Source organism: Erwinia sp. TECH1, from assembly GCF_054057575.1.
Map to the genome: position 1 here is coordinate 1 of NZ_JBSRZK010000002.1, position 57,671 is coordinate 57,671.

Below are 57,671 nucleotides of genomic sequence, written 5' to 3' on the forward strand. Positions count from 1 at the left end.
ACGGCCAAAGCCGCGGCGATCGAAAGCGATGACGCGATAGCCGTTTTCAGCCAGAAAGTTCAGCTGGTTGTCCCACATATCCGCGTCCAGCGGCCAGCCGTGACTGAACAGCACCGGCTTACCCTTGCCCCAGTCTTTAAAGTAAATTTGCGTACCGTCAGCAGTTTTAATCGTGCTCATTGTCTTTTCCTTGCGATGTTGAATGAAAAAGCAGCGGTTATTCAGGCGCAATCAGATACCGTACAACGGGCGTCTGTTCGGCCTGGTGAAATGCGTAAACACGGCTCTGAATTTTGCGATCGTTCATGGTGTAGCGCTCAAGCTGCCGCAGTTGCTCCATCCAGGATCCGACCACAAAGGTTTCAACGAAAATGCCGGGCTGGAAGATATCTTCATAAAGCGCCCAGTTTATGGCGCCGCCGCGACGGCGAACGCGCCTCATGTCCTGCATACAGACCGTAAACGCGTGCGCGTCTTCTGCGCGGATCTGATATTCGTAGCTCACCCTGACCGGCCCGCGATCGTGATGAATGTTCAGCGCCGGAACCGGCTCGCTGAGCTCACTGACGTCCAGATTCAGATCCGGATCCTTATCCAGTCGCCAGCGCAGCACGGTAAGGCTGGCCAGCACCATCCCCAGCGTTGCGGTGCACAGCGAAAGCGGAATGCCGTAGCGCGAAGCCAGCTGCCCCCAGACCGCGCTGCCCACGGTCATCGAGCCAAAGAACACGGTCAGATAAACCGCCAGCGCACGCGCTTTAACCCATCTTGCCGCACTGCGCTGCGCCCCCAGATTCAGGGTGGAGAGCACGGTGATCCAGGCAAAGCCGGTAAAGAACTCAAAGGCGTTGAGCAGCCAGAAATGGCGGATAAACGCCAGCGCCAGCAGGGTCATGGCAAACAGCAGGCTGGCCAGCACCATCAGCCGATCGGCGCTGAAATGCTTGCGCAGGCGAGGCAGCAGCACCGCCCCGCAGATGGCGCCTACGCCGATAAAGGCCAGCATAATGCCGTAGCCGCCGGGTCCCAGACCGAGTTCGCGACGGGCAACCAGCGGCAGCAAAGCCCAACCGGCGCTGCCAAACACAAAAAACGCCACGGTGCGGACCAGCACGTTACGCAGCACCGGCGCAGCATGCACGTAGCGCAGGCCCGCGCGCACCGCCGAAAAAAAATGCTCCGGCGGCAGGCGCTGCACGTTGGGGGATTCTTTCCAGCGGTAAAGCACCCAGGCGACGCCCAGCACGGAGAGGGCGTTGAGCAGGAACACCATCCACGGCCCCGCAAAAGACAGGATCAGCCCGCCGAGCGCCGGGCCGATGGCGCGGCTGATGTTAATACCCAGCGAGTTCAGCGCGATAGCCGGCCCCAGCTCCGCCTTTTTCACCAGATCCGGCACGATGGCCTGAAAAGGCGGCGAACTCATGGCGGCGCCCATGCTCATCAAGAAGGCAGCGATCAGCAGCACCAGTGGGGTGACGTGCCCTGTAAACGAAAGCACTGTCAGACCCGCTGCCGCGATGAATATCCAGAGCTGAGAAAACAGCAGGTATTTACGGCGATCGATAATGTCGGCCAGCACGCCGGAAGGCAGCGCGAACAGGAACATAGGCAGGCTGCTTGCCGCCTGAACCAGCGCCACGCTCAGCGGATCGGCGCTGAGCGTCAGCATAGTCCAGTTGACGCCCACATCGTTCATCCATGAGCCAATATTGGAGACAACCGTGGCGAGCCACAGCATGCGAAACACCGGCTGACGCAGCGGCTGCCAGGGGGACGCGATCGCCGGAGCGGGAGCGATCTCCTCGCTCCCGGTCACATCGTTAATATCGTTAACCTGCGCCATAACGTACCTCTCTTCGCGTACCGCCACCGAGCCGCCACCGTCCCGGGCCGGTTATGGCCAGCGTGGTGAAGATAATCAACAGCAGCCAGCCAAACTGACCTTCCGCTATGCTCCAGTCAGGATGAACAAACACCATGGCGACCAGCAGCACGCCGATAACGGCCAGGCAGGCAGGGAGTGTGAATACGCCGGCCAGGATAAATAGCGGGCAAATCACTTCGGCAAAAATAGCCGGCAGCAGGCTCATATAAGGACCGAGGCCAAAGGGATCCTCGATACGCGTCAGTTCTTCGCTGAAATGGAATACCTTTGGCAGGCCGTGTACATACAGCAACAGCAGGCAGCCGGTAAGGCGCAGGAAGAACAGCCCCGCATCGATGCGGGGCGGCTGAGAAAATAAAGGTTTCATCATTATCAGAACGCAAAGCAGCTGCAGCCGAGCGCGCCCCAGAAGGCGTTTTCCTCGGATACCGGCAGGTTAGCGCCACGGGCGATACCGTGCGAGTGGCTGTGCACGCCGCACGGGCCGCTGCACTGATGAGGCATCTGCTGCATTCCCACACGCGCTGTCGTGGCTGGCGGCGCGCTGCGATAGTGGCCCGGCACCTTTACCACCGGCGACCATTCGGGCAATACCGGTATCGACGGCGGCGCTTCGCTGCTGAAAGCGCCGGCAGCGTAAACGATTTTGCCATCGACTACGGTCAGTACCGACTCAATGCCCTTGATCTCTTCATCCGGCACGCTGAAGTAATCCTTGCTCAGTACCACCAGGTCGGCCAGCTGGCCGGCTTTGATCTGGCCTTTTTTATTCTGTTCGTTAGAAAACCAGGCGCTGCCCTGTGTCCACAACATTAATGCGGTGTCGCGATCCAGCCGGGCATTGACGTCATACATCTGCATCCCGCCCACGGTGCGGCCAGAGACCAGCCAGTAGAGCGCGGTCCAGGGGTTATAGCTGGCGACGCGCGTGGCGTCGGTGCCAAGACCGACCGGCACGCCGGTTTCCAGCATGCGCGCCACCGGCGGCGTATGCCGGGTAGCCTCGATGCCGTAACGTTCGGCAAAGTATTCTCCCTGGAACGCCATGCGATGCTGTACCGCGATACCGCCGCCCAGCTCCTTAATACGGTCAATATTGCGTTGGGTGACGGTTTCGGCATGGTCGAAGAACCAGTGCAGGCCATTAAACGGAATGTCGCGGTTGACCTTCTCGAAGACGTCCAGCATGCGGCCGATCGACTCGTCATAGGTGGCATGCAGGCGGAACGGCCAGCGGTGCTCCACCAGATGACGAACCACGCGCTCCAGCTCATCCTCCATGCCCGGCGCCAGATCCGGGCGCGGCTCCAGGAAGTCTTCGAAGTCGGCCGCAGAGAAAACCAGCATTTCACCCGCGCCGTTGTGGCGGAAATAGTCGCTGCCCTGGCCCGGCGTAAGCATGTCCGTCCACTTTTCAAAATCCTCCAGCTCGTGTCCCGGACGCTGAGTGAAAAGGTTATAGGCGATGCGAATGGTCATCTGCTGCTTCTCATGCAGCTCGGCGATCACTGCATAATCTTCCGGATAGTTCTGGAAACCGCCGCCCGCATCGATAGCGCTGGTGAGGCCAAGCCGGTTCAGCTCACGCATAAACTGGCGGGTTGAGTTTACCTGCTGCTCTAAAGGCAGCTTTGGCCCTTTTGCCAGCGTGGCGTAAAGGATCATGGCGTTAGGGCGGGCGATCAGCATCCCTGTCGGGTTACCGTTGCTGTCGCGTTGGATCTCACCGCCCGGCGGGTTCGGCGTCTCTTTGGTATAGCCCACGACTTTTAGCGCGGCGCGGTTGAGCAGCGCGCGGTCATACAGGTGCAGAACGAATACCGGCGTATCGGGCGCCGCTTCGTTAATTTCATCCAGCGTTGGCATGCGGCGCTCGGCAAACTGGAACTCGGTCCAGCCGCCTATTACGCGTACCCACTGAGGCGACGGCGTGCGCAGCGCCTGCTCTTTAAGCATACGAAGCGCGTCAAAAACGGAAGGCACGCCTTCCCAACGCAGCTCAAGGTTGTAGTTCAGGCCGCCGCGGATCAGGTGCAGATGCGAGTCGTTCAGGCCCGGCACGGCAACGTGGCCCTTCAGGTCGATGACTTTGGTGCCTTCGCAGTGATGCTGCATGACTTCCGCCAGGCTGCCTGCTTCCAGAAACTTACCGTCGCGGATGGCCACGGCATCGGCAACAGGATTTTCGCGATCGACGGTGTGAAATCGGCCGTTAGTGAGAATGACGTCGGCTTTACCAAGGGTAACCATAAAAGCTCCTGAATGAGAGTGCCGAAGCGGCGGTAACCACTGCGGACAGAGAATTTTCCTGCCGTAAAGCAGGCTGGTGGGATGGCAGGATTATGTTCAGGAGGCCAGGAGAGCGTCTAGTTATACAAAGGGATAAGTATACGTTCGTATAGTTATACCTATAGATAATAGTTTGAAAATAAAAAGGTTCTTACACTGCGAGCAGACAGTTACCCGGCGTAAAGACGGCATTTGATAACGTTTTCAGGGCCGTTGATTAACCGCCGTATTTCCTTCGGAACACTCACCTCAATGGGCCAAAATATGACTAACCGTAAACTTGAAGTACTGACGCCGCAGAACTGCCAGATTATCTTTATCGACCAGCAGCCCCAGATGGCCTTTGGCGTCCAGTCAATCGATCGTCAGGTGCTGAAAAACAACGTCGTTGCGCTGGCTAAAGCGGCCAAAGTTTTCAACATTCCGACCGTACTGACCACCGTTGAGACCGAAAGCTTCTCCGGCCATACCTTCCCGGAACTGCTGGACGCGCTGCCGGGCCAGGACATTCTTGAGCGCACCTCAATGAACTCATGGGATGACCAGAAAGTTCGTGATGCGCTGGCGGCCAACGGCAAGCAGAAGATTGTGGTTTCCGGCCTGTGGACCGAAGTCTGTAACAACACTTTTGCGCTGTGCGCCATGCTGGAAGGCGATTACGAAATTTATATGGTGGCTGATGCCTCCGGCGGCACCACTAAAGAAGCGCACGACTATGCGATGCAGCGCATGATCCAGGCTGGCGTGATCCCGGTGACCTGGCAGCAGGTGATGCTGGAGTGGCAGCGTGACTGGGCGCACAAAGACACTTACAACGCCGTTATGGACATTGCCAAAGAGCATTCAGGCGCTTACGGCATCGGCGTCGACTACGCCTACACCATGGTGCACAAAGCGCCTTCTCGTCAGAAGAGCGAGCACCGTACCCTGGCGCCAGTACACGCACCGGTACGTTAATCGATCCGGCTGGCCCCTTACCGGGCTGGCCGGCTATCCTGGAAAGGAGGATCTGTGAGTCCTTTAATCATTTCTCTGGGCGCGGGCGCGCTGATCGGGCTGGTTTATTCGCTGCTCAAAGTCCGCTCTCCTGCTCCGCCTGCCGTGGCGCTTGTCGGGTTGTTGGGCATGGTCATCGGCAGCACGCTGGGCGGAAAGCTGCTGAACAATGTACCAATAGCCCGGGCACCCTCTGGCTTACACATCCAGGCCGTCACCGAGAAAAGCCCGGTATCGCCATCCCTTATCGCAAAACAGGCAGGCTGATATGTTAAAGACCTATTCTGTTTCGCTGGCGGTCGGCGTTCTGGCAGGCGTTATTTACGCCGTTCTGGACGTGAGCTCTCCGGCGCCGCCGTTCGTTGCGCTGGCAGGCCTGGCAGGCATGCAGATCGGCGAACATATTATCCCGTTGATAAAACGTCTGCTTAGCCGTCAGCCCGTTAACCTGCGCTGGTTTCGCCATGAGTATCACCATAAAATTGGCGACAACCCACCGTCTTCGGGCGACTAAACCTTCCAGGGAAGCGCCTCACCAAGGCCTTAGCTTTATAAAGGAACATAGCATGCAGCTGCCGCAGCGCATCGTCGTCGTCGATGATGAACGTTCTGTCCGCAATGGCCTGACCAACCTGCTTCAGTCTGAAGGTTATCTTACCGATGCCTTCGAGTCGGCAGAATCTCTTCTTGGCGATGAAGCAGCGATGGCGACTGCCGCGCTTTTTATTATCGATGTGCAACTGCAGGGCATGGATGGTTTTGAGCTTTTTATCAATCTTACCCGGCGGCTGGAAAAGCCGCCGGGTATTATCATTTCCGGCAGCGGCGATGAAAACATGCTGCGGTATGCGGTTCATCTGGGCGCCATCGCGTTTTTGCCAAAGCCCATCGAAATTGATACGTTGTTTGAACACATCCGTCAGGAGTTCTCCTCAAAGGCTGCCCCTCAATGAGTATGGATCCGCAGGAGTTGAATGCCGCAGAAAGCGATGAAGTGATGCTGTCAGAGGATATTGCTTTTAGCCAGCTGGCGCAGGAGGGCAATATCGACTGGCTTTTGTGCCGACACGCCACCACCGGCGAAACCTTTGTGCTGGCCACGGCAGCCAGTGAAGAGGCGGTTTTCCACGTCACACAGCTGCTTAAAAACGAGTATGCCCTTCGCGCCAGCCTGGCGGAAAGCTGGGCTTTGAAGCCCCAGCGGCATACCCTTTTTAAGGGCCGCTATGCGTTGATCTACAGGACGTTTAATTATCGTACCCTGGCGGATATGCTGTGTATGCCGCCCGGCGGCATTCCCGACTTTCTTGGCAGCGCCGCAATGCTCTGCCATACGCTGGGCAGCATGCATCAGCAGGGGCTGGTGCACGGCGACATCAAGCCGGCAAACTTTTTTTATAACGATGACGGAACCGTTTATCTTGGCGGGTTCGGGCTGTCATTCATCGACAACGATCTACTTCAGCATCCTCGTCTGCCGGTGGCAGGTGGAACGCTGGCGTACATGTCCCCGGAACACACTTCCCGCTCTGCCCATCCCGTCAGTCGGGTAAGCGACCTGTACAGTCTGGGGATCGTGCTTTATGAGTTGCTGACCGGCAGGCTGCCCTACGGCAGCGCTGAAGGCAGGCACGCCGAATGGGTGCATCACCATATTGCCTCGGAAGCGTTACCGCCCCACCTTATTCGTCCTGACGTGCCGCTTATTCTGTCATCAATTATTCTCAGGCTGCTGGCCAAATCGCCGGAATACCGTTATCAGACGGCTGAGGGCGTCCTCGCCGATCTCGGCCGGTGTGCGGCCACGCTGATGCCGGGCGGCATGATTGCATCTTTTACGCTGGGGCTACAGGATTCACAGCCGGCGGACTATTCACCCGATAGCCTGTGTACAGATCATCCGCAGGCAACCGATATTCTGGCGGCTTTTGATGAGGTCAGCAGCAGCGGCAAGCACAGTCTGGTGGCGATAAGCGGGGTGCCCGGCGCAGGGAAATCGTCGCTAATCGGATCTGCGCTGAAATTACTACGCCATAAGAAAGCGCTGCTTACCGTCGTGAAGGCAGACCAGCATTCGCCTGTCCTGCCTTATGCCGTTTTTACTGCCGCATTCAGGACGCTGGCTCTCCATGTGCTGGGCCTTCCCACCCAGGAAATGACGCGCTGGAAAACCCACATTATGCGCCTGCTGGGAGAATATGCCGGCCTGGCTGTTAACCTGGTTCCCGAGCTGGGCATCCTTCTCAACCAGAAAGCCGCCGTTCAGATGCACTCGCATCCCCTTGATGCAAAAGATCGCTTCAATCTTGTAGCCTGCAGCCTGGTCAAGGCGTTTACGGCTTCCGGGCGGCCGCTGGTCATGCTTATCGACGATGTGCACTGGGCCGATCGGGCTACGCTGCTCCTGTTACAGAATCTGCTGAGCTTAAGCGAAGATATTCCCCTGCTGCTGGTGATTACCTATCGTGACAGCGTCTCGCTGCCCTGTCCTACCATCGCCGGCAACCTGAATCGTATACGGGCCTGTGCGGTCCGCATTACCGATATCACGCCGGAACCGCTTTCCGAAAAAAACATCGCCGACTGGCTTGCGGGACTTTTTCATACCCGCAGCTCGGCAACGAGCGAACTGGCCCGGGTGATCCACGAAAAAACGGCCGGTAATCCGCTCGCTACCCGAGAATTTTTTCGTCAGGCCGTTCGGGACGGGCTGATTACCCATCATGCGCCATTAAAATGGAGCTGCGATCCGCAGGCCCTCAGAAACTGCCACTATACGGCGAACGTTGCAGCCAGCGTATTGCGGCATCTGACCTCGTTGCCGCTGCCGACCCGGCATCTTCTGGGCAGGCTGGCGTCGCTGGGCAGCGCTGGCGGGCTGGACGTGTTGAGCAGGATTATCACTGTTCCCGTTTCGGAAATAGAACGAACGCTTCTGCCGGCCGTCACGGCCCGGCTGATAACGCTGAATGAGGCGGGATATGCCTTTATGCATGACACCATGCACGAGGCGGCGCTTAATCTTCTGAACGATGAAGATAAAGACAGCTTCCATTGCGCTGCTGCGCTTTATTACATTCACGAATCCAGCCTTGATGTTACCAACGCTTTGCTTTTCCGGGCGGCGCATCATCTGCTTGCTGTCAAAACGCTTTCTCTTCTTACGCCAGATGCAGCGCGGTTCTGTCAGCTGCTGCTTAAAGCCGGCAGGCGCGCCAAAACCATGGGCGACTATATTTCAGCGCTGCGTTACCTGCAAACCGCTCGTTTGCTTAACCAGGGCGCGGGTAAGGCAGAAAGCGGCGAATTTTTGCTTGAAGAAGCGGAGTGTGAGTTCCTGAACGGTAATCTGCCAGCCGCGCTGAAATTAAGCGCGGCGATCCACGCTTCGCCTGGTGAAGTCGCGGACAAAGCGGAGGCCGCCTGCCTGATTGCCGAAATTCATATGCGCCAGTCGGACAGCAAGCTTGCGCTGGAAACGGCGCTCGCCTGGCTTGCGGTGTTTGGCATCCAGCTGAACCGCAACCCGGCTCAGGAAGAGTGTGATGAAGCAAGGATCGTCCTGAAGGAGGACGTAGGGAAAAATCCCTATACCCGTTTCCGTTCTCTGCCGCTGGTTACCTGCAAAAACACGGAAGCCGTGATGGATCTGCTGGCCAGCGCCAGCACCTTTGCCGCCTTCATTAATCCGCGGCTGCATTTTATAATCCTGTGCAGGCTGCTGCATTTGTCGATGGCGCACGGCCTGAGCGGAGCTTCGACGCTGGCCCTCTCCTGGTACGGAGTGGTGTGTGGCGATCGCTATGATGAATACAGTCGTGGCTTTGCCAGCACGCTTCTGGCGCGGGAGCTGGTCTATAAGCATGACTTCGTCAGTTTTAAAGCCCGTACGCTGCTGCCGCTGGATCAGGTCAGCGTCTGGACGATGCCGCTGACCTATGCCATTGAACGGGCAAAAGCCGCTTTCGACGTTGGGGTGGAAACGGGCGATCGCACATCTGCCTGCCTGGCGTTGCGCCATCTCATCATGAACTATCTTGCCCGCGGCGACCATCTTGACGGGGTGCATACGTCAATTACGCGCGGACTGCTGTTTGTCAGAAAGGCGCAGTATAAAGACGTTGAAGTGATCCTCGGGATGCAGCTGGACTACGTTCTTTTTCTGCGTAAGCCCAGGGACGGCCTCTTCACCGGTAATCATTTCGTCACGCCGGTGCTGGCGGTGGTTAAACCTGAAAATGCCGTTGAACCCATGTATCTGATGCAGTTCTGGTTGCGTCTTTATAAAGCGATGGCGCATTTTTTTGCGAACGAATACGCCGACGCACAACGGTGGTTTAAAGAGGCCGAGGCGTTTACCGCGCTGATCCCGGGGCATGTGCATATGCTCGATTTTCATCTTTACAGCGCGCTTTCGGTCACGATACCGCTCAGCTCCGGCTCTGTGACCGACGCGTTACGGCTACAGTTAGGGAAGCACCTCGACAGGATCGTGACATGGTCAAATGAAAACGCGAAAACGTTTTCAGACAAGGAGGCGCTGCTGCGCGCGGAGCTGCTTCGCCTTGAAGGTGAAACGGCGCGGGCATCGGAGCAGTTTGAACGAGCTATCACGCTATCCCATGAGGGGCAATTTCATCATATCAACGGCCTTGCCTGCGAACTGGCCGCGCGTATGGCGTATGCCCGGGAGATGGCGTTTGCCGGTGATGCCTATATTAAAGGCGCCATGGCGGCCTGGGAGCATTGGGGAGCAGGCGCCAAAGTTCGCCAGCTGGAAGCGCAGTATCCGGCCCTCGCCAGCCACACGTCCCGGACTGCGCTGAGCACCGTATCTTTTGAGCAGAGTGCGGTCACAAGCGATTTGCAGAGCATGGTGACCGTAATGCGGGCCCTCACAGAAGAAATCAATCTGGATCGGCTTATCCATATCCTGATGATGATGCTGGTGGAGCGTGCCGGGGCGCAGCATTGCATGCTGATCCGCCTGATTGACGGCAATGTGCCCGAGATTCAGGCAAGAGCCTCCACGACCACGGAAGGGGTTAAGGTTAAAATCGTGCGGGAGCTGCCCGTAGCAACCGACCTTCCGCTTTCGGTGCTTTCTGCCGTGATCCGTACCGGCCAGGAAATCCGTACCGGTAAGCCAGAAGTGTTCAGCCCGTTCAGCCAGGATAACTATCTGGTGGCGTCCGGCGCGGCGGTCATGTGCGTACCGATGTTCAGACAGGCGCAGATGGTAGGCGTGCTTTATCTGGAAAATCGGTTAATGCCCGACGTGTTCACCGCCGATCACTCAAGGATCGTTGCCATGCTCGGGGCACAGGCTGCGGTATCGCTGGAAACGGCCCGTCTGTACGCTGAACTGGTCGATGAAAACATTCAGCGCCGCAAAATTGAAAAGCAGCTTCGCGCCAGCCAGACCTCGCTGATGCTCGGGGAAAAAATCAGCCATACCGGCACCTGGCACTGGCATCTGGAGCCCGATATCCAGTACATCTCTGATGAATATAAACGCATCATGGGGCTGCCTGCGGAGCAGGTCGCGACCTCCATGGCCGAGTTCCAGCGGCGCGTACATCCGGATGATATTGCCTGCCTCAGAGAGCTGATCGAAACCAGCGTGCGTGAGGGCGTTACCATGCAGGCAGAGTTTCGGATTGTCCGCGATGATGGGGAGTGCCGTTACATTAAAGGGATCGGCGAGCCGAATGAAAACTGGCCGGAAGTAGCGGAGTATTTCGGCACGCTTACGGATATTACCGCACAGCGCCAGTCAGAGGATGCGGTCAGGATCGCTCAGGCGGAACTGGCGCGCGTCGCACGCGCAACCACCGTTGGGCAACTAACCTCTTCTATCGCACATGAAATCAACCAGCCGCTGATGTCTATCGTGGCCAACGCCGGTGCCAGCCAGCGGTGGCTTAAACGCGACCCCGCTAATCTGGAAAACGCCAGCAAAAGCCTTGATGAAATCATCCGTGAAGGCCGCAGGGCCGGTGATATTATTCACGGTCTTCAGGGGCTCACACGTAATCAGGTTGCAAAGTTTGCGCCAGCAAAAATGCATCGCCTTACGCGAGACATTATTGTTCTCTCCCGGCTCGAGCTTGAACGCCGTTTCGTCTCCCTGGAGCTGGATCTGACTGCCAGAAATGACGAGGTTTTTTGCGAGAGCGTACAAATTCAGCAGGTATTGCTTAACCTGGTTATCAACGCTATTGAAGCGATGGCCAATAATGCCGGCGCGCGTACTTTACGGATCGCCTCTTCCCATCCCGCCAGCGATCTTATCCGTATTGAGGTTGCCGATAACGGAATCGGCCTGTCTGAAGAAGTAACAGGAAAGATTTTCGATTCTTTTTACACCACGAAAGCGGAAGGAATGGGAATGGGGCTGACTATCAGCAAAGAGATAATTAAACGCCACGGAGGAGAACTACGGGCGGAAAACCGCCTGGATGGCGGGTGTCTGTTCTGGTTTACCCTGCCGGTTGAGGGGGTTGTGTAAGCCTCAATATTCTCCCGCCCCGTGCGGGAGCGTCTTAAGAGGGCCGGGATGACTACATCTCCTGCAGCAGCCCCAGCTTTTCCGCCGTTCTGACAAGTTCTGAGACCGACCGGACTTTCATTTTCTCCATTACCCTGCGCTTATGCACTTTTGCCGTTATTTCACTGATGCCCATTTCCGCGGCAATCTGTTTATTCAGCAGCCCCAGAAGAACAAACTGCATCAGCTCTTTTTCACGGGGAGTAAGCGAAGCGTATCGACCGGTAATTTCCAGCTTTTCCTGGGAGATAACCGCGCTTTTTTCAGACAGCGCAAGCGCGTCAGCAACCACCCGCAGTAAATCGTCCGGCATAACGGGCTTGGTCAGGAATTCAAACGCGCCGGCCTTCATTGCCCTGACCGTGAGCGGAATAGTGCCGTAGCCGGTCAGGAAAATGGTGGGGATAACATGGCCGCGAGCGGTAAGGTGTACGGAAACATCAAAACCGTCAAATCCGGGCATATTCAAATCCACTATCAGACAACAAGGCGTAGGATAATCTCTCTGCTCAAGGAAATCTGACGGGCGGGTAAAGGCCGAGATCAGATAGCCTTCCGACCTGAGAAGATTTTGCAGCGAGCTAATGACGGATTCATCGTCGTCGACAAGATAAATTGTTTTATCCATAGAGATCCATTTTGATTCTTACGAATTCTGTTTTTGCAGGCAATGCAACATAACATGAAATGATGAACCGTAGAATCAGCCTTACTTATAGTTCGTTTCGATTCAGGTTTTTCCTTATTGCCTGTCGCTACGCGGTGCATAAATGTAGCCGTAAAGTACATTGCTGTAGGGTTTACAGGCATTACTGCTTAATTCACTGCCACAGGCGGAAACGCTATTCGCTATAAGATGCGGTACGGCTGGTCGTCGCAATGGTGATGGGCAATCCTGAAAAAAGCCTGCCAGAGTAGCGTAATGAGATAATCCCGGTATGGCCTTGTTGGGCCTGACTACTGGTGCAACTGTCTCCAGCAGCGGAACGGGAACCATCACGGAAAGCGAACATGATGCTCATTTGCTATCTTTCCGAAATAGCAGAAATATTTAATGGCACAATACCAGAAAAAAACAGGCCAGCCGTAAGATACGCTGGCGTAATTTAACCCCGGCCTGACTGAACAGCAGGAACGGAAAATAACCATGAATTCTACAAATCGCTGATGGTATTTCCGTCCTGCTGGTACGTTCGAGGCCTGTTTAAAATCCTGTATCGTCACAAGTAGTTTTATTTTTAATGCCTTTTTCGCACCTGGTTTTGATATTAAAGGCGTAAAGAATTACCTCTGCCACCTCTTTTTGTTCATTGCATAAATTTTAACCGGAAGATAAAGCCCCGGACCCCGGGTAATAATTAAAAGGGCTCATGTGTTTTGCTGTCTTCTGCAATGCTGAAATCATGCTTCCAGAACCCATGGCTGCCGGCCAGGGCCTGAACCGTTTCATCTCTTTTAGCCGATGGCTGAGAAGCCCCGACGAGAAAATCCGTGAAGGGTTTTATATCTTCATTAAACGTCTTAATTGTGATCCCGCCAGTCCTGCAAAGAAATTTATTCTCTGCCTGACTTTCGGGATAAGTAGCGGCTTTGTGATTAAGGAAATCAGAGGCGTTATGCCAGGGTATCAGAGCCTGCATCTGCGCAAGAATTACCAGTCCCTCCGGTTTGAAATGCCAGAACAATAAAATTTTTCGCCAGCTCACCCAGGCTGGCAGGATCCTTATAGTCTGCATATTCCACGTAATCCTTAATCCGTTGAGTAGCAATCGGTGGGTAATATCTTCTGTCAGGCGCCCGCATTGCAAACACTGAGCACGTCTGCGGCCACTGAATGAGCGCATCATGGCTAACGGGCGGCAGGCGGGAGATTTTTAACGAATAACGCTGCCGGACGAGGCTGCACATGCAATATATCCGGTCATGCGGCCTTATATCTGTCCGGTTCAGCCGGAAAAGACGCCGGCTGCTGCTGCGCTCCCGCCATCACTGATACTGAGAAGCCTGCCCCCTGATTTTGTGACTATTGACATTAATAGTCACTAGTCTGAGAATGCCGTCACCGTCCTGTTAAATCAAAAAGGGAACCCATGCACAGGCTTAAACATGCCACCTTTGCCGTATGCCTGTTGCCGCTTGCCCTTGTGGCCTGCGGCGAGCCTTCCGACGCCAGCGATCCACGTACTCAGCCCCCTTTGGTCAGAGCCGTAACCGTAGTGAGTGCTGTCGATACCTCCCGCGCATTTACCGGCGTTGTTGTCGCACGCGTTCAAAGCGACCTTGGTTTCAGAGTTCAGGGAAAGATCCTTGAACGCCTGGTTGATACCGGCCAGACCGTTAAGCGTGGCCAGCCCTTGATGCGTCTGGATCCCGTTGACCTGCGTCTGCAGGCACAGGCTCAGCTTCAGACCGTCGCGGCTGCACAGGCTCGTGCCAGACAGGCGGCTGATGATGAGGCGCGTTATCGTGGCCTGGTCGCTACAGGCGCCGTATCGGCATCGGCCTACGACCAGATAAAAGCCGCAGCGGATACGGCAAAAGCTGAGCTCAGTGCGGCTCAGGCACAGGCCAGAGTGGCACAAAACGCAACGGGTTATGCCGTGCTGCTGGCCGACGCCGATGGCGTGGTCATGGATACGCTGGCCGAGCCGGGCCAGGTCGTCAGTGCAGGGCAGCCTGTGGTCAGGCTGGCCAGAGCAGGCCAGCGCGAAGCGGTTGTGCAGCTGCCCGAGACGTTACGCCCGGCTCCCGGAAGCGAGGCTAATGCAACGTTATACGCTGGAGGAAAACAGTCGTCTCCTGCGAAGCTGCGCCAGCTCTCCGATGCGGCCGATCCCGTGACGCGCACCTTTGAGGCTAGATATGTGCTGGAAGGGATGCTGGCAGGCGCACCGCTGGGTTCTACCGTTACGCTCCATATTGCAGAAGATAAAGCAGCCCGGCAGGTGATGCAGGTACCTTTAGCGGCAATCTATGATCCAGGAAAAGGGCCGGGTGTCTGGAGTATTTCAGGTAAGCCCGCCAAAGTGTCATGGCGGTCCGTTCAGGTGCTGGGTTTGGCTGACGATGCTGCAAAGATAACGGGTAGCCTCAGGCCAGGCGAGCAGGTGGTTGCTTTGGGTGCGCATTTGCTGCACGACGGTGAGGCCGTCCGCATGGAACAAAGCGATACCCGCGTCGCCGGGAGCCAGCTATGAGCGAGGGGAGATTCAATCTTTCAGCGCTTGCGGTTCGTGAGCGCTCAATCACACTGTTCCTTATCATCCTGATTACGGTTGCGGGCGTTCTCTCATTTTTTGAACTGGGGCGGGCTGAAGATCCCCCTTTTACCGTCAAGCAGATGACGATTATCTCTGCCTGGCCGGGCGCTACCGCGCAGGAAATGCAGGATCAGGTTGTCGAACCGCTTGAAAAGCGCATGCAGGAGCTCAGGTGGTATGACCGGAGTGAAACCTACACGCGTCCCGGACTGGCTTTTACCACGCTGTCACTGCAGGACAGTACGCCGCCTTCACAGGTGCAGGAAGAATTCTATCAGGCGCGTAAAAAGCTGGGTGATGAGACCAAAAACCTGCCGGCTGGCGTTATCGGGCCGATGGTTAATGATGAATTTTCCGATGTGACCTTTGCGCTCTTTGCGCTGAAGGCAAAAGGGGAACCACAGCGACTGCTGGTCCGCGATGCGGAATCGTTGCGCCAGCGTCTTCTGCATGTCCCAGGGGTCAAGAAAGTCAATATTATCGGGGAGCAGGCTGAACGTATCTTTGTCTCGTTCTCCCACGACCGGCTGGCCACGCTGAGTATTTCTCCTCAGGATATTTTCTCCGCCCTCAACAGCCAGAACGTACTGACACCCGCCGGTTCAATTGATACCCAGGGACCGCAGGTCTTTATCCGCCTTGATGGCGCTTTCGATAAACTGGAAAAAATTCGGGAAACACCCATCGTTGCGCAGGGCAGAACCCTGAAACTTTCTGACGTCGCAACCGTTGAGCGTGGCTATGAAGATCCGGCGACTTTCCTGATCCGTAATCAGGGTGAACCGGCATTGCTGCTGGGCATCATCATGCGGGACGGCTGGAACGGCCTGGATTTGGGGAGCGCGCTGGATGCTGAAACGGCCAAAATCAATGAGGGTATGCCGCTCGGCATGACCTTGACCAAGGTCACCGATCAGTCAGTCAACATCAGCTCCGCTGTTGATGAGTTCATGATCAAATTTTTTGTCGCGCTGCTGGTGGTCATGGTGGTGTGCTTCGTCAGTATGGGATGGCGCGTGGGCATTGTGGTCGCGGCCGCCGTGCCGTTAACGCTGGCTATTGTCTTCATGGTGATGGAGGCTTCCGGCAAAAACTTTGACCGTATCACCCTGGGGTCGCTGATCCTTGCGCTCGGGTTGCTGGTTGATGATGCCATCATCGCCATTGAAATGATGGTGGTGAAAATGGAAGAGGGCTATGACCGGATCAAAGCCTCGGCCTATGCCTGGAGCCACACAGCCGCCCCGATGCTCGCCGGCACGCTGGTTACCGCCGTTGGTTTTATGCCTAACGGTTTTGCACAGTCCACAGCAGGTGAATACACCAGCAATATGTTCTGGATTGTAGGTATCGCCCTTATTGCTTCCTGGGTTGTGGCGGTGGTGTTTACGCCTTATCTGGGCGTGAAGATGCTGCCGCAAATCAAAACGGTAGAGGGAGGGCATACGGCCCTTTACAACACCCGTCATTACAACCGCTTTCGACGGGTGCTGACCCGCGTTATCGCGCAAAAATGGCTGGTGGCCGGCACCGTTATTGCCCTCTTTGCCGTTGCTGTTCTCGGGATGGGGCTGGTGAAAAAACAGTTTTTCCCCACTTCCGATCGCCCGGAGGTGCTGATTGAGGTTCAGATGCCTTATGGCACCTCTGTTGAGGAGACCAGCGCCACCACGGCGAAAATTGAAGCCTGGCTGAGAAAGCAGAAAGAGACAAAAATCGTCACCTCCTACATCGGGCAGGGGCCGCCGCGGTTTTATCTGGCCATGGCGCCCGAGCTTCCCGATCCGTCGTTTGCGAAAATTGTCGTGCTGACGGACAGCCAGGATGCACGTGAGGCGCTTAAGTTCCGCCTGCGCGAAGCGGCAGCCGGCGGTCTGGCGCCTGAGGCGCGCGTACGCGTGACGCAACTGGTGTTCGGTCCGTATTCACCTTATCCGGTGGCCTACCGGGTTATGGGGCCGGATCCCGCCACCCTGCGTGAAATTGCAGATAAGGTAGAGAAGGTGATGCAGGCCAGCCCGATGATGAGAACCGTCAACACCGACTGGGGGCCACGGGTACCGACGCTGCATTTCACGCTTAATCAGGACCGCCTTCAGGCGGTAGGGCTGACAACAAACGCGGTTGCGCAGCAGCTTCAGTTTCTGCTTTCAGGGGTTCCGATCACCTCTGTGCGGGAGGATATCCGTTCGGTGCAGGTGATGGGACGGGCTGCAGGTGATATCCGGCTCGATCCGGCAAAAATAGCGGGCTTTACCTTAGTGGGGGCTTCCGGCCAGCGCATTCCGCTCTCTCAGGCAGGCGAGGTTGAGGTACGAATGGAAGATCCTGTTCTGCGCCGTCGCGATCGTACTCCGACCATTACCGTAAGGGGAGATATCGCCGACAACCTGCAGCCGCCGGATGTTTCTACGGCAATGATGAAAGCGTTGCGGCCGGTCATCGATAAGCTTCCGGCCGGATACCGCATTGAGCAGGCGGGATCGATTGAAGAATCCGGTAAAGCGACGAAAGCGATGGCGCCGCTGTTCCCGATTATGATCGCCATGACGCTGCTAATCATCATTTTGCAGGTGCGGTCGATGTCAGCGATGGTGATGGTCTTTCTTACCGCGCCGCTGGGACTGGTCGGCGTAGTGCCCACGCTGCTGCTCTTTAACCAGCCGTTTGGCATTAATGCACTGGTTGGACTGATTGCCCTGTCGGGCATCCTGATGCGTAACACCCTGATCCTGACAGGACAGATCCACCATAATGAGCAGGAAGGGCTGGCACCTTTTGATGCGGTGGTGGAGGCAACGGTACAGCGCGCCCGCCCGGTGTTACTGACGGCAATGGCTGCCATTCTGGCATTTATTCCGCTGACGCATTCCGTGTTCTGGGGAACGCTGGCCTATACGCTGATTGGCGGTACGTTGGGCGGCACCATCATCACGCTGGTGTTCCTGCCCGCTATGTACGCAATCTGGTTCAACATTCGTCCTGATAAACCGACCTCTGCTGACGAAGAAGCCTTGAAGCGACCATAGCGCTTAATCAGGCGTGATCTCTGAAGAAGGGATCACGCCCTTTACTATATCGAATTGAGTGAGGAGGTTTAACCTGTGGCGCCTGAAATTCAAAAGCGCATTGTCGTGACCGGCAGCGGCGTTGTCAGTCCTCCCGGATGCGGTACTTATAAGGTCTGGTATAGGCTTCTGAGGAGCGCTCGGGTATAACAAGCCTTTCGATACCAATCCATTGATGTCGCCTGAAAGCGTCAGGAGATTTTAAATGCCGTTTTGTCGGTGAGTAGTACCGTAGCCCGGCAAAGGCGGCTACGGTTTGACATATTTCACCAACCCTCCTCGCTGCAAAGTCAGAGCTGCCAGTACCGGTGAAGAACCCCTTGTGCGCCATCGGGGTGATCATGGCAAGGCCTCTATCCATCTTAAAGCAGTACTGATTTTAGTTACAGCATCCTATTTAAAGCCAAGTCTGTCCCAAGCCTATGGCCCGGAGCGGTACGGCTTCTCAGTGGGGAGAAGCGGATCCGGGTATCGGGATGTACGTAGAGGTTACCAAAAGACTTTATGGATGCTGTAACTAATTCTGTTATAGACGATGCCATCCGTATACAGTTTACTACCTTAATTTTCATAGCTACTGCGAAAGTTTTTTAATAGAGCGAGATTTTATGCCGGTAACTAAGTGGAGAGAGCGACCTTTTTAGTGCTGTCTCTGACGCACGAAAGATACTCCCTTTTTGAAGGGCATGCTGTGTTAAGTATTAATATTCGAAATTAATAGCTAACCGGCCCTACTTTTTGACGCTAATCTCATGTATCGAAGTTAAGTGCTTTTCAGATGCCCCTTCGCCATTTTTCGGTTTCAACATGACCTACTCATGCGGTAAAAGGCATAAGAAAAGGGGTTAGTTTAGTGAAACCTGACAAAGCTGAATTTATGTTACGGTGCCAGCGCAAAACCGCGCCCGACTGCAGTAAGTTAATAAAGGGCAATGTTAAGGCTGGAGGACAGTATAGGGTTCCGGATCGGTATTCAGGCGCCTCGGCTGTTCGGTTTTCAGCACCGATTCCAGCGCGATGACCTGCTGAACCATTATTTTCGATGATCAGGCGACCCAGTATGGTAATGGCCGTTCTTTCTGCCCGCTTTGGCTACCGCAAGGGAACCAACCTGCCCTGCCGTTTCATTCAGCAGTTCATCCAGACGTTCCCCGTTCTGGCGGCTGCGTTTTTCCGGCTCGCCTGCCTGATGACTTTGTCCTGCTCCTACCTCGCCAGGTCTGTACTGATAGCCTAGTTGCGGAACTGGCCAGGTCAGGCACGGCTCTCTTCTCCAGAGATGCCGCATAACGCAAAAATTTTTCAGACAACTAAAGACGCAATGGCTTGTTCGGGCCGCTATCATTATCCTTCTCGTGCAGCACGATAACGTAGCGCAGCTGTTCATGTACTGATAAAGCTTCAGGCGGGCTGTTACAGGCTTTACGTCCGTTTTCATAAACCTGAAGCATACCCCTTGCCACATCGATATGCTTCAATGGCGCCATGATTTCAGACGGATAATCGCTGTCGGGATTGTAATCGCAGTTTGCAACCAGTGTGTGGGACAGGACATCCAGCACCTGGCGGTTTTCAGAACGCGCACGTATGCGCATCGGTTTTGGTTTGAAATCCGGATCGTTGTGACGCGTATAGAGTACATATCCCGTCTGACAGAGCTTAATTAGATCCCGGTTTCTGTGCCAGTCGTGGCTTTGGAAACTTACAACTATCCTGGCTGCCAGATAAATACGTATCCTCTTATGCCCATAGTGTGTAGCTCAGATGCTTGCTCGTTCCACATTGAAGGCACATATATCTGCACCCTTAAGTCACATAATGCCCGCTTCTCCAGCGCAGATATATTTGTGACAAGCGCCAATGCATGAAAAAGTGTGATGTGCATAAAGACATCCTGCCGGATTAAAGTTGTCTGTGTTCCGACCTATGCGATGCCGACAAATCTGCCCGCAGCAAGCAGAGGGCGCAGCGTCGAAACCGCACCTAGTGCACTACAGGCAAGGATTAATACGAAATCTACAAACCAAAACAGAAGATCATAGTGGGACTTTCAATATGAAAGAAATCAAAAAATAATTTATTTATCATAAAGTTAAGTACATAAATTCTGCGGGACAATTTTATGAGTGGCTGCATAATGAGCGATGCATTCTGGCGCGGCATAAATGATACTATTTAAGACAGTTATGCTTTCCAAATACACGCCGCTCAACCTCTTCGCTGATGAAGTTATCTGTAGGCTCAGAAAAAAACCTCGGGACTTTCAGTATGAAAGGATCCGAGAAAAAAATTAAAATTCAGTCAGTTACATACGAATTTTTGGCGGGACAATTTGACTGGCAGACGATGCCGGGATCGCCCGGCACTTGATAAACTTTCTATTCACCGCCAGGCATTTTTTCCATTATTTGCTTTATTGCCTCATCAATCTCCGCCTGTAAAGCAGGTGAAATTCGGGAGAACTCGTAGACTACCAGACGTTTTTTCAGGTCAGTTTTCTTTCTGGCATATTGACGACGATCGGCAAATTCGCGCAGTTTTACTGTTTCAACCTGCTTACCCACTGCCTGTTTTAAACTCTTACTTTCAGCACGAATTATCGCAATAATTTTCGCTTTATCCGTACTTGCCCCCTCAGTCTCTGCAATCTGCTGCCTGACCTTTTTCATCAGTTCAGCAACAGGCATTCCTTTATTTTTAGCATCTTCAGCCACCTTGAGAAGCAACTGGTAGTCAGCCAGGGAGATATCATTGATCACGGGAAATACGGCGACCATCTCATCAGGAACCGCAGCAGCCTGGAACGCGCGCGTAACTTTAGCTGGAGAGATATTTTCCGCTCGTGCTATTTCGTCCTTGGACATACCTTTGTCGTACATCATCTCAAAACGTTTGCCCAGCTCGCGTAAACTGTGTTCCCGTGCTGTCTGGATATCAATAGCCAGTTGGCGCGCGTCTGCAATGCTGAGCTCGTCTTTGGTGACCAGTACGTCAAATTTTGTCTGGCTAAAAATACATGCGGCACGCCGGCGTGTACCGTCCAATATTTCGATACGCCCACCGACTTCGCGACCGATAGCCGGAAAAAATTGTTGCAGCTTAATGGTACGCGAGATATCACTAACTGATTCAGGCGTAAGCATGGTTTGATCACGCCCGTTAACAGCTGAGTCAACAAATGTTTTAGCCTCGATATCTCCGCTAAACACAACGGTACTGACAAATTTTGCGGTTTTACCTGATTTAAGCGTAAAGGTCCTGAAATTACCTTCCCCTTCGAGCATTTTGGCAAACTCAGAACTGCTGTTTCCCAGTACACGCCCGCGTGCTAATACCTTTTTCATTCTGCGGCTCCCCTGATGAACTCAATTCGGTCAAAAACCGCCTTTGTGAAACGTTCGGCTTCTGTACGGGCCTTTTTTAGTGCTTCTGCGCTACCGGGATAAGACACCGGATTTGCACTTATTATCGTATCGAATGATTCACCGCAGCGCTCAAATCCATCCAGGCGCGGCAAGGATGAATCCAGAATGCTGCTTGCATAAACTTCCCGCGCCAGACTGTGTGACGTTTCATGATCGCGCTTATTGGTCATCTTGGACATAAACCCGATATTTGCGCTTAAACGCGGTTCGACGCCCTCTTCTTCCAGTCGCTCCAGCATTTCAGGTAAGCGGGTCAGATATTTAAGCGTCGAATGGAAATCGACCTGTGCCGGTGGAGTGGGCGTCAACAGTAAATCACTGGCCGCCAGGCCATTAAGCAAAAACGGATCGAGGTGAGGGCCGGTATCGATAAAAATAAAATCGTAATCGTCAGCAACACGGTCAATGATTTTTTTCCTGAGGACTTCAGAAGGCTTTGAGCCGGGAAGATGTTCTGCAACCAGTGACTCCCACTGGCTGGCCACAAAACCATCATCAATGGATGCCGGTATCACATCCACGCCAGGGATGATCGTCGGGCGGATGACGGTTTCGCGTAATGTTTCCGCATCAAGATCGTTCAACATAGCCTGCGCAGCAGTCTCAAGAACCGACCCGATACTGTGGGTATGATCCAGGAACATGGTGCTTGATGCCTGAGGGTCGAGATCTATTACCAGAATCCGTAAATCATGACGCAACAAATCCTGATGTACACGTAGTGCATGTGCCAACGTTACGGTACTGACGGTCTTCGATACCCCACCTTTCAGGTTTACCACAAAAATCACATAAGGTTCCTGATGTATATCCCGGTATTTAGGAATTTTGCGATGCGCATAGATATCTATAACGTTTTGAATTGTTAATGCATATTGTTCAACGTTACCGACCTGCTTTTTGTTGAAATCATAACCCTGTTCTTCCATTTCTTTCATGGATTGTTCGACGATACGGCGGCTCAGTTTAGGTAGCTTTGCCACTGCATTGCGAGTATAAGTCTGATGGTACTCTGTCAGGTTAAACTCTTTCCGCTGCTCCTCAATATCCCGGCTCATCGCCTGCAGTAAAGAACTTGCTCTCAAAGCTATCGTACCAACACCACCGTAATCGCGTTTCATCATTATTCCTCGGTTATAATCCCTTGTCTGAACGGGCATCTCAGCAAAAACAATTGTACATACACCCGGCCAACGTACAACAAAAAATAGCCAGGCAAAAAAAAATTGTACGTAATCATTTTAATTGACGCTCAACCTGAAATCAGGTGGCCTGGAAGCGCGATAGAAAGATTTGCTATCCGGCGTAAACCGGCATCATTGAATCCAGGGTAGGGCAAACAATGGTGCGAATGTGTGATGAGGATAAAAAAGGCATTTCGCCTTTCCATGCGTTACGTTGTTAGCGATAGTGGACACGCTTTCCGGTGCAAGCTCAATGTTGTCCATCACAACAGTGAGTGGTTGAGCATGCGCCTCGTTATGATGTCGTTTCCATCAGGGTTAACCTGTCCTGCAAACTGCTGAACGACGACCTCTGGGAGCTCGATATCATTAAGAGAGATCCGATGAACGTGCGTAGAAAGTTCTGTTAGTAACCGCAATTCAGAAAACCGCTGGGGTTTGGACTGGTGAAATAGCTTCCGGATGCGACGGAGAGTAAGTCTTGCCGTCTGCATCCGGAGGATCGGCAGAATGAACTCAAATCATTTGTGGGATACCTTTCCTACAGAAGCACAAACGGACCAGGGTAGAAAGAATGGCAAACATTAAGCCAAGAAATACTTGATACCCTGCATTAAATGCAAATGCTTGCAGCCTTAGCGTAAGCTTTTCCTGTTCGCCTCTTATAGCCTGAACAAAGTTATGGCCTTTTTGCCGGGATCCTGATACGAATTCATGTCAAATCGTGAAGCGATTTGCTCAAAGGAGGCCCGAGCCTGAACTCGTCAAATGTTATTTCAAGTCCTTCTCTCTCCGGGGTGCAGCCCATCACGCCGATAAAACGTTTTTTTATATCTGGCCAGTGACATAGCCTCAGCAACGGCCATTTTTTACTATCTGTCGAATACTGGATCCTTAAGGCCTCGTTTTCCAGCGTAGCGCGCATCCAGAAAGTTTGCGGATCGCCGGGAAAAAGACCGGTTGACCAGTCAGAGGTTTTACGCGTAACCACGCACCCTATAGATGACAGATCGTCATTAAATTCAATCCCAGCTTTAACCCAATGATGTTCGTCATCCTGCAAAAAAATACCTGCCTGGTCATACAGATGGCAGAAATTCGCCATGATTTTTACCTGAAGGGTAAAGTCGTTCTCCACGTAAAATCCATACGCATGTCCGGTATGCCGCTGAAAACCGTAATAGGTTTGACGCCAGAAATCCGTGTTGAGCGCGGTAGTTAACTGTAGTTTTCCATTTTCCAGTGAGTAGTTATCGGGCTTGTTGATCCAGTTGCCTTTGCCTGCTTCCAGTGAATCCACAACAATCATAAGCCTTCCCCATGTTGAGCGTATATCAGACCCTGTTTTTTGAATTCTCGTTTATTCAGCAAACCGCAATATAAGCTTTTAGTCACAAGCGGTTAGCCAGAGGCGGTCAGTCAGGGCATAACGCATTAAAAACGAGAGTCTGGTTTCCCGGGCGCAAGGTTAAAATCCTGGCATGGGAAGTATTGTCAGCGTAGCTGATTATTGTGGCATGGGTTCTCTCAATGCATATATTGCTTTTTTAGCGGTGCCTTAATGTGCAACTAAAGCCAATGTTAATTAGTATATTTTATCCGCTGTGATCCCCTTGCATATGTGAAAAGTCGCTGCCAGTTGAAAGCACTTATCTATTTTTTTCAAATCAGTCAGACCATGTTGCGGTCTTAGTTTTGATATCGAACATCAAAAGGTGGTAAGAGGCGTAGTGTACCAATAGTGATAGCCAGTTTTTCCTTATTATTCACAGGCCAGATCCAATCAATCGATCCTGAATAGATCCTTCTAAGATCCCTAAGAGATCCCCGGAGTCGCTCAGCCCTTATCTGGCCTGTCCTGGAAGGGGGTTACTATCCACTGTGGTGAGCAAAATAACCACTGTAATAAGCTAAATAACCGCTATAACGAGTAAAACATCCACGCTGGACAGTAGTTAAAAACCACTGTAGTGAGTATCATGCCAATTTGCCTGTAGATAACTGATGATTAAGCAGTTGCCGCTGTAGCATTGCCTGTAGCGGGTTTGCTGAACCTTTGTATTATCCGGACACAGCTTTAACCCATAGCTATCCACAGGCTCCTGAAAATAAGATTTTTTTATCCACTGGTTCGATCCAATAACAGATCATATAAAGAACCAGAAAGACCCATAAAGATCCCCGCGCTTCGCAAGGCCTGCCGTAACTGGCCTGAGAAGGGATCGTTAACCACTGTGGTAAGTAAAACAACTACTGTAGAGAGTAATAAATCCACTATAGCAAGTAGCCTGACCACTACGGTGAGTGTTAGTATCCACTGTAACCAGTAACGGCGAATATCGCTTGTTCATATCACGGGTTTGTAAAATGCCGAAAAAAGAACAAGAAATTAGTCAGATAGATGCAGCTTTTTGTGAAACGGACAAAAAGACGGGAGAGGTTATCAACCTGACTCCTAACAGTAACAATACCGTTCAGCCGGTGGCGCTGATGCGGCTTGGGCTGTTTGTACCCACGCTTAAATCGACGGCGCGGGGCAGAAAAAACCAGATGTCGACCATGGATGTCACTGACGAGCTGAAACAGCTGTCGATCGTTAAATCCGAAGGGTACGAAAATATCAGGATAACCGGTGCCCGGCTTGATATGGATAACGATTTCAAAACCTGGGTCGGCATTATCCATGCCTTTGCCAAATATAAGGTGCTGGGAGACAGCGTAACGCTGCCGTTCGTCGATTTCGCTAAACTGTGCGGCATCCCTTCTGTACGCTCTTCAGCGAAGCTGAGAAGCCGTCTGGATGCTTCCCTGACCCGCATTGCGACCAATACTATTCAGTTCAGCAACAAAGAAGGGGAGTATTACGTCACGCATCTGGTGCAGTCAGCCAAATACAGCACTAAAACCGACAGTGTTACTCTTCAGGCCGATCCCAAGATTTTTGAGCTCTATCAGTTCGATAAAAAGGTGCTTCTTCAGCTCAGAGCCATCAACGAGCTGTCCCGTAAAGAGTCTGCACAGGCGCTTTATACTTTTATCGAAAGCCTGCCGCCTTCACCAGCGCCCATATCCATGGCCCGCCTGCGCGCTCGCCTGAATCTCACTTCGCGTACCATCACGCAAAACGCGACCGTCCGTAAAGCGATGGAGCAGCTGAGGGAGATCGGCTACCTGGACTACACAGAGATTAAGCGAGGCAAAATCGTCTATTTCGTCATCCACTACCGGCGGCCAAAGCTCAGACCGGCAGAAATCCCGCTTGGCCTGCCCGATTTGCCTGAGGACGAGATTGAGGAAACCGCACCCCAGGGCGAAATGGTTATGCTTTCGCGAGAAGAGCTGGAACTGTTAGAAAAGATCCGTAGCGGTAAAAAACCGTAACCACTGTGGAGAGCAAAAGCGCCAGCAACCACTGCGATGAGCGTCAGTTTGCTCCTGTAAGTCACCGTTATGTCGGATAAGCAACCACTGTAATGAGAGGCGGATCTCATTATAGTGGTTGTTGAACCAGATTTAACCAAAAAGCCTGGCTCAAATACCTTCCTGCCTGGCTTTACCAAAACATGACTCTAGCCATACCCGCTGTACGCCTCGCTATTAAAGGTCGCGCTCACCAGAGTGGATACATTTTTACCGCCGTTTTACTCACTATAGTGGTTATTACTCCCCATAGTGGTTTATTACTTTCCGCAGTGGTCAAAAGTTTACGCCTTTTTACTCGCTTCAGTGGTTAAGCGGAAACTGCCCGGCAGAAACCAGGAAGGGCGTTTTCTTCATTCTGAGAGCGGCGGTTGGTCACCTACGAAATGATATTAATGCTTTACATCGCTCGAGATGGACTGCTCTCGGGAGCTCGCTGACTACAGTCATCTTCGTGCGCACAATGCGGCAGGACAGCAGGCGTTCCTTCCATTTATTGATCCCTGTTCTGCAATCAACCAGCTATTTTTCAGCAGCCTGCCATACTCTGTTAACGAAAATTCGTGCGTTTATCATTTTTTATTTATCAGACGGCTGTGACGCAGCGGTTTATGAGGGCCAGATATGTTGCAGGAAAAAGTAGCGGTAATTACAGGTGGGACTTCTGGCGTAGGACGCGCCAGCGCACAGGCCTTTGCTGAAGCAGGCTATGCGGTAGCGGTGATTGGCCGTAGTGAACAAAGCGTAAAAGAGACTATTGAAGAGTTAAAACTGTTTGGTGTACAGGCATCGGGCGCGGCAGTAGATGTGGCAGACGGCGGCGCGCTGTTGGCGGCCGGTCGTAAAATCGAAGCCGAACTTGGTCCGATCAACGTCTGGGTTAACGCAGCCATGCTGACCGTGCTGGCGCCCGTTACGCAAATTACTGACGAAGAATTCCAGCGCGTCACCGATGTGACCTATCTGGGCTGCGTTCACGGCACCCGTACTGCGCTAACGCTGATGGGGGAACGTGACGAGGGGATTATCGTACAGGTAGGCTCAGCGCTCGCTTATCGTTCGGTTCCGCTACAGTCCGCTTACTGCGCGGCCAAAGCGGCAATCAGGGGCTTTACGGATTCGCTGCGCAGCGAGCTGCTGCATAACAACAGTTCGATTCGGCTGACTATGGTGCATCTGCCGGGCGTTAATACCCCTCAGTTTGACTGGTCGCGTAACAAAATGGGCAACACCGTTCAGCCTATGCCGCCCATTTTCCAGCCGGAGGTCGCCGCCAGAGCCATTCTTAAAGCCGCGCGCCATGCGCCGCGGGAAGTGTGGGTCGGGCGTTCCACATTCCAGTCCATCGTGGGCAATATGCTGTTCCCGGGCCTGCTGGATCGTATGATGGCAAAACAGGGCTGGAGCGGCCAGATTACCGAGGAGCCGGAGGTCGCTGGCCGGCCGGATAACCTGCATCAGTCCGTCGAAGGACTGCACCGCAGTCACGGCCGTTTTGATGAAAAAGCGGAGCAGCGTGCGCTTAATCTGAACGTCAACAACCCCGGATTGACCATTCTGGGCGTTGCTGCCGTGGCCTGGCTGGGATTACGCAGCTTGCGGCGCCGTTAAAGCCTCTGCACGAGCAGGAGGTGAGCATATCGCAATTTTTGAGTAAAAGGCGCTCACAGAGCGCCAGTTACCGCGAAAACTACTGCGTAAAGGCCTCGCGGAAGGCCTCCAGCGCCGCTGCCGAATCATCCGATGCCCAGCCTTCCAGCGCGACCGTGCCGTGATAGTCAATCTCCCGAAGCGCTCGCGCTACCGCCTTGTAATTGATCTCACCGGTGCCGGGCTCTTTACGGCCCGGTACGTCAGCTACCTGAATCTCACCGATATGTTTCTGGCTTTTACGGATCAGCTCAATCAGGTTGCCTTCGCCGATCTGTGCGTGATACAGGTCGAGATTCATTTTCAGCGCGGGGCTGTTAACGGCGCTGACCAGCGCCAGCGTATCGGCCGCCAACGCAAACGGCGTTCCCGGATGGTCAACGGGCAGATTGAGGTTTTCCAGCGTAAATATTCGTCCGGCGCGTTCGCCCATTCGCGCCAGCTGACGTAAGGTTTCCACAGCCTTAAGCCACATCGCACCAGTCACCACCTCGACCGGTTTTACCGGTAATCCTTTGTCATCCAGACCGGTTCCGTGAAGATTTAAAGCCGGACACCGTAGCCGCTCTGCGATCGCCAGCGAGGCTTCAGCGCTTTGCAGCAGCTGCCGGATATCGTCGTCATCGGTCAGATTACCGCTGAGATAGCCTGTCATGGAGGTGAAGCGCGCGCCGGTGGCGGCCAGCGCATCAATGTCTTTACCGGCCCATCCCCAGATTTCGACACCAAACCCCAGCGCATGAATACGCTTTACCCGCTCCACAAACGGCAGATCGAGGAAGACCATTTCGGCGCAAACGGAAAGCTGATAGCTGTTCATTAGCGTGCGTCCAGTTTGACGGGCTGACATTGTTTAACTGATTCAATGCAGGCCAGCGCAATTTCGAGCGCGTTACGCGCATCTTTGCCCGTAGCACGCGGCGTTTCGCCGGTGCGGATACAGCGCGCAAATTCGGCCATCTCCGTCACATAGGCTTCACGCAGCAGCTCGGAATCCATGCGGGAAGTTTCAATAACAATGCCGCCCTCGTGATAGCGCACGCAGTTGGTAGCGTTGATATTGCCCGCCTGCAGCATGCCTTTGCTGCCAAAGACTTCACCGCGGACGTCATAGCCATAGACCGCCTGAAAATTGGCTTCCGCCGTCGCGATGGCGCCATTGTCAAAGCGGATAGTCACTACTGAGGTATCCAGCAGGCCTTTGTCTTTAAAATCCGGACGCACCAGCGCGTCGGCCAATGCGTAAACCTCCACCGGTTTTGCGCCGGGGTTAAAATGCAGCAGCGTATCGAAATCATGGATAAGCGTTTCAAGAAAAATGGTCCACTGCGGGATGGGGGCCGGATCGCGCAAGGCCGGATCGCGAGTGACCGAACGGCTTAACTGAGTCGTGCCGTTCACGCCCGATTTCACCGCCGCAATCGCAGCGGCAAAGCCGCCGTCAAAACGACGGTTAAAGCCGACCTGCAATACCACACCGGCATGGCTGGCCGCCGCGATCGCACGGTCCGCTTCCTCAAGGGTTACCGCCATCGGCTTTTCGCAAAAGACGTGTTTTCCCACGCTGGCGGCCGCTATGACCCATTCAGCATGAGTACGCGCGGGGGCAGCAATAGCAATGGCGTCAATGTCCGGGTCCTGCAACAGCGCATGAAGATCGCTGTAGGCTTTTGCCACGCCGAGCTTTTGCGCCAGCTTTTCCGCCGCGCCGGGCTGCGGATCGGCTACGGCCGCCAGCGTCGCGCCCGGCACGCGCCAGGCAAGGTTTTCAGCATGGAAACTGCCCATCCTTCCTGCACCGATAAGTCCCACTCGTACAGTTTTCATCATCACAGCACTCCTTATTATTTAGTGTTTGCCCAGTCGGGCAGGGAAGATTGTTCAGCGGGCCGCGTCGCCCTGGCTGCGAAGCGGCGGGATTTGGAAAGCATCAGCGGTTCGATATGTTCAAGAGAGACGCCACGCGTTTCCGGCAGGAAGCGCTGTACGAACCAGAACGCTACCAGGCATCCCACCGTGCACAGCATCAGCGGAAAAGCGCCGTGGAAATGCGTCATCAACAGGGCGCTGCGGTTCATCATGGGGAAGCTTTGCGTGACGATAAAATTCGCCACATACATGGAAGAGAAGGCGAAACCCATCGCCACGGCGCGCATGCGATTAGGGAAAATCTCTGAAATTAGCAGCCACGCGCCAAGACTCCACGACAGCCCGAAAATCAGAACGAAGGCCACCAGCCCAATCACCGGCAGCATGCCGTCAATCTGCGCGATAAACGCCCATGAGGTGAACATCAGGCACAGCGCGCATCCTATTGCGCCCCAGCGCAGCAGCGGCTTCCGGCCAAAGCGGTCGATGGTGCTCAGACAGACTGCCACGCCCGCCAGCAGCGCCACGCCCAGAAAAATGCTCTGGAACAGCGAATCCTGGGTGCTGCCGGTAATGTTCTGCAGCAGGGACGGCGCGTAATAAAGCAGGATATTGATACCGGAAACCTGCTGCAAAATGGCGATCGCGCAGCCTGTCAGCAAAATGTAGCGTGCACGCGGGTCGCGCAGGATGCCGCGCTGGCTGGACTGGGCAGGTGCGTCCTGAGAAGAAGCCAGAATTTCCGTGAGTAAACGCTCGGCGTGTTGCGCGTTGGACAGGCGGGTCAGCACCTGGCGAGCGCGATCCTTTTTACCTTTCAGCGCCAGCCAGCGGGGAGATTCCGGCATCAACGGCACCAGCAGCAGGAACAGCGCGCAGGGCACCACGCCGGAAGCCAGCATCCAGCGCCAGCCCTCGCTGACGATCCAGGCATGCGGCATACCGCGCGCAATCAGATAGTTAACGATATACACCGTGACCTGGCCGCCAACCATCAGCATTTGCTGCAGGCCAAGCATACGGCCGCGCCAGTCCTTGGGGGAGATTTCCGCGATATAGAGAGGGGTAATCGCTGACGCCATTCCTACCGCCAGCCCGCCAATTAGTCGATAGAGCACAAAACCCGTCAGCGAATGGGCGAGAGCGGATCCCATGGCGGAAATAACAAAGAGTACGGCGGTAATAATCAACGTGGACTTGCGCCCGATACGGTCTGAAACGTATCCCACGCCCCATGCGCCCGCCACGCACCCCAGAATAACGTTTGAAACGGCCCAGCCGCTTTCCCACGCAGAAAGGTTGAGATGTTCTGTTAAAGGCTCAATTACGCCAGAGATCACCGAAGCGTCATAGCCAAGGATCACGCCGCTGAGTGAAGCAATGGAACAGATGAAAAGAATCAACCGGATATTATGTTTACGCATCACAACCCCTTTCCTTTTAACGCTTTCAACGTGTCTGTAAGAGGTATTGCAAAGGGGATGCCAACCGGTAGGGGCCTGTAATGTGAAGTACCACACAGTTAGAGATCACAAACTGGAAACAAAATTTACATGTCAACTTAACATGTAAATAAAATGGACATTCCAGACCTTAAAGGATGTGTAGATGAAAAACCTGAGCCGGCTACCCTTTAAAGACGAGAGCGATCCTATCTTCAGCCTGCCGGACAGCACGGAAGTCACGGAGTGGGACAGCCTGCTGTGGCAAGGCTGGCACAGCTTTACGGGCGGCAAACAGCCGGGCTGGATGCGGCAAAGCATTTTGCATTCCTGGCAGCGTTCTCGGGCGCTTAATATCGATCCGGAAACGTTCAGCTATATTTCCCCATCGCCAGACGAACTGGCCGCTATCCTGGAACAAAATGCAGAGATGATTCAGGTTGCGCGCAGCATTATGGAAAACCTGCTGGCCTATAATCCGGACGGCCATATCAACCTGACGGATGCTGACGGGGTAACCTTGTATTATTGCGGTGCCGATCTGACGCCCGTTGGCAGCATTTTGCGTGAGGAGGTGCTGGGCACCAACTGTACCGCGCGCTGCCTGATCGAACAGCGGCTGGTATACGTGTTAAGCGGTGAAAACTGGAAGCTGGATCTGCGTAGAAGGCATCGGCAGTGCGCCGCCGCGCCGGTGCGTGATAAGAACGGCAAGCTGGCTGGCGTGCTGACGCTTACCGCCACGCCGGATAAGTTCAACACGCACACGCTGGGCACCGTTCAGGCAGCGGCGGAGACGATAGGCCAACAGCTGCAGCTGCGTCATTTGCTCGCCGAGCAGCAATCTATCCTGGAAACGCTGAATGAAGGGGTAATCGTCTGTGACCGCCACGGCAGCATCAAAACGCTTAATCGCTATGCCCGCCAGATTTTTTGTGGCCTCGATCCGGAAGCGGGATCCATTGATGCGCTGCTGCGTCCGCAGGACGTCTCGCTGCTCAGCCTGCCTTTCTGTAACGATCGCGAGCTGCTTTTTATGCCCGGCGGCAAAGAGCCGGTCTCCTGCCTGGTTTCACTGATGCCCGCGCCTGACGGCGGGCGCGTATTGTCTCTGCGCGAAAACCAGCGTATCCGCGCCATTACCCGGCGGGTGATGGGCGTGAGCGCCAGCTATACGTTCGATATGATCCGCGGCTATTCGCTGCCGCTGCAGCAGGCTATTCAGCAGGCAAGGGCCAGTAGCCGCACCGACAGCACCGTGCTGTTGACGGGTGAAAGCGGCACGGGTAAGGAGCTGTTTGCCCAGGCGATCCATAATGCCGGCCCGCGCCAGCAGGAGCCTTTCGTGGCGCTGAACTGTGGCGCGCTGCCGCGGGATCTGGTACAGAGCGAGCTGTTTGGCTACGCTGATGGCGCATTTACCGGCTCGCGGCGAGGCGGATCGGCCGGAAAATTTGAGCTTGCCGACGGCGGAACGCTGTTTCTCGACGAAATTGGCGAAATGCCGCTGGAAGCACAAACCAGCCTGCTTCGGGTGATCCAGGAAAGCGAAGTGGTGCGTATTGGCGCCGCGCATCCTCTTAAGGTCAACGTCCGTATTATTGTCGCCACCCACTGTAATTTGTCCGATGCCGTGGAGAAAGGCGCTTTCCGCCGCGATCTGTACTATCGCCTCAATGTTGTTTCCCTCAATATTCCCCCGCTACGCGAGCGGCGTGAAGACATACCGGGCCTGGTAAATACTTTCATTCAGGCGCTTTGTAACCGGCTGAAGCGCATCGCCCCGGCTGTTTCACCGCAGGCGATGGCCTGTTTACAGGCCTGGCAATGGCCCGGCAACGTGCGCGAGCTGGAAAACCTGGTCGAACGGATGGTGAATTTATGCGAGGGGATGGAAATCAGCCAGCAGGATCTGCCCGAGGAGATGCGACAGGGAGATCCTGTTGCTCAGCCAGCGTCCGGGCAGGCTTCGCTGCATGAAAAAGAGCGCCAGCACGTGCTCGAGGTGTTGAGTGCAAATAAGGGAAATATGCGTCAGTCGGCCCGGCTTCTGGGAATTTCACGCACTGCGCTTTACAATAAATTAAATCAGTGGCAGGTGGATCTCATTGCCCTGCGCAAAAACATGCGCAGCCCGGTGTAGGCTGGTGAAGCATGACGGCACAGTTGCACAGCGCGTACAACGTCAGTGCCGGAAAAACACTAAGCGGGCCCGATGTGCGTTAAAATGGTGACCAGACTATATTGCGGTCACATTTCGTTAACGGGAGCTCACTGAGCGAAGCTAAAAAAAATGACTGAACAAAAACTTCCTGCCGCCACGCGCGGCCCGTCCGATCACACCCTTCGTGACCAGATTGTCAATGCCGCCATGGAGTACTTCAGCCATTACGGCTTTGAGAAAACCACCGTGTCCGATCTGGCTCGCTCGGTGGGCTTCTCCAAGGCGTATATCTATAAGTTCTTCAGTTCAAAACAGGAGATAGGTGAAGTCATCTGCGCCAGCTGCCTTACGCAGATAACCCAACGTCTGAACGCCGCGCTGGAAGAGGCGCCTTCGGCCACGGAGAAAATGCAGTGCCTTTTTCAGACGCTTACGGTGGCGGGGAGCGAGCTGTTTTTTCGGGAACGCCGCCTTTTTGATATCGCTGCTGCGGCTTCGCGCGATCGCTGGTCGTCGGCAGAGCGGTATGAAGCCTGGCTGCGCGAAACCACCGTTGCCATTCTGCGCGAGGGGCGCGAGGCGGGAGAGTTTGAGCGTAAAACGCCGCTGGACGAAACGGCTGCCGCTGTTTATCTGGTGCTCAGGCCCTACGCCGATCCGGTGCAGCTGCAGGCCGCCCTTGATACGGCCAAAGAAGATGCCAGCCGCCTGGCTGCGCTGGTGCTGAGAAGCCTTGCGCCTTGATTGCCTATTTTTTGAGGCATGGCTCAGAGAAGGGCGCACTTATGCTGCTATTAAATAAGATAACTTATGCGCTGGCCCGATCCCTTTTTGCCCGCCTGCCTGCTGACCGCGCATGGCGACAGCCAGCGCGGCCAGGCTGCGTCAAGAGGCGCTGACAGACCTTAAAAGCGCTCAGCAGAGAGATGCGGCGGGAGTCGGGGCAACGGTGAATTGCCCCTCGTTATTGGCTTTTAGAAAAAGTCAGGCCTGCGCAACCACGATATTTACGGCTTCCAGCGTCGCAGGGAAGTACTTTCTTCATAGGGAAGCCTGGAAGGCAGTGAGATTAATTCAATTACGCTGCCCCAGGGCGTCCGGCCGTAGCAGAAAAAGTTATTGTCTCCTGCCTCGGTCGGAAACATCAGCGGCTGCGGAGACGTAAACATTTTCCCGCCGGCACGCTCAAACAGGCCGATGGCTTCGTTAATGTCATCAACGTAAACGGCAAAATGCTGGATGCCGTAATCGCTGGGCCGTACGGGCTGATGCTGCTCCGGCCCCTGCATTTCAAACAGCTCAAGGCCGGGGCCGTGCTGTAGTTTCATCATCCTGACCGTGGTGATTCTGGTTCCCGGAAACAGGTTCAGGATACTTTCCGTCTCTTCGCCTTTCACGTCGTCGTCCGAGGGCGACACGGAGTCGTAGATAACTTCAGCCCCAAAAGCTTCTGAAAAGAAGCGGGTTGCTTCTTCAATATCAGAAACGGTGATGCCAACATGGTCCATACCGCGAACGGTGCCGGTAGACATAATTTCCTCCAAAGATTTTACAGACAGGGTAAAGGTGTTGCTCAGCTCTGCTTTACCGCCATTTCTGCCAGCGCGCTGAGCTGAGCCGCAATCAGGCTGCGGGTATCCGCATCCGTTATGGTGCAGCTTTGCGGATCGAGCCGGGATGAAGCCTGGCTAATCATCACTTCAGGCTTGTTCAGGACGCTGCCGTCCAGAAAGACCAGGATCTGACGCAGATGATATTGTGCCCGGGCGCCGCCTATGGCACCGGGCGAGGCCGTCAGTATGGCGACGGGTTTGCCGGCAACCGGCGTGTCGGACAGGCGTGAAAGCCAGTCCAGGGCATTTTTAAGGGCACCCGGCACGGAATAGTTATATTCAGGCGTGACGATAATCAGCGCGTCCGCTGCCGAGATCGCTTTGCCCATTGCCATCACGGTCTCGGGAAATCCCTGGGCTTGCAGATCGGCATCATAGTGCGGGATATCGCCCACAGAGCCGAGCGGGCTGATGTCCACGCCTGGCGGCACCAGCGCAGCAAGATTTCGCGCCACAACCGCATTGAAAGACCCTGCCCGAAGGCTGCCCAGCAGGGACACGAACGTAAGGGGTTTTGTCTGTGACATAACGATTTCCCGGTTCAGACGAATTTTCCGGCCGTGGCCGGTCGTGTGTTTATATGCTGACTTCAGTCTGGTATAGAATTAAACATCGATAAACACGCTATAAGTCGCCAGTGAGTAAACTTTATGTCTACCGAATTAACGGCCGAATCCCTGCGGGGGATCACGAATTTTGTTATCACGGCAAAATCGAGCAGTTTTACCGAGGCCGCAGAGCAGCTGGGCATCACAAAATCCGCGGTCGGCAAGAGCGTGGCAAGGCTGGAGGAAAGGCTGGGTACACGGCTGTTCCACCGTTCAACCCGTAAACTGAGCCTGACCAGCGATGGAGAAGCCTATCTGACAAGCTGCCTGTCGGCGCTGGAAATCCTGGACTCTGCTGAAAACATGCTCAGCAGACGTCAGGACAACCCTGCGGGCACGGTTCGTATCGATATGCCGGCATCATTTGGTCGCAACCTGATGATGCCGATACTGCTGGAGCTGACAGCCCGCTATCCGGCTTTGCGGCTGGCGCTGACCTTTAATGACCGTCTTATCGATCCGGTTGAGGAGGGGGTGGATCTGGTGCTGCGCCTGGGCGAACTGCAGAGCACGGATGAGCTGATTGCCCGGCGCCTGAGCCGGCAGCGTCTTTTCCTGTGCGCGTCCCCCGGTTATCTTGAACAACACGGCGTGCCTGACGACATTGAAGCGCTGAAAAAGCACCGCTGCATAATGGGCTTCCGGCGCGGGGCGCCCCTTGCCTGGCGGCTACGTCCGGTGGCAGAGCGGGAAATAAAGTTTATATCCGGTACGGCGCATCAGATAAGCGACGGCGATGCCATGCTGCTGGCCTGTCTGGCAGGGGCGGGGATTGCGCAGTTTCCGGAGTCGATGGTGGGCAGCCATATCACCGCCGGCCATCTTGTTACCATCATGGCCGATCACATGCCAGTTCCGGTTGCGCTTAGCGTAGTCTGGCCCCGGACGCGCCATCTCATTCCGAAAGTCCGGATTATTGTGGACGAACTGCTGAAAAAAGCCGACGAGGGCTATTTCGGCGAGCTCAGGTAGCGTTTTTGTCAATACGCAGTTGATTTCACGCCTGTTTACTCACTTTCGGCAGGCTTATATTCTGGCCGTCCCGTATACGGGTACACACAGGCCGATCGAGCTGCGCCGTCATCACTTTACGTCGGCAGCTCAGCAGTCAGCCTGCTTATAAGACCCGGCAAATAAAAGATGACGGCTATCCGCTTTTCTCACTGTCCATAAGTAAATGCGCAGGCTGGCCGGTTTCGACCATACGCAACATCAGGCTGAGCTCTGCCGGTGAAAGAATGCCTTGTGCGATATTATTTTCAATGCGGTCATGCCGGTCAATTTTCTCCCTGCCAGCAAGATTATTTTCCGACAGGCTTTTGACAAGGGCTTGCCGATCGCCGTCACCCGGCCCAAGAGAAAGTTTGGCCCTCAGGTTGTCAGCAACAATTTCCTTACCCAGATTCTTCAGCTCCACCTCCGTGTCATTATCAATATACCCCGCTGATGCCTCTGTAATCAGACGGTTATAGGGGATACGTCCCTGCCAGGGAGCATGGCGTTCAGGCGTGAACAGGGATTTAGGTTCAAGGTAAACGACGTTATGCCCTAACAGACTCAGCGGTTCAAGCGCGCCGCTGCGCACGCCGATGAAGGCTTTCCCGTTTGATTTCTGCATTATCCGATCAAGAAAATACCACTGATTGACACGCTCTTTCAGAAGCGCAGATTTTTGCCAGAATTTGCTGAGGTCGGGCGTACTGCGATTTTCCCAGGGATGGCGATCTTCAATGCGATTTTTGTACTCATTTCGGAAGCCGTCCCCGATATAGGCTACCGGCGTTCCCTGCTTTTCCAGCGCAGCGTGGATAAGCTCAAACATACGGGGATTGGCAAACGCCTCTTTCTGACGGGCAGAGGCGGCGTCACGAACCGGCGTCTCAAATGGCTTGTTTGTTTTCCATAATAAGACGGAGTTATCTTTCAGGCCCGTTTCCTTAATCGTGCTGTCAACAAGGCTGTCAAGCTCTGCCCGGGCCTCTTCATTAACCAGGCCATAAACCAGCTTTCTGATTTCAGCGCCGGAACGCACCGGATCATCATTGTCTTCCCAGTGTTTTGCCATCATTACCGTCGTTGCGGAGATATGGAAGAGATGGCTGTCGGGTGAGGCATTCTGTGGTTCACAAATGGCGGATTTTTCTCCCAGTACCGTGGTGAAATTTTTCCGGTTCTCCGGATCGTTAAAACTGCCGCTAATGTGGTTCAGCGGGGTTTCACCGTCATAGCGCACTACGGAAAGCCGTTTGTTGATATTTTCCTGACTCACGCCAGACTTTTTCAGGGCATCCGTAATGATTTCAAATGCTTCCATGGCGTATTTTTTTTCAGCAGGCAGTACCGGTTGCTTCTCGCTGTAGCCGATGGTGAGCTTCATTTCCGGATACGTCAGCATTGTCAGAATGGCAGAATACCGATCGCCCACGGCATAACCCGGCATGAATACAGCGGAAGGCTGATTTTTGATATCCGGTATGGTGTTCCATACCGCTTCATCATGGGGCCAGAGTGTGCCGCTGAGTATTCCCTTCCCTGTTTTTTTATCGATCCAGGCTTCCTGATTTTTCCCAACGGTCTTTGCACTGGCACCATAACGTCTTCCACGCTCAGAAGCCTGTCTGCGAAAATCATTCAGGACATCGCTGTCATGAATGACATTTGGTGACGAGGCTGCGCGCGGCAGCAAAACCGACGGGGGACGGAGATTATTGTCAAACTTGGCCAGATGTTTTTTATCGCCTTCCACCATGCTACGGGACAGTGCATCCTTGTATCCCACAAGCAACTTCCTGTCGCCGGAAATCCCCTTGTCTGCTTCCGGGTGATGATCGTGCTGTTTCGCCTCAGAGGAGGGCTCTGTAGGCGGTTCGCTGTCACGGGCGGAGGCCGCGCCCGCTGTCAGGCGACTTTCATCTGCAGACGTATTACTGGAAGGTGAGTCACTGACAGGAGGCTGATTATGAGTATGTTTATGACCGGAAATATACATGGCTTTCTTTGTTCATATTGGTGAGGACTATTAAAGTGGTTGGAAAGTTTATTTTGTTCCTTTATCAACCATCACCATCGGAAAAAATAACCTCAAAGGCCCTGTGTGCGCCATATCTGGCCTTCTGTACGGATACACCCCGTAATCAACCTGAAGCAATTCATCATCCTGCTAAAGCACCGTAATGTGTTTTTGCCGTAAAACCTCAAGCATTTGTTTATCAGGCTCACCATCTGTGATCGGCGCCAGGTCGCCAATAGCAAACGCAGAATGCCCGAAGCATGCATCGTTGCTCATGCTCAATAAAAAATTGTTATCACGTTCGCCGTTTCTGCTGAATAACCTTTCGTCCTGTGTCTGATTTATAATTTTTAGGGATATGCCCTCAGCGTGCCGTTGCGGTGTACACTAGCGAGCTGGATTCAAATCACCACAATATGGAGTCTATGTGCCCCGGGCCTGGTTTTTTCTTTTAATGGCAATAGTGTCTGAAGTAAGCAGCGTTATATTGATGAAATTATATTCGACGCAAGGCAATCTTACGGGCATGTTGTTTATGTATTTCGCCATCGGTTTGTCTTTTACTTTTATGGCGCTTGCGCTGAAAAAAATCTCACTTGCGGTAGCTTACGCAACCTGGGAATCACTGGGGCTGCTTGCGATAGCCGCTATTGGCAGCTTCTTCTTCAGAGAGCATCTGAGCGTACTTCAGCTTACGGGAATTGGCCTGTTGCTGGGTGGCGTTGTAGTCGTTAATATCGCAGAAAATGCGCAGAATGAATAAATGTCGATATTTATCCCCTATTACTATCTTGCGATAGCCATTCTGCTTGAAGTAACGGCTAACGTCTTTCTTCAGCGTTCGGCCGGTATGGCCAAAAAGATCCCGGGCGCAGTGGGCATACTGCTTATTCTTGCATCCTTTACTGCGTTAGCGCAGGCTTTGAAAGGCCTGGAGATGGCCACTGCGTATGCCATATGGGGAGGCTGCGGCATTCTTTTAACCGCACTGTCCGGATGGATTATTTTCAGGCAACCTCCTGGTCGCAAAGCTTGCGCTGGCTTGCTTATGATTACGGCAGGCCTGCTGCTGCTTGAGCTTGGGTGATAATATTTTAAACCTGCCACAATACTCTCTTTTGCTTCAACTCACCCAGCTGGCAGGCGCTTCTTGCCCTGCCTCTGTGTCCGCTAAGGCGCCAGAGTGGCAGCCACCGCATCTTTCGGGCTACTGAAGCCTGGGTAAAGTAACGCAAGAAAAAATTATGCCGTTAACCGCACGCGCGTGGCGGCAAGCCTGTTATACATCTGGAGCGCCCGCAGTAGCCTGACTGCCTGCGCCAACGCGCGGTTATTCACGGCATCAGTCAGTGTTTCAGGCGACGGCCGTCAGGAAATGGCTTCCTTACGGCCAGAAACGTCACCATTCAACGCAGATTTTACCCACGTGAGCGCCGCTTTGCTGATAAGAGAAAGCCTCGCCAAGCTCCTCATATTTAAAAACACGATCGATTACCGGCTTCTTGTTCATTATCTCAAGGGCTTTAACAAAATCACACTGATCCTGGCGGCTTGCCACAATCACGCCTTTAATTTGCACCTGCTTCGCCAGAAGGGAAAGGACAGCCAAGGCAGCCTCATCGCCTGAAAGGATACCAATCTGCGCAATATGACCGCCTACCTTGATCGATTTCAGGGATTCATTCAGGGTTGCCGGTCCGCCTACTTCGACCACATGGTCTACGCCAAACCCCTGGGTCAGCTCAAGAACTTTATCTCCCCATGCAGGCGTTGTTCTGTAATTGATAATTTCATCAGCGCCCAGTTCGCGCACAAAGGCGAGCTTTTCATCGGAGGATGAGGTAGCAATGACTTTGGCCCCCATTGCTTTAGCTATCTGTAAAGCAGCGACGGAGACGCCGCCGGTTCCCTGAACCAGCACCGTTTCTCCTGCCTTAAGGTGCCCGTCTGTTACCAGCGCCCGCCAGGCCGTCAAAGCCGAGGTGGTGATGGTGGCTGACTCTGTATGGCTCCACCCCTTCGGCGCATGGGTAAAGGCGTTTTCCGAACGTACAACGTATTCACTGGCCATGCCATCAACACCGTCGCCGGGCGTGTGCGCAAAGCCGCCCACGGTGGGTACAGGCTTGCCGGCCAGCCAGTTGGGAAAAAATGTAGAAACCACGTGTTCGCCTGCTTTAAACGCTTCAACGCCTTCTCCAACCTCCTCTACTATTCCCGCACCATCTGACAGCAGGATCCGTCCATCTTCAGTAGGAAACTGCCCGGTTGCGACGATTAAATCATGAAAGTTTAGCGAGCTGGCTTTAACCGCAACCCGAATTTCACCTTTGCCGGGCCTGCCCGGATCGTCAATATCTGACACGATAATGTTATCCAGGCCGCCGGGGGCTTTAAGCTGTATTGCTTTCATCGGGGATCTCCTGTTTGGGCATGCGTTTTATGTAATAACCCAGTTTAAACATAATTACAGGGTCACGCTGTCGAAGAGGGCCTTTTGTTACACTGGTGGAATTATAAAAAGCGTTTAAGCTGTCCGTCCGGCCACCTCCAGCAATATATCTATAACGGATTTAGCGGCTAAACCCGGTACTGACGTGCTGCCAATGTGATGGATCTGCGCAATGACGTTATTCAGCGTTATCTGTAGCAGCAAGCTTTCCGCTTCACAGCGCGCAGGCCACTGCAACAATCGTTACTTTTTGCATGTTTGCTCTTCCCCATTGCCTGGATATCGCCTTAATGAAGGCTGGATGCCTGGCTCGCAGACCGGCCGACAGGAAGGTTTTTTGCTTATTACCATGCCCCATATTGTAGCTTGCACACGGAAACGCTCTGTTTCTCTCCAGGGCGGCAGCGAGAAGAAGGTGAACCAGAAAAAATGCGGTACATGCTTAGCGGGCCGCCACCCGGCTGCCAGCTGTGCATCCTCTTTGACAGGGATCTTTGCGCAACGGTAGTCCTGTCTCAGTTTTGATCATGAAGAAGGTTCATGTTCATTGAAAACAAATCACTTTTCCTCAACCAGCGACTCAGGCATAAAGTATGGATTGTTAATAACTTTAGATAATATGAAATCTGGGATGCCCTGAAAGGCAACAAATAAATCAGATTTATAACAAACCAGGATACCAGACGGCCATGAACAAAGCGTTTACCTTTACCATTAAAAGCCTTCGTTTCGACGAAAACTATAACCCCTCCGGGAGTACGCGCATCACCACCAACTTTGCCAATCTGGCGAGAGGTGAGAGACGTCAGGAGAATCTGCGTAACGCTTTAGTGATGATTGATAATCGCTTCAATGCGCTGGCGCACTGGGATAATCCCAAAGCGGATCGCTATTCCGTTGAGCTTGAAATTATTTCCGCTGAGTTAAATGTTGAAGTGAAAGGCAATGCCTTTCCGGTGATTGAAATATTAAAACCTACCATTATTGATAAAAGCACCAGTGAACGTATCGATGGTATCGTAGGCAATAACTTTTCCTCTTACGTACGCGATTACGACTTTAGCGTCTGGCTGCCGGAGCACAATAAAAGCCAGCCCGAATTTACTATCCCCGAAGATTTTGGCAAGCTGCATGGTAATATATTTAAACGCTTCGTTAATTCAGCGGCCTACACGGAAAATTTTAATAAAGCGCCTGTGATATGCCTGAGCGTTTCCACTAAAAACACCTATTGCCGCACGACTAATCAGCATCCTGTACTGGGCTTTGAATATCAGCAGGATGAGCCTTCTCTGACCGATATCTATTTTGCCAAAATGGGGCTGCAGGCGCGCTATTTCATGCCGCCCAACAGCGTTGCGCCTTTGGCCTTTTATTTTCATGGTGATTTGCTCAGTGATTACACCAATCTTGAGCTAATCAGCACCATCAGCACGATGGAAACCTTCCAAAAAATTTACCGGCCTGAGATTTACAATGCTAATTCCGCCGCAGGGGCATTGTATCAGCCCAACCTGACACACCAGGATTATTCGTTAACCCGAATCGTTTATGATCGAGAAGAGCGCAGCCAGCTGGCTGTTGAGCAGGGCAGGTTTACTGAAGAGCACTTCATTAAACCCTACCAGACTATTCTTGAGCAGTGGTCTGCCAATTCCGCTCTTTGATAAACCGAAAATATAAGGTCATCTTTTATGAAAAAGCTTTTACCGACATCCACTGCTGGCAGCTTACCTAAACCTTCCTGGCTTGCGCAGCCGGAGACGCTCTGGTCACCCTGGAAATTGCAGGATCGGGAACTGATTGAGGGCAAGCAGGATGCCCTTCGCCTGTGCCTTGACGATCAGCTGCAGGCAGGCATTGATATCGTCAGCGATGGCGAGCAAACGCGCCAGCATTTTGTCACGACGTTTATTGAGCACCTCAGCGGCGTGGATTTTGAAAAACGTCAGATCGTCAAAATCCGCGATCGCTATGATGCGAGCGTTCCTACGGTCGTGGGCGAGGTGACCCGGCAAAAGCCCGTATTTGTTGAAGATGCTAAATTTTTACGTCAGCAAACCCAACAGCCTATTAAATGGGCCTTGCCCGGCCCTATGACCATGATCGATACGCTTTACGACAGCCATTATAAAAGCCGCGAAAAGCTGGCCTGGGAATTTGCCAAAATTCTTAATCAGGAAGCCAGAGAGTTAGAGGCGGCCGGTGTCGATATTATCCAGTTTGACGAGCCGGCTTTTAATGTCTTTTTTGATGAGGTTAACGACTGGGGAATTGCCGCGCTGGAAAAAGCCATCGAAGGGCTTAAATGTGAAACCGCCGTGCATATTTGCTATGGCTACGGCATTAAAGCCAATACGGACTGGAAAAAAACGCTGGGTTCAGAGTGGCGACAGTATGAAGAGGTTTTCCCTAAGCTGAAAACGTCGGCTATCGATATCATTTCGCTGGAATGCCAGAACTCTCATGTACCAATGGATCTTATCGAACTGATCCGCGGCAAAAAGGTGATGGTTGGGGCTATCGATGTGGCGACCAATGCCGTTGAGACGCCCGAAGAAGTAGCCAATACGCTACGTAAAGCGCTCCAGTTTGTCGATGCCGACAAGCTTTATCCTTCCACCAATTGCGGCATGGTGCCTTTATCCCGTCAGGTAGCAAGGGGCAAGCTGAATGCCCTCAGCGCCGGCGCAGAAATCGTTCGTAGAGAAATTTTGGCCAGGTAACCTTGCTGACCAGCTAATTTTCTGAAAACTCAGTCCGGATTGGGCCATGCCAGCCGGACTGAGTGATAAATACCGTATTCAGCAACGTTATTCCCTGCCAGGACGTCTCCCAGCTATCTCCTGTTCATCCCGGATCATTCAGCGCTCCCTGTCTGCAACCTTTACCTGCGCATTGTGAAATACACCACATAATTTAATCGGTACTCTCAAGAGTTTCTTCACGATGACGATACAAACAGTAATCATCTGCCTTTCGGTATTCTCCCATGAAAGTTTCAACCCGTATTGTCGGAGGCTTCGGCCTCATGGTACTGCTGCTGGTCATTTGCGCCGGCGTGGCTATCAATGCTCTTAACCACGCCCGGGACGATATGGGTGACGTGGTAAACGTCAAAATGAAAAAGTTCCAGCTTGCGCTGGATATGCGCGCCAGCGTACGTGATTTGTCTATCGCGGTAAGAAACCTGGCGTTGCTGACCGACCCGAAGGAAATGGCGCCCGAATGGGACCGCGTGCAGACCCAGAAACGTCTGTTCCTCAAAAACCGTGAGGAGCTGGGTCGGCTGATGGAAACGGATTCGGTACCGGCGGGCCGGGAGGCATACCGGAAAATAGTGGAAAGAGAAGGACCGGCGCTGGCAAGCTTTGAAAAGGCAGGTCAGCTTGGATTGCAGAATCTGCAGCAGGAGACCGTGACTTACCTGATGACCGTCTCTCGCCCGGCGCAGCGGTCGCTGCAGGAAGCCCTCAATACCCTGACAGAGGTGCAGATGCAAAATGCCCGCAGCGCCGTGGAAAGCAGCAGCGATCAAAGCCGTCGTGCCGGGCTTCTGTTGGTCAGCCTGGTGCTGGTATCTGTGCTGCTTGCTGGCGGCACCGGTTTCATGACTATACGGATCCTGATGCGCCAGCTGGGCGGTGAACCGGCGCAGGCGCAGGTACTGGCGGCAGCGATAGCCGACGGTGACCTGACGTCTCAGGTCATGCTTCGTCCCGGCGATAATACCAGCATGCTGGCATCGCTCGCCCGAATGCAGAATCGCCTGGGCGAACTGGTATCGAGGATTAAGGACGCTTCGGCTTCCGTAGCCCTTGCCTCTGATGAAATCGCCAGAGGGAATACCGAACTCTCGGCCCGTACTGAACAGCAGGCAGCTGCGCTGCAGGAAACGGCCGCAAGCATGGAAGAGTTAACCGCGACGGTGAAAAGCAACACGGCGGGCGCCACTTATACGGCTGGATCGGCGCGGGAGGCGGCCGCGCTTGTCCGTGACGGTGAAAAAAACGTGCGCCAGATGACCGAAACGATGGCCGATATCTCTGCCAGCGCGGCGAAGGTTCGCGATATTACCGGCACCATTGAGAGCATTGCCTTCCAGACGAATATTCTGGCGCTGAATGCGGCGGTTGAAGCCGCACGCGCTGGCGAACAGGGGCGGGGATTTGCCGTGGTGGCCAGCGAGGTCCGCACGCTGGCGCAGCGTAGCGCGACGGCAGCGCGGGACATCAAAGGCCTGATTGAAAACGCGGTGACCATGGTGGAGGCTGGCGTGGTAGTGGCCGACGGCACTGCGGAAAATATCATGAGCGTGACCGGGAAGGTTAGCGAGCTGGCTGAGGCAATGGATGAAATCGCGCTGGCTTCAAACGAGCAGATGCAGGGCATTTCTCAGGTGACCGTGGCCGTTGGCCAGATGGACGGCGTAACCCAGAGCAACGCCGCGCTGGTAGAGGAGTCCACGACCGCTTCTCAATCGCTGGCGGAGCAGGTTCATGCCCTGAGAGGAATGGTGGATACCTTCCGCGTCTGAAGAGGAGAGCCCCGGGAGCAGGCTAAAAAGCCGCTCCCGGCTGGCTCGCTATGCAACCGATAAACCATCCCCGACGCTTTTCTTCTGTCCTTTGACTGCGTGCACGGCGGGTCATGACGCCTCTCAAGAGGATATCCAATGCCGGGCCTGAAACCGGAGCCGATCGCGCAACGTTGCCCTTGTGTCGGCCAGTCAATGCCGGTGTACAGGCTGGACGAATGCATTAAAATTATTGAGATAAAACAGGATGCTACGTGTTAATCTTAGCAATCTTTAAGGCCGGACCGGTGCCTGGTGATGCCATTCTTACATTTGTCGTCTGACAGCAGTAATGAAATCGGCCCGGACGATGCAGAAAGCAGCTAAAATTGACGTTAAATTAAATATCTGGAGTAGCTTATGAACGATGAAATCCCGCTTAAATACTACGACATCGTGGATGAGTATTCGACAGAATGCGCAGCACCCGTGGCTGAGGCAGAGCGTAAATCCCTGGCGCACTATTTCCAGCTGCTGCTCGATCGCTTATCAAATAATGAAGAGATCGGTGAAGACGCGCAGAAAGAGATGGCTAAAGAAGCCGGTATCAACGAGAGCCGTATCGATGATATCGCCTCGTTTCTTAATCAGTGGGGCAACGAGTAGTTTTGTCACAGCAGCCGTTAAGGCTGCTTGTCTGTGTCGGCAGCAATTTTTTCAGATAACTTTACTGAGCGAAAATTAGTACCCCTGTGTGATAATATTTATCGGAAATAAATCGCTGTAAATTTAAGTAAAAACGAATGATTTATAACAATAACGAACCGATGATATTAAGCCAAATTTAACCGTTATTTACCCCGTTATTCAGGGCTAAAATTCAGGATCCGGACAGGAAAAGATGCCACCATTACTCCCCCTTCGCACGATAACGGTTTTGGCGCTGATGATTGTGGCGGGCTGTTCTTCCCATAAGCCCGATGAAGCGAACGATAATAGTCCCGATACCACCCATCGCGCTGGCGAACCCGATCTTATTCCGGTTATCGCGGCATTACATGACCAGATGTACGCATGGGAAGGGACGCCTTACCAGTGGGGCGGTACGGAACTCTCCGGCGTGGACTGTTCGGGCTTTGTCTGGCGAACCCTTAAAGACCGGTTCAATTTACCCATGAAGCGAGTCACCACCAGCCAGCTGATCCATATGGGAAAACGTATCCAGCCCGATCGTTTGCAGCCTGGCGACCTGGTCTTTTTCCGTATTAACCGCCAGATGCACGTAGGCTTTTATGATACGGACCGGCATTTCCTTCACGCTTCGGCCAGCCGTGGCGTAATGCGATCGTCACTGGATAACGTTTACTGGAAATCGGTATTTCTGGAAGCGCGCAGGCTGCCGAACGAACACGGTGCCCGGATATCATTTAATTATGATGAAGACGATAAGAACGTTCTGGCTAAAAATTAACGCCGGTTCTGGATTTGCAATATATAAGCCTTCGGGCCAGGAAAAATATTTACAGGATCATAGCGTGGGCTGCCAGGACCACGCTGTGACACAGATTTTTCCTGACAGACTTCTTTATGCTGAGCAGTACAAACCGTCGAAAATATTTGTTTAATCTTCTCCGCACCTGCCGATGTTACAGACAATGGCTCCCCCTCGCTCTCCCTCCCGGCTGAAGATCCTTTAAACCTCCGCGCCTTCCACTGGCTGTCATCTGACAACACCGCACTGGTAAGAGATAATAAATGGGCACCAGCCTGATAAGGAAATAATGGGTCAGTTTCCAGAACCAGACTTATCAACTGATGAATTTTCTTCGTAGCTTCCCCGATCCATGCTTATGACAGCGCGTTCATTTATGCCTCCGCTTACGGGCCTTTCGGCCGTGCACAACAGTGAAAAATGCTCTTAAAACACGGCCGATAACCCTTCTTTATTACTGACTACCCTTCATCCAAATGCCCTTGCGCTGTTTTTAAGCCCTTTAATGTGATCTTCATCAGACTTTCATTGTTAAACAGATGTTGAATACTGGTTCTTTATTGTGAATGAAGGTTATATTTGTTTCACTCGAAACAAAGATGGCGAAAGCAGCGGAGAGCACCATGGACACCAGCTTCACTTCAGTCGATCAACCAGAAGACGCTAAGCAAAATATACGCCTGATGAAAAAGGCGCTCAGGGAAGAAATTGGCGATGTGGAAGGATTATTCGAACAGGTAAGAGCGAAGATTGTCGGCGAGCTCAAGGCGGCACGTACCGAAGAACAGCAGCAGGGCTCCGCATGGCCGGAAGTCAGCCTGCAAGAGATTGCCGCAGGACGTGTTTCGGAAGAGACCAGGAATTATATTCGCCGCAGGGGGTGTGTGGTGGTCAGGCAAACTTTCAACCGTGAGCAGGCGCTGGGATGGGATAAATCGATGCTCGACTACCTGGACGCCAACGATTTCGATGGCGTGTACCAGGGGCCTGGTGACAACTTTTTCGGTAGCCTCGACGCTTCACGCCCTGAAATCTACCCTGTTTACTGGTCTCCGGCTCAGATGGAAGCGCGGCAGAGCGACGCCATGGCGCAAACTCAGGCTTTCCTGAACCGGCTCTGGAAATTCGAATCGGCAGGTATACGCTGGTTTGAGCCTGATGTGAACATCATCTATCCCGACCGCATACGACGTCGTCTGCCGGGCACAACCTCAAAAGGGCTGGGTGCGCATACAGATTCAGGCGCGCTGGAGCGGTGGTTGCTTCCTGCTTATCAAAAAGTGTTCCGCAAAATTTTCTCGAACCGTTTTAATGAATACGATCCGTGGGACTCAGCCTGGCGTACCGATGTTTATGAGTACCAGGCCGGCACCACAACAAAATGTTCGGCATTTCGTACCTTTCAGGGCTGGACGGCGCTTTCTGATATGCAGGTCGGGCAGGGGCTGCTGCATGTCGTGCCGGTACCCGAAGCAATGGCTTATTTGCTGTTGCGCCCGCTACTGAAAGATGTCCCGGAGGAGGAGCTGTGCGGCGTTGCGCCCGGGAAAGTGCTGCCGGTGTCGGAAAAATGGCATCCTGAACTGATTCAGGGATTGTGCTCAATACCTTCACTCCAGGCAGGGGATTCAGTCTGGTGGCATTGTGATGTTATTCATTCCGTTGCCCCGGTAGAAAATCAGCAGGGCTGGGGAAATGTAATGTATATCCCGGCCGCGCCTCTCTGTGACAAGAACGCCGTCTGCGCGGCCGCCGTTGCGCAGGCGCTGGCATCAGGCGAATCGCCCGCCGATTTTCCACAGGAAGATTATGAAGTCACCTGGAAAGGTCGCTTCACCTCTGAAAAGCTGAACGCGAACGGGCGCCGCAGTCTCGGACTGGAATGAGACCCTTGCCGACCCGCTTTCGGCGGATCGGCAGCATTTGTAGCGGCCTGTCTTTCTGGTAAGCTTGCTAAAAAAGCTTACCGGCAGGCACCATGAACGTACGTCATCAGAATATTATTCAGCTCGTCAGTGAACGCGGCAGCGTCAGCGTCAGCGAACTTTCTCAAATCACTGGTGTTTCCGAGGTAACGGTACGTCAGGATCTGAACGTGCTGGAAAAAGGCGGTTTTCTGCGTCGCGTGCACGGATCGGCCGTTGCGCCTGAAAGTGATGATGTGGGCGCAAGGATGCGCACCCGCTATGCCGTCAAGAAACGTCTCGCAGAGCATGCGGCTTCACTGGTGAATGCCGGAGAGGCGGTTTTCATTGAGGGAGGCAGTACCAACGCGCTGCTGGCCAGGGAGCTGAGTGAAAGACGGGACATTACCATTATTACGGTCAGCCACTATATTGCCGGATTGCTCAGGGAGACGGGTGGGGAGGTTATTATTCTTGGCGGCCTGTATCAAAAAAGCAGCGAATCCGTGGTAGGGCCGCTGACCCGACTTTGTATCCAGCACCTCAACTTCCATAAGGTCTTTATCGGCATAGATGGCTGGGACGCGTTGACCGGTTTTACCGGTCGTAATATGCTGCGCTGCGATGTCGTTAACGCCCTGATGGCTAAAAACACCCATACTATTGCGCTGACCGACTCGTCGAAATTTGGTCAGATCCATCCGTATCCGCTCGCCCCTGAACACCCTTTTAGTCACGTCATCACCGATACTGATTTACCCGATACCTGCAAAGAAATTCTTCAGGCGCAGGGGCTGCGTCTGGATATTATTGGTCCCGTCTGAGCCTGGGTTTATCGACAGGCAGCGCCGTTTTCTCTCGCGATATATTGCAACGCTATAAGAGGTTTAGTAAGGGCGGATTGGGCTATACAAACCTACGTGCCCGTTTGGATTTGGTCATTGGGAAAATCGGGTGCTGAAGGCAGGTATAGCATGCGGGATGTGTGGAATAATTTAAATCGAAAAGTGATTTCAGGTGCGGTTTCTGCATACTTTCCAATGCAATACGTCGGAGCCAGGTATAATAACGCGGCCTGGCGTATTGCACAGCCAGCCAACAGGGTACATTTTTTCGGCACCCGCAGCGATCGTAACCCTGGCCTAAGCACCTGCCACCATTAATGCCTGATCCGCGCCAGTTCTTCTTCGCCAAGACCGGTCATTTTCATCACGGTGTTACGATCGAGGCCGTTTTGCAGCATAGTGCGGGCTACTTCAAGCTTTCCTTCTAGCTTGCCTTCGAGCTTTCCTTCAAGCCTGCCTTCATATCTGCCTTCCTGTCGGCCGAGCTGAATACCTTCGGCCCGCCCTTTTTCAATGCCTTTCTGTTCAAGCTGTTGCGCGATGGTCATCAGTGCATCCTCATGTTTCGGCACCCGTTGTGCCAGTTCACGTACAAAGGCCTCTGCGTCTGAAGTTTCGCCTGCCTGTATAAGGTAGTTTATCAGCGATGCCAGCTGCTGTCCTGTAACATGTTCCTTCAGCAGAAGCGTCGCCAGCCGATCCAGCAGCTCGGCCAGATCGCGTTGGTGGATATGTTTTTGCAGCAGCGTCAGAGCCGCCATACTGCGGTGCTCCATGATCTCGTCGTCAGGTATAACCGTAACGTCGACGAGGGGGAAATGACCGCTATAGAGCTTTTCAGCCTGCACCGGATCGGCAAATTCATCCAGCCAGCGTGTGGAGTAAGGATAGGGGCTGCGCCGGCCGGTATAGAATAAAACCGGGATCACCAGCGGCAGCTTTTTATGACCGGCGTCCAGATGGCGCTGCATAGCCGCTATTGCATAGCGGAAAAGCCGGAAGGCCATGTGCTTGTCCGGTGTGGACTGATGCTCAATCAAAACATGCACATAGGCGTCACCTGCAGCTGTTTTCAGACTGTAAAGCACATCGCTAAAATAGGGGCGCAGATTTTCCTCAATAAAACTCCCGGACTCCAGTTTTAGCGTGTTGAAATCGCAAACGGCCTGCAGTTCTGACGGCAGATGCAGCTGCATAAAATCCCGCGCGGTATCGGGATGGGTCAGGAACTGTTTGAATGCCAGGTCGTGTGGCGTTGGAGAGGTTTTCTTTCCGCCCTTTGCTTTTTTATCAGACATAATTGTTTTTACTGCATGCGTGGTGAACGGACTGGCTGCACATTGACCGTAAAGCTTTCATCAGCCCCCTCCCTTATTTGATTGGAAAATCCCTGTTAATTAACCGGTTGTATAGTACAACCGCCTCCTGGCTGGTACAACAGCAGGCTTAAAAGGCGGTAGCTCAAACTCTTTGTCGGGCTGGGCCATCCACAGGGATTACTGTAAATAATCGACCGCTGGCATAAAACCATACTTTTCTGTGCACAGGCTATCCACTTTTTCTGTGGATAAAATGCCTGTCAGGATTGGACCGCTAACGGGCATTTTATGCGCCAGCGTCAGGGGGGCGGCGCAACTGCATAGCGGGCAAATCAGGGTTTCTTCTCCATTAAATCCACCATGGCTCCCTGATGAGCATCAACGTTACGGATATAGCGCATCAACGTTTCCGGTTTTTTCCAGGTTCCTTCCTGCATTATTTGCGCCACGGCATAGCCCTGTTTCGCCATATCCTGCGCTGCACCGACGCGGGCACTATGGCCGCTCCAGCCGCCATAGCGGTTTTTGTTCAGCTTCGCTGATTTTGAATGCCCTGACGTTCGCCAGGCATGGGCGAAAATAGTTTCAAAAGAGGGGGTGCTGAGCGGCCGCTCGGCGATCATTACCGCTTTATTAGAACGATGAACCGGACAGAACAGGAAAGCATCCGGTTCTGCGGCCAACCCCGCAGCCGCAATCCATTCCATCAGCCGCTGGGTAGAAAGATTGCTGAGTGCCTTAATCAGTCCGCCCGTCTGTACGATAGTTTTTGTCCAGGCCACATCAAGAATAATGCGTCCGTCATCGGCAAAGGTGACGTCGCGGACCCGAAGGCGGGAGAGTTCGCTGACGCGCAACAGTGTATTATACGCAACATGGAGGAAAGCCAGATTGCGTTTCTCCCTCAGTAAAGAGGAATTAAACCACAGGCTATCAAGCTTCATCAGGTCAGCGAGTCGGAAAGGGATCGCCTGACCGGTACGCTCGCCGCCTACGACAGCCACGCGGTTAATCTTTTTGATAGTACGGAAAACGATCGGCGAAGTGTTTGGTGGCGTCAATCCGGCGTTACGGTGTAACATCGAAATCAGTGAAGCATGAGTAGCAATCGTCGAAGAAGCTCGCCCTGTCAGCTGTAGGAAATTGAGATAATCGCGAAGATCGGCGTCAGTCATAGGCAAAAAGGTGCGTGCATTCTCCCTGGCCCAGCGATAGCAGACACGCATCACGCTAAGTAGCTGCCGCCAGGTATTGGATGAAAAGGCATCTTTGTCCTGCACGAACTCCTTTAGCCGTGCTGCAATATCTTCATCGGCGGTAAGGGCCGATACCATACCGTTGGCTATGATTTCACCCATTTTCGTCTGATAATCTCCTCAATTTTTTCCGATCGCGCTACGTGAATTCTGCATGAGTAAGAGGGGATAATCCCCTAATAATTTACGTAGCGATGCCAGTTTACAGGCTGCATTTCAATCACGTATGCCGAGAGATACACAGTCGCTTTTTGCTGTGAACCCGCCTGGAAAAGCATACCTGCTTCCGGGCCTGATGTCCTGACTTTATATAAGTCCCATTATATAAAGTCATTAATTTACGGCTGAATGCGGCTGAAAGGTTAAAAATCACCCAAAGTGGTAACGGTTGGTTAAAACAGGCGCTACCGCTGATAGCCTGTTGCCGTTAAGGCCGGAGCCGGTTTTTCCCACAATAGTCATTCGTTGGGCTAAAGCAGGATAGCCATTGGTACAGAGGACTCATGATAAGGATGATTAAAAAATCTGATTTTTTCAGAATAAGCTTAGCTTTGATAAGGTAATGTATCGCTTTCCCAGTGCATCTTATTATAAAGATGATGCCAGTTTGCATCGGTTGCTAAGTATAAAAAGGCTTCGCCATTATTTTTTGTGAACGATCTCAATTTTTGTGACATGATTATCATCCCATTCCTCTGTATACCTGGGCAGGTTTTTATAAACAGGAATAGTCAGGTCGGCAAGAAAATCGTCTTTTCTAAAAACTACCCTTTAATTTTATTTTTTTTAACTTTATAAAAAAATAACATCATGAATTATTTGATTTTTTATCTATGAAAATGAGATGTTGCTATCCTGATGTTTTTCTGCCACCATCAGAGTGAACGAGCTTTATTTAATTACCTTTTGTATACGCTGGTGCCCGCCAGAATGCAGATTAACAGGTTGATTAGCCTGGCCGACAAAATAATTATAGGTTTCAATTTCATGATTTGGATTTGAACCAGGAGAGTTAAATGAAGGTAATAGCGCTTTACCCTCTGCTCTTGATTCCACCATGCAGGTAATGCCGTTAACTAACGGATTTATAAGCCCGTTATCTGTCAGCGCATTCCTGTAAATATCAACAGTCGATGTTGTTTTTTTTGAGCAGGCGCCAACAGGTAAAATAAGAGATTTTAAATGCCTGAAAATAATAAACCTCTATGATGATTTACATAAAACCATTGTATTCGGAATATCCAGCTCTCTGAAGAAACAGGAAAGAATAATTACGCCAACAGGTATTAACGCCTTCTTCGTTCAGATGTAATGTTCCAAATAAAAATAATTACAATATAATTTATAAGCACATCCTTAATATATATTTAGTGCAAATCGCAAGGGTGGGTTCTATTTTTAGGCAGAAAGAACTCCCTGTCAACCGATACAAATATTCCAAAAAATTGCCATCACGAGATCTACATCTACACTTAACCTTCAATCAGAGGGGGAAATAATGTGCAATAAGATAATAGTTTTTGATGTCAATGAAACGCTTCTGGATACAGGGGCGCTGAACCCCATTTTTAAAAGGGTATTTGGTGACGAACGAATTTTGCGCCAATGGTTCTCTGAATTAATCATTTATTCCCAGTCGCTTACTCTCAGCGGCAGTTACATGCCCTTTGGCGAGCTTGCTGTAGCCGTGTTGCAAATGGTGGCTGAGATAAGAGGTACCATACTTTCAGAGCAAGACATAAATGAATTTCGGCAGCGTCTGGCGACGCTTCCTGCTCACCCGGATGCGTTGCCCGCGCTGGAAATGCTGCGGGCAGCCGGATTTCGTCTGGTGACGCTCACCAATTCATCCACTCAGGCTGGCGAGAAGGTGCTGGAACAATCGGGCCTTGCTCACTTTTTTGAAAAGCAGTTCTCGGTTGAAGAGATCAAACGTTTCAAACCGGCCACGGAGAATTACACCAGCGTGGCACAGAGGCTCGGCGTGAATGCCGATTTGTTGCGGCTTGTCGCTGCGCATACCTGGGATATCCTGGGCGCAACAGCCTGCGGCTGGAAAGGTGCACTGGTTGCTCGTCCGGGCAATGCGGTATTACGCGTTGGCAAACAGCCTGATATTGTTGAAAAAGATCTTATCGCCGTTGCTCATCGCATCATCATTATTGATAGGCCAGAGTAAATGGCATTGGCCGCTTAAGCGTGGGATCCGTAATCTGGCCTGAAAATGGATTGCGGATTTCAGGACCTGAACAAGAATTAAATATTCCCTTAGGTGAAGTAAGATAAGTTTTTCTAAAACCACCTGGTAATGGGTGGCCTTTGCTTTTTATTTTATCGACATTTTAAAGGTAAATCTAAGCAGTCTCTTGAGTTATAAATCATAATCATTATAACTCTGTGCGGATTACATCAGCATATTTACCCGATCGCCTTCTCGGGACCTGAAACAGAAACCGAAAAAGTCATCGGTAGCGGTTATTTTCTTCACGACAATAGCCTGACTTTTTCTATGGCCGTTTCGCCTGATAAGGCAAATTTACAGCACCAATCTGCAATAGTGAATAAAATTTACCGACATGGTCTGTTAATTTGGCAAATTCTGCCGATATAGGATCGGGTTTCTTTTATCGCGCCTGGCAAAGGATGGGCAGGGCGTCTGCAACTTGCCAGAGGTAAATGCTTATTCCAATAGATTTATTTCATTATAAATAACATGATTTCCGGCATGCCATCAATATTATGCGGAATTAAATTGCGTTTTTTAGTGATAACTACTGAATATTCAACTAATTATATTGCCGGGGTTCTCGGATGCACCTGAAACTTTTATGGTTAGCAATGCTTAATATTGTAACCATATTTTTGCTTTCCACCTTATGGGAGTACGGACTTGAGGCGCAGATTTCCGTGCTGCTCGGTCTGGGCTATAGCGCCGATTTTGAAACCAGCGAAAGGCTCAGGTTTATCCTGACGTCCTCTGCCTTTGCTCTGCTGGCCATGATCATTCCTGGCCTGCTGATCGGCAGGCTCATACGCAAAATGCTTGCCGCTGAAAAAAATGCCCTTCGGCTGGCCGACACCGATGAGCTGACCGGCGTGGGTAACCGGAGAGCATTCAGCGCTCGTATTGCCCAGCTTGAAGCGGCCGGGCAGCCCTATTTTCTGACATTACTCGACATCAACGACTTTAAAAGCATCAACGACCTGAACGGGCATCATCAGGGGGATGCCACGCTGATTTCTCTGGCTGGCCTGCTGGCAGAAGCTGCCGGCCCGGAAACCCATGTATTTCGCATCGGCGGAGATGAATTTGCTATGACTTCAGGGGGCGGGCAGCCTGAAGAGGCGGTCAGAACTGCTGCAACCCTCCGTCAGCGCGCTGCGGAGATCCGGACCGGGCCTGATACCTTGTTGGGCCTGTCGGTAGGCGTAGCCTGTTCAACCTGTAGCGGAAGCTCTGGCGTGGTGCGGGCGGCGGACCTGGCCATGTACGAAGCTAAACGGGACAAAACGCTGCATCTGGTCCATTTCTCACCGGATATGGAGCAGCGATTTCTCCAGAGAGAAAAACTCGAGCACGACGTTACCGAGGCTATCAAAAGCCATACCATCGTTCCTTTTTTGCAGCCTATTGTCTCCCTGCAAACGGGCCGCATTACCGGATTCGAGATCCTGGCGCGCTGGATACCCGGCCCCGGTAAGGTTATTGCACCTGCGGTGTTTATACCCGTAGTGGAAAAGCTGGGCCTGATGGACACTCTGACTGTTGAACTGCTGCAGGCCGTCGTTCGCATCACCCCAGGCTGGCCGGCAGGTCTGCATCTGTCTTTGAATATCACGCCGGAGCAGCTGCTCAACCCGGTGCTGACGGATCGCCTGTCCGGCATTATGCGGCAAGCGGCACTGGTACAGCTGGAGCTGGAGGTGACGGAGCAGAACGTGATGACCATTTCAGAAGAGGCCAGACGAGCTATTCGTGCCCTGCGGGACGACGGTATTGGCGTGGTGCTGGATGATTTCGGCACTGGTTACTCCAATATGTCGGTTCTGCTGGGCCTTGGTATTACCCGGATCAAGATTGACCGCTCGTTTATCTCCACCGTTGTGAGCGTCTCGCAGCAGCAAAAGGTAGTGGAAACCCTGCTGGCGCTGTGTCAGGAGCTGAAGGTAACGGTGACGGCAGAAGGAATTGAAGACGCTATTACTCTCGAGTGGCTGCAAAAACGACGCTGTGATTACGGCCAGGGCTATCTTTTCAGCCGGCCCGTACCGGCAGATCGGGCCGCCGCTCTGCTTACCACAGCGAGTGTTCAGGCATGTTTTACCGATAAGCTGATATCTGCGCCATAAGACGCGCTTACCCCCAGAGCGGGCGGCCTTTTCCCTGACGCCCTGGTTCGAAAAGAAGGCGGTCTGGCTGCTGTGTCAAAGCAGCTCTGACAGATAGCCGTCAGCATTAGCTAACTACGCGTCGGTTCGGATGTCATTGGCATTACCCGTTGCCTGAAAGCGACGGATAATGCCACCGCTGTGGCGCGGTTGTTATGCGATCGCCGCCGAATGGCGAAAAACATCTGATCGGCCTGGCTGTTATTTCTGCTCCTGCTTGCTGTTTGCCTCTTTTTCTTTCTTTTTAGCCATATGATGGCCAACCACACAGCCTGCTGCTGCACCAGCTACGCCATGATGGGCAACGTGGCCTGCCACGCCTCCGGCAGCGGCTCCTTTCAGGCACCCTTTTGCATCAGCCTGTGAACTCATAACCAAAAGCATTCCGGCAGTGATGGCGATTACAGATAATTTTTTCATAATATTTTTCCTGGAGTAAGTGGAGGAAGCCTGAACGCTTCTGAGCATAGTCAATCCGCGCACGCCGCGTCGTCAAAATGCATAAATCTAAAACTTGCTTACCTGCCGTTACGCTTTTGCGCAGCAAACAAAACCGGATTGACGTTGTTTTATGCGCATGGCTTAATTATTCGTCTATCTGCGTAGAAAACCCGGGTGCTCTCTAAATAAAGAGAAGCAAAAAAAAACGGCCGGTGTTTTACGGTGGATAGTAATAAAAATCAGGCCGTTTTTCCTGTAATACACTATTCCCCAGGTTTATTGCTGGAATGAAAACCCTTACCTTGCTACTAACTCCGCCGCCTCGGGGAAAAAGATATCAGAGCAGGCTCTTAAAATTAAGTCAGGGTAATGCTAAACCATCAACCTCGTATGGAAGGTTTTAAGCTATTTTTTCTCTTTTATGCTTTGCAAAATAACTTTTTTAAGCCAGTCGGTAGATGATTTTTTACCGCTTCGTTTGTGAGAATATATTTTTACCGTAAAAGGAGGCGCATAAAAAGGTAAGGGAAAGGTTTTAATACTGGCCAGCTCGGCAATCTTGCTGGCTACAAAGGCAGGAATGGCCATCAACAGATCGCTCTCAGCAATAATATGTGGCGA

Annotated in this window: 45 protein-coding genes and 2 pseudogenes (1 of these 47 running past the window's edge); 25 read left to right on the forward strand and 22 right to left on the reverse strand. The window is 52.8% G+C overall.

What is annotated here, in order from left to right; translation table 11 throughout:
* From ACVWZ0_RS21770 to ACVWZ0_RS21785, 4 genes are all read right to left on the reverse strand, one after another.
* Positions 1 to 180: alpha/beta fold hydrolase (locus ACVWZ0_RS21770; RefSeq protein ID WP_456784789.1), on the reverse strand; the 180-nt coding region annotated here is incomplete at its 3' end.
* Positions 181 to 217: 37 nt separating this feature from the next.
* Positions 218 to 1,846: an MFS transporter gene (locus ACVWZ0_RS21775; protein WP_253461391.1), complete on the reverse strand. Its 1,629-nt coding sequence runs from the start codon at positions 1,844 to 1,846 to the stop codon at positions 218 to 220.
* Complete coding sequence (locus ACVWZ0_RS21780) at positions 1,833 to 2,258, reverse strand: DoxX family membrane protein (RefSeq protein ID WP_437177825.1); 426 nt, start codon at positions 2,256 to 2,258, stop codon at positions 1,833 to 1,835. Before ACVWZ0_RS21780 ends, ACVWZ0_RS21775 begins: the two co-directional genes overlap by 14 nt.
* A 2-nt stretch (positions 2,259 to 2,260) precedes the next feature.
* Positions 2,261 to 4,138 (reverse strand): amidohydrolase, encoded by a 1,878-nt coding sequence (locus ACVWZ0_RS21785; protein WP_253461389.1) that lies wholly within the window; start codon positions 4,136 to 4,138, stop codon positions 2,261 to 2,263.
* A 303-nt stretch (positions 4,139 to 4,441) separates the two neighbouring features.
* Between ACVWZ0_RS21785 and ACVWZ0_RS21790 the strand changes: the two genes are divergently transcribed.
* Genes ACVWZ0_RS21790 through ACVWZ0_RS21810 form a run of 5 tightly spaced genes read left to right on the forward strand, consistent with a single transcriptional unit; the run spans position 4,442 to position 11,684 of the window.
* Positions 4,442 to 5,134 carry a hydrolase gene (locus ACVWZ0_RS21790; RefSeq protein ID WP_253461387.1) on the forward strand — a complete coding sequence of 231 codons (693 nt, stop codon included), beginning with the start codon at positions 4,442 to 4,444 and terminating at the stop codon, positions 5,132 to 5,134.
* Between the two features lie 54 nt (positions 5,135 to 5,188).
* The gene (locus ACVWZ0_RS21795) at positions 5,189 to 5,440 is read left to right on the forward strand and encodes a DUF1427 family protein (protein ID WP_253461385.1); all 252 of its coding nucleotides are present in this window, start codon (positions 5,189 to 5,191) and stop codon (positions 5,438 to 5,440) included.
* A 1-nt stretch (position 5,441) separates the two neighbouring features.
* The gene (locus tag ACVWZ0_RS21800) at positions 5,442 to 5,687 is read left to right on the forward strand and encodes a DUF1427 family protein (protein WP_253461383.1); all 246 of its coding nucleotides are present in this window, start codon (positions 5,442 to 5,444) and stop codon (positions 5,685 to 5,687) included.
* A gap of 52 nt (positions 5,688 to 5,739) precedes the next feature.
* The gene (locus ACVWZ0_RS21805) at positions 5,740 to 6,126 is read left to right on the forward strand and encodes a response regulator (protein ID WP_253461381.1); all 387 of its coding nucleotides are present in this window, start codon (positions 5,740 to 5,742) and stop codon (positions 6,124 to 6,126) included.
* Complete coding sequence (locus ACVWZ0_RS21810) at positions 6,123 to 11,684, forward strand: ATP-binding sensor histidine kinase (protein ID WP_253461379.1); 5,562 nt, start codon at positions 6,123 to 6,125, stop codon at positions 11,682 to 11,684. Before ACVWZ0_RS21805 ends, ACVWZ0_RS21810 begins: the two co-directional genes overlap by 4 nt.
* 52 nt (positions 11,685 to 11,736) lie before the next feature.
* Here the strand turns inward: ACVWZ0_RS21810 and ACVWZ0_RS21815 are convergent, their stop codons facing one another.
* Entirely contained in the window at positions 11,737 to 12,351 is a 615-nt protein-coding gene (locus tag ACVWZ0_RS21815; RefSeq protein WP_253461377.1) for a response regulator transcription factor, read from the reverse strand.
* A 730-nt stretch (positions 12,352 to 13,081) separates the two neighbouring features.
* Entirely contained in the window at positions 13,082 to 13,459 is a 378-nt protein-coding gene (locus ACVWZ0_RS21820) for a hypothetical protein (RefSeq protein WP_253461375.1), read from the reverse strand.
* Between the two features lie 354 nt (positions 13,460 to 13,813).
* On the opposite strand from ACVWZ0_RS21820, the gene ACVWZ0_RS21825 reads away from it, so the two are divergent.
* From ACVWZ0_RS21825 to ACVWZ0_RS21840, 4 genes and pseudogenes are all read left to right on the forward strand, one after another.
* Entirely contained in the window at positions 13,814 to 14,920 is a 1,107-nt protein-coding gene (locus tag ACVWZ0_RS21825) for an efflux RND transporter periplasmic adaptor subunit (RefSeq protein WP_253461374.1), read from the forward strand.
* Entirely contained in the window at positions 14,917 to 18,012 is a 3,096-nt protein-coding gene (locus ACVWZ0_RS21830) for an efflux RND transporter permease subunit (RefSeq protein WP_253461372.1), read from the forward strand. Before ACVWZ0_RS21825 ends, ACVWZ0_RS21830 begins: the two co-directional genes overlap by 4 nt.
* Positions 18,013 to 18,099: 87 nt before the next feature.
* Positions 18,100 to 18,212, forward strand: a pseudogene (locus ACVWZ0_RS21835) (hypothetical protein); the annotation flags it as partial.
* Between the two features lie 899 nt (positions 18,213 to 19,111).
* Positions 19,112 to 19,288: a hypothetical protein gene (locus tag ACVWZ0_RS21840; protein ID WP_253461370.1), complete on the forward strand. Its 177-nt coding sequence runs from the start codon at positions 19,112 to 19,114 to the stop codon at positions 19,286 to 19,288.
* Positions 19,289 to 19,361: 73 nt separating this feature from the next.
* Here the strand turns inward: ACVWZ0_RS21840 and ACVWZ0_RS21845 are convergent, their stop codons facing one another.
* From ACVWZ0_RS21845 to ACVWZ0_RS21860, 4 genes are all read right to left on the reverse strand, one after another.
* On the reverse strand, positions 19,362 to 19,613 hold the full coding sequence (locus ACVWZ0_RS21845; protein ID WP_253461368.1) for a hypothetical protein: 252 nt from the start codon (positions 19,611 to 19,613) through the stop codon (positions 19,362 to 19,364).
* A gap of 816 nt (positions 19,614 to 20,429) precedes the next feature.
* On the reverse strand, positions 20,430 to 21,395 hold the full coding sequence (locus ACVWZ0_RS21850) for a ParB family protein (protein ID WP_253461366.1): 966 nt from the start codon (positions 21,393 to 21,395) through the stop codon (positions 20,430 to 20,432).
* Positions 21,392 to 22,597, reverse strand: coding sequence for an AAA family ATPase (locus ACVWZ0_RS21855; RefSeq protein ID WP_253461364.1), 1,206 nt, complete (start codon positions 22,595 to 22,597; stop codon positions 21,392 to 21,394). Before ACVWZ0_RS21855 ends, ACVWZ0_RS21850 begins: the two co-directional genes overlap by 4 nt.
* 775 nt (positions 22,598 to 23,372) lie before the next feature.
* A complete protein-coding gene (locus ACVWZ0_RS21860; RefSeq protein WP_253461362.1) occupies positions 23,373 to 23,969 on the reverse strand; it encodes a DUF1349 domain-containing protein in 597 nt (198 codons plus the stop codon).
* Between the two features lie 1,058 nt (positions 23,970 to 25,027).
* Here ACVWZ0_RS21860 and ACVWZ0_RS21865 point away from each other — a divergent pair.
* Positions 25,028 to 26,041 carry a RepB family plasmid replication initiator protein gene (locus ACVWZ0_RS21865; protein ID WP_253461360.1) on the forward strand — a complete coding sequence of 338 codons (1,014 nt, stop codon included), beginning with the start codon at positions 25,028 to 25,030 and terminating at the stop codon, positions 26,039 to 26,041.
* 663 nt (positions 26,042 to 26,704) lie between these two features.
* Entirely contained in the window at positions 26,705 to 27,691 is a 987-nt protein-coding gene (locus tag ACVWZ0_RS21870; protein WP_253461358.1) for an SDR family oxidoreductase, read from the forward strand.
* 79 nt (positions 27,692 to 27,770) lie between these two features.
* On the opposite strand, the gene ACVWZ0_RS21875 is transcribed toward ACVWZ0_RS21870, so the two are convergent.
* Genes ACVWZ0_RS21875 through ACVWZ0_RS21885 form a run of 3 tightly spaced genes read right to left on the reverse strand, consistent with a single transcriptional unit; the run spans position 27,771 to position 31,023 of the window.
* The gene (locus ACVWZ0_RS21875) at positions 27,771 to 28,550 is read right to left on the reverse strand and encodes a TIM barrel protein (protein WP_253461356.1); all 780 of its coding nucleotides are present in this window, start codon (positions 28,548 to 28,550) and stop codon (positions 27,771 to 27,773) included.
* Entirely contained in the window at positions 28,550 to 29,560 is a 1,011-nt protein-coding gene (locus ACVWZ0_RS21880; protein WP_253461354.1) for a Gfo/Idh/MocA family oxidoreductase, read from the reverse strand. Before ACVWZ0_RS21880 ends, ACVWZ0_RS21875 begins: the two co-directional genes overlap by 1 nt.
* A gap of 14 nt (positions 29,561 to 29,574) precedes the next feature.
* Positions 29,575 to 31,023 carry a sugar porter family MFS transporter gene (locus ACVWZ0_RS21885; protein WP_253461352.1) on the reverse strand — a complete coding sequence of 483 codons (1,449 nt, stop codon included), beginning with the start codon at positions 31,021 to 31,023 and terminating at the stop codon, positions 29,575 to 29,577.
* 184 nt (positions 31,024 to 31,207) lie between these two features.
* Between ACVWZ0_RS21885 and ACVWZ0_RS21890 the strand changes: the two genes are divergently transcribed.
* Both ACVWZ0_RS21890 and ACVWZ0_RS21895 read left to right on the forward strand, forming a co-directional pair.
* Positions 31,208 to 33,184: a sigma-54-dependent Fis family transcriptional regulator gene (locus tag ACVWZ0_RS21890; protein WP_456784798.1), complete on the forward strand. Its 1,977-nt coding sequence runs from the start codon at positions 31,208 to 31,210 to the stop codon at positions 33,182 to 33,184.
* 150 nt (positions 33,185 to 33,334) lie between these two features.
* The gene (locus tag ACVWZ0_RS21895; protein WP_253461434.1) at positions 33,335 to 33,949 is read left to right on the forward strand and encodes a TetR/AcrR family transcriptional regulator; all 615 of its coding nucleotides are present in this window, start codon (positions 33,335 to 33,337) and stop codon (positions 33,947 to 33,949) included.
* A gap of 263 nt (positions 33,950 to 34,212) precedes the next feature.
* On the opposite strand, the gene ACVWZ0_RS21900 is transcribed toward ACVWZ0_RS21895, so the two are convergent.
* On the reverse strand, positions 34,213 to 34,737 hold the full coding sequence (locus ACVWZ0_RS21900) for a VOC family protein (protein ID WP_253461432.1): 525 nt from the start codon (positions 34,735 to 34,737) through the stop codon (positions 34,213 to 34,215).
* Positions 34,738 to 34,778: 41 nt separating this feature from the next.
* Positions 34,779 to 35,345: an NADPH-dependent FMN reductase gene (locus ACVWZ0_RS21905; protein WP_253461431.1), complete on the reverse strand. Its 567-nt coding sequence runs from the start codon at positions 35,343 to 35,345 to the stop codon at positions 34,779 to 34,781.
* Positions 35,346 to 35,468: 123 nt separating this feature from the next.
* Here ACVWZ0_RS21905 and ACVWZ0_RS21910 point away from each other — a divergent pair, with 123 nt between their 5' ends.
* Positions 35,469 to 36,398 carry a LysR family transcriptional regulator gene (locus ACVWZ0_RS21910; protein ID WP_253461429.1) on the forward strand — a complete coding sequence of 310 codons (930 nt, stop codon included), beginning with the start codon at positions 35,469 to 35,471 and terminating at the stop codon, positions 36,396 to 36,398.
* A 175-nt stretch (positions 36,399 to 36,573) separates the two neighbouring features.
* Here the strand turns inward: ACVWZ0_RS21910 and ACVWZ0_RS21915 are convergent, their stop codons facing one another.
* Positions 36,574 to 38,415: a hypothetical protein gene (locus ACVWZ0_RS21915; protein ID WP_253461427.1), complete on the reverse strand. Its 1,842-nt coding sequence runs from the start codon at positions 38,413 to 38,415 to the stop codon at positions 36,574 to 36,576.
* A 448-nt stretch (positions 38,416 to 38,863) separates the two neighbouring features.
* Here ACVWZ0_RS21915 and ACVWZ0_RS21920 point away from each other — a divergent pair, with 448 nt between their 5' ends.
* Together ACVWZ0_RS21920 and ACVWZ0_RS21925 are read left to right on the forward strand one after the other, a co-directional pair.
* Positions 38,864 to 39,199, forward strand: a complete 336-nt coding sequence (locus tag ACVWZ0_RS21920) for a DMT family transporter (RefSeq protein ID WP_367399488.1) — start codon at positions 38,864 to 38,866, stop codon at positions 39,197 to 39,199.
* The gene (locus ACVWZ0_RS21925) at positions 39,200 to 39,523 is read left to right on the forward strand and encodes an SMR family transporter (protein WP_253461424.1); all 324 of its coding nucleotides are present in this window, start codon (positions 39,200 to 39,202) and stop codon (positions 39,521 to 39,523) included.
* 312 nt (positions 39,524 to 39,835) lie between these two features.
* Here ACVWZ0_RS21925 and ACVWZ0_RS21930 read toward each other — a convergent pair whose 3' ends face one another.
* Positions 39,836 to 40,849 carry a zinc-dependent alcohol dehydrogenase family protein gene (locus ACVWZ0_RS21930; RefSeq protein WP_253461423.1) on the reverse strand — a complete coding sequence of 338 codons (1,014 nt, stop codon included), beginning with the start codon at positions 40,847 to 40,849 and terminating at the stop codon, positions 39,836 to 39,838.
* A 129-nt stretch (positions 40,850 to 40,978) separates the two neighbouring features.
* Positions 40,979 to 41,128 (reverse strand): annotated as a pseudogene (locus ACVWZ0_RS21935) (GrpB family protein); the annotation flags it as partial.
* Positions 41,129 to 41,577: 449 nt separating this feature from the next.
* Here ACVWZ0_RS21935 and ACVWZ0_RS21940 point away from each other — a divergent pair.
* From ACVWZ0_RS21940 to ACVWZ0_RS21970, 7 genes are all read left to right on the forward strand, one after another.
* Positions 41,578 to 42,555 carry a DUF1852 domain-containing protein gene (locus tag ACVWZ0_RS21940; protein WP_253461421.1) on the forward strand — a complete coding sequence of 326 codons (978 nt, stop codon included), beginning with the start codon at positions 41,578 to 41,580 and terminating at the stop codon, positions 42,553 to 42,555.
* Between the two features lie 27 nt (positions 42,556 to 42,582).
* Positions 42,583 to 43,614, forward strand: coding sequence for a methionine synthase (locus ACVWZ0_RS21945; RefSeq protein ID WP_253461419.1), 1,032 nt, complete (start codon positions 42,583 to 42,585; stop codon positions 43,612 to 43,614).
* Between the two features lie 266 nt (positions 43,615 to 43,880).
* Complete coding sequence (locus ACVWZ0_RS21950) at positions 43,881 to 45,425, forward strand: methyl-accepting chemotaxis protein (protein WP_253461417.1); 1,545 nt, start codon at positions 43,881 to 43,883, stop codon at positions 45,423 to 45,425.
* 399 nt (positions 45,426 to 45,824) lie between these two features.
* On the forward strand, positions 45,825 to 46,070 hold the full coding sequence (locus tag ACVWZ0_RS21955; RefSeq protein WP_253461415.1) for a YmjA family protein: 246 nt from the start codon (positions 45,825 to 45,827) through the stop codon (positions 46,068 to 46,070).
* Positions 46,071 to 46,305: 235 nt separating this feature from the next.
* A complete protein-coding gene (locus tag ACVWZ0_RS21960; RefSeq protein WP_253461413.1) occupies positions 46,306 to 46,875 on the forward strand; it encodes a C40 family peptidase in 570 nt (189 codons plus the stop codon).
* Between the two features lie 644 nt (positions 46,876 to 47,519).
* The gene (locus ACVWZ0_RS21965; protein WP_253461411.1) at positions 47,520 to 48,782 is read left to right on the forward strand and encodes a YbiU family protein; all 1,263 of its coding nucleotides are present in this window, start codon (positions 47,520 to 47,522) and stop codon (positions 48,780 to 48,782) included.
* A gap of 92 nt (positions 48,783 to 48,874) precedes the next feature.
* Positions 48,875 to 49,624 carry a DeoR/GlpR family DNA-binding transcription regulator gene (locus ACVWZ0_RS21970; RefSeq protein WP_253461409.1) on the forward strand — a complete coding sequence of 250 codons (750 nt, stop codon included), beginning with the start codon at positions 48,875 to 48,877 and terminating at the stop codon, positions 49,622 to 49,624.
* Between the two features lie 335 nt (positions 49,625 to 49,959).
* Here ACVWZ0_RS21970 and ACVWZ0_RS21975 read toward each other — a convergent pair whose 3' ends face one another.
* Together ACVWZ0_RS21975 and ACVWZ0_RS21980 are read right to left on the reverse strand one after the other, a co-directional pair.
* Entirely contained in the window at positions 49,960 to 50,943 is a 984-nt protein-coding gene (locus ACVWZ0_RS21975; protein ID WP_253461407.1) for an Rpn family recombination-promoting nuclease/putative transposase, read from the reverse strand.
* Positions 50,944 to 51,296: 353 nt separating this feature from the next.
* Positions 51,297 to 52,322, reverse strand: coding sequence for a tyrosine-type recombinase/integrase (locus ACVWZ0_RS21980; protein WP_253461405.1), 1,026 nt, complete (start codon positions 52,320 to 52,322; stop codon positions 51,297 to 51,299).
* A gap of 1,396 nt (positions 52,323 to 53,718) precedes the next feature.
* On the opposite strand from ACVWZ0_RS21980, the gene ACVWZ0_RS21985 reads away from it, so the two are divergent.
* Positions 53,719 to 54,399 carry a haloacid dehalogenase type II gene (locus tag ACVWZ0_RS21985; RefSeq protein ID WP_253461403.1) on the forward strand — a complete coding sequence of 227 codons (681 nt, stop codon included), beginning with the start codon at positions 53,719 to 53,721 and terminating at the stop codon, positions 54,397 to 54,399.
* Positions 54,400 to 55,058: 659 nt separating this feature from the next.
* Positions 55,059 to 56,570 (forward strand): putative bifunctional diguanylate cyclase/phosphodiesterase, encoded by a 1,512-nt coding sequence (locus ACVWZ0_RS21990; protein ID WP_253461401.1) that lies wholly within the window; start codon positions 55,059 to 55,061, stop codon positions 56,568 to 56,570.
* A gap of 240 nt (positions 56,571 to 56,810) precedes the next feature.
* Here the strand turns inward: ACVWZ0_RS21990 and ACVWZ0_RS21995 are convergent, their stop codons facing one another.
* The gene (locus tag ACVWZ0_RS21995) at positions 56,811 to 57,029 is read right to left on the reverse strand and encodes a hypothetical protein (RefSeq protein WP_253461399.1); all 219 of its coding nucleotides are present in this window, start codon (positions 57,027 to 57,029) and stop codon (positions 56,811 to 56,813) included.
* A gap of 426 nt (positions 57,030 to 57,455) precedes the next feature.
* A protein-coding gene (locus tag ACVWZ0_RS22000) for a LysR family transcriptional regulator (protein WP_253461397.1) crosses the window boundary here: on the reverse strand, positions 57,456 to 57,671 show its end. The gene runs 696 nt beyond the window's last position; 216 of the gene's 912 nt are visible here — the last part of the coding sequence; its start codon lies beyond the right edge, outside the window — the gene reads right to left on this strand; its stop codon occupies positions 57,456 to 57,458.

Bases quoted from the DNA above. Each gene is read 5' to 3' on its own strand.
- ACVWZ0_RS21775 (WP_253461391.1), bottom strand. From the start codon at position 1,846: ATGGCGCAGGTTAACGATATTAACGATGTGACCGGGAGCGAGGAGATC.
- ACVWZ0_RS21780 (WP_437177825.1), bottom strand. From the start codon at position 2,258: ATGATGAAACCTTTATTTTCTCAGCCGCCCCGCATCGATGCGGGGCTG.
- ACVWZ0_RS21785 (WP_253461389.1), bottom strand. From the start codon at position 4,138: ATGGTTACCCTTGGTAAAGCCGACGTCATTCTCACTAACGGCCGATTT.
- ACVWZ0_RS21790 (WP_253461387.1), top strand. From the start codon at position 4,442: ATGACTAACCGTAAACTTGAAGTACTGACGCCGCAGAACTGCCAGATT.
- ACVWZ0_RS21800 (WP_253461383.1), top strand. From the start codon at position 5,442: ATGTTAAAGACCTATTCTGTTTCGCTGGCGGTCGGCGTTCTGGCAGGC.
- ACVWZ0_RS21805 (WP_253461381.1), top strand. From the start codon at position 5,740: ATGCAGCTGCCGCAGCGCATCGTCGTCGTCGATGATGAACGTTCTGTC.
- ACVWZ0_RS21810 (WP_253461379.1), top strand. From the start codon at position 6,123: ATGAGTATGGATCCGCAGGAGTTGAATGCCGCAGAAAGCGATGAAGTG.
- ACVWZ0_RS21815 (WP_253461377.1), bottom strand. From the start codon at position 12,351: ATGGATAAAACAATTTATCTTGTCGACGACGATGAATCCGTCATTAGC.
- ACVWZ0_RS21820 (WP_253461375.1), bottom strand. From the start codon at position 13,459: ATGCAGACTATAAGGATCCTGCCAGCCTGGGTGAGCTGGCGAAAAATT.
- ACVWZ0_RS21825 (WP_253461374.1), top strand. From the start codon at position 13,814: ATGCACAGGCTTAAACATGCCACCTTTGCCGTATGCCTGTTGCCGCTT.
- ACVWZ0_RS21830 (WP_253461372.1), top strand. From the start codon at position 14,917: ATGAGCGAGGGGAGATTCAATCTTTCAGCGCTTGCGGTTCGTGAGCGC.
- ACVWZ0_RS21840 (WP_253461370.1), top strand. From the start codon at position 19,112: ATGGTAATGGCCGTTCTTTCTGCCCGCTTTGGCTACCGCAAGGGAACC.
- ACVWZ0_RS21850 (WP_253461366.1), bottom strand. From the start codon at position 21,395: ATGAAAAAGGTATTAGCACGCGGGCGTGTACTGGGAAACAGCAGTTCT.
- ACVWZ0_RS21855 (WP_253461364.1), bottom strand. From the start codon at position 22,597: ATGAAACGCGATTACGGTGGTGTTGGTACGATAGCTTTGAGAGCAAGT.
- ACVWZ0_RS21860 (WP_253461362.1), bottom strand. From the start codon at position 23,969: ATGATTGTTGTGGATTCACTGGAAGCAGGCAAAGGCAACTGGATCAAC.
- ACVWZ0_RS21865 (WP_253461360.1), top strand. From the start codon at position 25,028: ATGCCGAAAAAAGAACAAGAAATTAGTCAGATAGATGCAGCTTTTTGT.
- ACVWZ0_RS21870 (WP_253461358.1), top strand. From the start codon at position 26,705: ATGTTGCAGGAAAAAGTAGCGGTAATTACAGGTGGGACTTCTGGCGTA.
- ACVWZ0_RS21875 (WP_253461356.1), bottom strand. From the start codon at position 28,550: ATGAACAGCTATCAGCTTTCCGTTTGCGCCGAAATGGTCTTCCTCGAT.
- ACVWZ0_RS21880 (WP_253461354.1), bottom strand. From the start codon at position 29,560: ATGATGAAAACTGTACGAGTGGGACTTATCGGTGCAGGAAGGATGGGC.
- ACVWZ0_RS21885 (WP_253461352.1), bottom strand. From the start codon at position 31,023: ATGCGTAAACATAATATCCGGTTGATTCTTTTCATCTGTTCCATTGCT.
- ACVWZ0_RS21890 (WP_456784798.1), top strand. From the start codon at position 31,208: ATGAAAAACCTGAGCCGGCTACCCTTTAAAGACGAGAGCGATCCTATC.
- ACVWZ0_RS21895 (WP_253461434.1), top strand. From the start codon at position 33,335: ATGACTGAACAAAAACTTCCTGCCGCCACGCGCGGCCCGTCCGATCAC.
- ACVWZ0_RS21900 (WP_253461432.1), bottom strand. From the start codon at position 34,737: ATGTCTACCGGCACCGTTCGCGGTATGGACCATGTTGGCATCACCGTT.
- ACVWZ0_RS21905 (WP_253461431.1), bottom strand. From the start codon at position 35,345: ATGTCACAGACAAAACCCCTTACGTTCGTGTCCCTGCTGGGCAGCCTT.
- ACVWZ0_RS21910 (WP_253461429.1), top strand. From the start codon at position 35,469: ATGTCTACCGAATTAACGGCCGAATCCCTGCGGGGGATCACGAATTTT.
- ACVWZ0_RS21915 (WP_253461427.1), bottom strand. From the start codon at position 38,415: ATGTATATTTCCGGTCATAAACATACTCATAATCAGCCTCCTGTCAGT.
- ACVWZ0_RS21925 (WP_253461424.1), top strand. From the start codon at position 39,200: ATGTCGATATTTATCCCCTATTACTATCTTGCGATAGCCATTCTGCTT.
- ACVWZ0_RS21930 (WP_253461423.1), bottom strand. From the start codon at position 40,849: ATGAAAGCAATACAGCTTAAAGCCCCCGGCGGCCTGGATAACATTATC.
- ACVWZ0_RS21940 (WP_253461421.1), top strand. From the start codon at position 41,578: ATGAACAAAGCGTTTACCTTTACCATTAAAAGCCTTCGTTTCGACGAA.
- ACVWZ0_RS21945 (WP_253461419.1), top strand. From the start codon at position 42,583: ATGAAAAAGCTTTTACCGACATCCACTGCTGGCAGCTTACCTAAACCT.
- ACVWZ0_RS21950 (WP_253461417.1), top strand. From the start codon at position 43,881: ATGAAAGTTTCAACCCGTATTGTCGGAGGCTTCGGCCTCATGGTACTG.
- ACVWZ0_RS21955 (WP_253461415.1), top strand. From the start codon at position 45,825: ATGAACGATGAAATCCCGCTTAAATACTACGACATCGTGGATGAGTAT.
- ACVWZ0_RS21960 (WP_253461413.1), top strand. From the start codon at position 46,306: ATGCCACCATTACTCCCCCTTCGCACGATAACGGTTTTGGCGCTGATG.
- ACVWZ0_RS21965 (WP_253461411.1), top strand. From the start codon at position 47,520: ATGGACACCAGCTTCACTTCAGTCGATCAACCAGAAGACGCTAAGCAA.
- ACVWZ0_RS21970 (WP_253461409.1), top strand. From the start codon at position 48,875: ATGAACGTACGTCATCAGAATATTATTCAGCTCGTCAGTGAACGCGGC.
- ACVWZ0_RS21975 (WP_253461407.1), bottom strand. From the start codon at position 50,943: ATGTCTGATAAAAAAGCAAAGGGCGGAAAGAAAACCTCTCCAACGCCA.
- ACVWZ0_RS21980 (WP_253461405.1), bottom strand. From the start codon at position 52,322: ATGGGTGAAATCATAGCCAACGGTATGGTATCGGCCCTTACCGCCGAT.
- ACVWZ0_RS21985 (WP_253461403.1), top strand. From the start codon at position 53,719: ATGTGCAATAAGATAATAGTTTTTGATGTCAATGAAACGCTTCTGGAT.
- ACVWZ0_RS21990 (WP_253461401.1), top strand. From the start codon at position 55,059: ATGCTTAATATTGTAACCATATTTTTGCTTTCCACCTTATGGGAGTAC.
- ACVWZ0_RS21995 (WP_253461399.1), bottom strand. From the start codon at position 57,029: ATGAAAAAATTATCTGTAATCGCCATCACTGCCGGAATGCTTTTGGTT.